This window comes from Roseibium sp. (assembly GCF_051016195.1).
Taxonomy (GTDB): Bacteria; Pseudomonadota; Alphaproteobacteria; order Rhizobiales; family Stappiaceae; genus Roseibium.
This window is the reverse complement of record NZ_CP134616.1, coordinates 1148269-1205043: the sequence shown is the minus strand read 5'-3', so window position 1 is coordinate 1205043 and position 56775 is coordinate 1148269. Positions and strand designations below refer to the sequence as shown.

56 protein-coding genes (2 of these 56 cut by a window edge) are annotated in these 56775 nt (G+C 60.2%); 38 read left to right on the top strand and 18 right to left on the bottom strand.

Features of this window, described 5'->3' with window-relative positions; translation table 11 throughout:
• A protein-coding gene (locus tag RDA78_RS05490) for an ABC transporter substrate-binding protein (protein ID WP_434054348.1) crosses the window boundary here: on the bottom strand, positions 1 to 382 show its 5' end (the start). It extends 1142 nt beyond the left edge of the window; the window shows 382 of its 1524 coding nt (coding positions 1–382); its start codon is at positions 380 to 382; the stop codon falls past the left edge of the window.
• Between the two features lie 47 nt (positions 383 to 429).
• Entirely contained in the window at positions 430 to 1998 is a 1569-nt protein-coding gene (locus RDA78_RS05485) for a phytoene desaturase family protein (protein ID WP_434054347.1), read from the bottom strand.
• 111 nt (positions 1999 to 2109) lie between these two features.
• Between RDA78_RS05485 and RDA78_RS05480 the strand changes: the two genes are divergently transcribed.
• Genes RDA78_RS05480 through RDA78_RS05460 form a run of 5 tightly spaced genes read left to right on the top strand, consistent with a single transcriptional unit; the run spans position 2110 to position 8691 of the window.
• The gene (locus tag RDA78_RS05480; protein ID WP_434054346.1) at positions 2110 to 2901 is read left to right on the top strand and encodes a cyclase family protein; all 792 of its coding nucleotides are present in this window, start codon (positions 2110 to 2112) and stop codon (positions 2899 to 2901) included.
• A 10-nt stretch (positions 2902 to 2911) separates the two neighbouring features.
• The gene (locus tag RDA78_RS05475) at positions 2912 to 4468 is read left to right on the top strand and encodes a phytoene desaturase family protein (protein WP_434054345.1); all 1557 of its coding nucleotides are present in this window, start codon (positions 2912 to 2914) and stop codon (positions 4466 to 4468) included.
• Positions 4465 to 4959 carry a MarR family winged helix-turn-helix transcriptional regulator gene (locus RDA78_RS05470; protein ID WP_434054344.1) on the top strand — a complete coding sequence of 165 codons (495 nt, stop codon included), beginning with the start codon at positions 4465 to 4467 and terminating at the stop codon, positions 4957 to 4959. Before RDA78_RS05475 ends, RDA78_RS05470 begins: the two co-directional genes overlap by 4 nt.
• 28 nt (positions 4960 to 4987) lie before the next feature.
• On the top strand, positions 4988 to 7138 hold the full coding sequence (locus RDA78_RS05465; protein WP_434054343.1) for a thiamine pyrophosphate-dependent enzyme: 2151 nt from the start codon (positions 4988 to 4990) through the stop codon (positions 7136 to 7138).
• Positions 7138 to 8691 carry an indolepyruvate oxidoreductase subunit beta family protein gene (locus RDA78_RS05460; RefSeq protein WP_434054342.1) on the top strand — a complete coding sequence of 518 codons (1554 nt, stop codon included), beginning with the start codon at positions 7138 to 7140 and terminating at the stop codon, positions 8689 to 8691. Before RDA78_RS05465 ends, RDA78_RS05460 begins: the two co-directional genes overlap by 1 nt.
• A gap of 3 nt (positions 8692 to 8694) precedes the next feature.
• On the opposite strand, the gene RDA78_RS05455 is transcribed toward RDA78_RS05460, so the two are convergent.
• A complete protein-coding gene (locus RDA78_RS05455; protein WP_434054341.1) occupies positions 8695 to 9831 on the bottom strand; it encodes an aminotransferase class V-fold PLP-dependent enzyme in 1137 nt (378 codons plus the stop codon).
• A gap of 194 nt (positions 9832 to 10025) precedes the next feature.
• On the opposite strand from RDA78_RS05455, the gene RDA78_RS05450 reads away from it, so the two are divergent.
• From RDA78_RS05450 to RDA78_RS05415, 8 genes are all read left to right on the top strand, one after another.
• A complete protein-coding gene (locus RDA78_RS05450; RefSeq protein WP_434054340.1) occupies positions 10026 to 10769 on the top strand; it encodes a GntR family transcriptional regulator in 744 nt (247 codons plus the stop codon).
• On the top strand, positions 10769 to 11863 hold the full coding sequence (locus RDA78_RS05445) for a cupin domain-containing protein (RefSeq protein ID WP_434054339.1): 1095 nt from the start codon (positions 10769 to 10771) through the stop codon (positions 11861 to 11863). Before RDA78_RS05450 ends, RDA78_RS05445 begins: the two co-directional genes overlap by 1 nt.
• Positions 11864 to 11909: 46 nt before the next feature.
• On the top strand, positions 11910 to 13109 hold the full coding sequence (locus RDA78_RS05440; protein ID WP_434054338.1) for an ABC transporter substrate-binding protein: 1200 nt from the start codon (positions 11910 to 11912) through the stop codon (positions 13107 to 13109).
• A 12-nt stretch (positions 13110 to 13121) separates the two neighbouring features.
• Positions 13122 to 13895 (top strand): ABC transporter ATP-binding protein, encoded by a 774-nt coding sequence (locus RDA78_RS05435; RefSeq protein ID WP_434054337.1) that lies wholly within the window; start codon positions 13122 to 13124, stop codon positions 13893 to 13895.
• Complete coding sequence (locus RDA78_RS05430) at positions 13892 to 14611, top strand: ABC transporter ATP-binding protein (RefSeq protein ID WP_434054336.1); 720 nt, start codon at positions 13892 to 13894, stop codon at positions 14609 to 14611. The genes RDA78_RS05435 and RDA78_RS05430 overlap by 4 nt, the downstream gene beginning before the upstream one ends.
• Positions 14608 to 15498 (top strand): branched-chain amino acid ABC transporter permease, encoded by an 891-nt coding sequence (locus tag RDA78_RS05425; RefSeq protein ID WP_434054335.1) that lies wholly within the window; start codon positions 14608 to 14610, stop codon positions 15496 to 15498. The genes RDA78_RS05430 and RDA78_RS05425 overlap by 4 nt, the downstream gene beginning before the upstream one ends.
• Before the next feature lie 265 nt (positions 15499 to 15763).
• Entirely contained in the window at positions 15764 to 16714 is a 951-nt protein-coding gene (locus RDA78_RS05420) for a branched-chain amino acid ABC transporter permease (RefSeq protein WP_434054334.1), read from the top strand.
• Positions 16715 to 16859: 145 nt separating this feature from the next.
• On the top strand, positions 16860 to 17558 hold the full coding sequence (locus tag RDA78_RS05415) for a hypothetical protein (protein ID WP_434054333.1): 699 nt from the start codon (positions 16860 to 16862) through the stop codon (positions 17556 to 17558).
• 12 nt (positions 17559 to 17570) lie between these two features.
• Here RDA78_RS05415 and RDA78_RS05410 read toward each other — a convergent pair whose 3' ends face one another.
• The gene (locus RDA78_RS05410) at positions 17571 to 18182 is read right to left on the bottom strand and encodes a TetR/AcrR family transcriptional regulator (protein WP_434054332.1); all 612 of its coding nucleotides are present in this window, start codon (positions 18180 to 18182) and stop codon (positions 17571 to 17573) included.
• 184 nt (positions 18183 to 18366) lie between these two features.
• On the opposite strand from RDA78_RS05410, the gene RDA78_RS05405 reads away from it, so the two are divergent.
• Together RDA78_RS05405 and RDA78_RS05400 are read left to right on the top strand one after the other, a co-directional pair.
• The gene (locus RDA78_RS05405; protein WP_434054331.1) at positions 18367 to 19311 is read left to right on the top strand and encodes a homocysteine S-methyltransferase family protein; all 945 of its coding nucleotides are present in this window, start codon (positions 18367 to 18369) and stop codon (positions 19309 to 19311) included.
• A gap of 44 nt (positions 19312 to 19355) precedes the next feature.
• A complete protein-coding gene (locus tag RDA78_RS05400; RefSeq protein WP_434054330.1) occupies positions 19356 to 19952 on the top strand; it encodes a GNAT family N-acetyltransferase in 597 nt (198 codons plus the stop codon).
• A gap of 44 nt (positions 19953 to 19996) precedes the next feature.
• Here RDA78_RS05400 and RDA78_RS05395 read toward each other — a convergent pair whose 3' ends face one another.
• Positions 19997 to 20455, bottom strand: coding sequence for an N-acetyltransferase family protein (locus RDA78_RS05395; protein WP_434054329.1), 459 nt, complete (start codon positions 20453 to 20455; stop codon positions 19997 to 19999).
• A gap of 625 nt (positions 20456 to 21080) precedes the next feature.
• Between RDA78_RS05395 and RDA78_RS05390 the strand changes: the two genes are divergently transcribed.
• Positions 21081 to 21761 (top strand): hypothetical protein, encoded by a 681-nt coding sequence (locus tag RDA78_RS05390; protein WP_434054328.1) that lies wholly within the window; start codon positions 21081 to 21083, stop codon positions 21759 to 21761.
• Between the two features lie 51 nt (positions 21762 to 21812).
• On the opposite strand, the gene RDA78_RS05385 is transcribed toward RDA78_RS05390, so the two are convergent.
• The 5 genes from RDA78_RS05385 to RDA78_RS05365 form a co-directional block, all read right to left on the bottom strand.
• Positions 21813 to 22535, bottom strand: a complete 723-nt coding sequence (locus tag RDA78_RS05385; RefSeq protein ID WP_434054327.1) for an alpha/beta fold hydrolase — start codon at positions 22533 to 22535, stop codon at positions 21813 to 21815.
• The gene (locus RDA78_RS05380; protein ID WP_434054326.1) at positions 22532 to 24073 is read right to left on the bottom strand and encodes an ABC transporter permease; all 1542 of its coding nucleotides are present in this window, start codon (positions 24071 to 24073) and stop codon (positions 22532 to 22534) included. Before RDA78_RS05380 ends, RDA78_RS05385 begins: the two co-directional genes overlap by 4 nt.
• Positions 24070 to 25125, bottom strand: a complete 1056-nt coding sequence (locus RDA78_RS05375; protein ID WP_434054325.1) for a quaternary amine ABC transporter ATP-binding protein — start codon at positions 25123 to 25125, stop codon at positions 24070 to 24072. The genes RDA78_RS05380 and RDA78_RS05375 overlap by 4 nt, the downstream gene beginning before the upstream one ends.
• A 95-nt stretch (positions 25126 to 25220) precedes the next feature.
• The gene (locus tag RDA78_RS05370; protein WP_434054324.1) at positions 25221 to 26186 is read right to left on the bottom strand and encodes a glycine betaine ABC transporter substrate-binding protein; all 966 of its coding nucleotides are present in this window, start codon (positions 26184 to 26186) and stop codon (positions 25221 to 25223) included.
• Positions 26187 to 26248: 62 nt separating this feature from the next.
• Complete coding sequence (locus tag RDA78_RS05365) at positions 26249 to 27292, bottom strand: D-cysteine desulfhydrase (protein WP_434054323.1); 1044 nt, start codon at positions 27290 to 27292, stop codon at positions 26249 to 26251.
• A gap of 112 nt (positions 27293 to 27404) precedes the next feature.
• Between RDA78_RS05365 and RDA78_RS05360 the strand changes: the two genes are divergently transcribed.
• Positions 27405 to 28352: a LysR family transcriptional regulator gene (locus RDA78_RS05360; RefSeq protein ID WP_434054322.1), complete on the top strand. Its 948-nt coding sequence runs from the start codon at positions 27405 to 27407 to the stop codon at positions 28350 to 28352.
• A gap of 185 nt (positions 28353 to 28537) precedes the next feature.
• Here the strand turns inward: RDA78_RS05360 and RDA78_RS05355 are convergent, their stop codons facing one another.
• Complete coding sequence (locus RDA78_RS05355) at positions 28538 to 28996, bottom strand: MarR family winged helix-turn-helix transcriptional regulator (protein WP_434054321.1); 459 nt, start codon at positions 28994 to 28996, stop codon at positions 28538 to 28540.
• Between the two features lie 325 nt (positions 28997 to 29321).
• Between RDA78_RS05355 and RDA78_RS05350 the strand changes: the two genes are divergently transcribed.
• The 3 genes from RDA78_RS05350 to RDA78_RS05340 are packed head-to-tail and all read left to right on the top strand — an operon-like array spanning position 29322 to position 32081.
• Positions 29322 to 30254 (top strand): PDR/VanB family oxidoreductase, encoded by a 933-nt coding sequence (locus RDA78_RS05350; RefSeq protein WP_434054320.1) that lies wholly within the window; start codon positions 29322 to 29324, stop codon positions 30252 to 30254.
• Positions 30255 to 30297: 43 nt separating this feature from the next.
• Positions 30298 to 31608, top strand: coding sequence for an aromatic ring-hydroxylating dioxygenase subunit alpha (locus RDA78_RS05345; RefSeq protein WP_434054319.1), 1311 nt, complete (start codon positions 30298 to 30300; stop codon positions 31606 to 31608).
• On the top strand, positions 31608 to 32081 hold the full coding sequence (locus RDA78_RS05340) for an aromatic-ring-hydroxylating dioxygenase subunit beta (RefSeq protein ID WP_434054318.1): 474 nt from the start codon (positions 31608 to 31610) through the stop codon (positions 32079 to 32081). The genes RDA78_RS05345 and RDA78_RS05340 overlap by 1 nt, the downstream gene beginning before the upstream one ends.
• Before the next feature lie 12 nt (positions 32082 to 32093).
• On the opposite strand, the gene RDA78_RS05335 is transcribed toward RDA78_RS05340, so the two are convergent.
• Positions 32094 to 32513, bottom strand: a complete 420-nt coding sequence (locus RDA78_RS05335; RefSeq protein WP_434054317.1) for an acyl-CoA thioesterase — start codon at positions 32511 to 32513, stop codon at positions 32094 to 32096.
• A gap of 429 nt (positions 32514 to 32942) precedes the next feature.
• Between RDA78_RS05335 and RDA78_RS05330 the strand changes: the two genes are divergently transcribed.
• The 7 genes from RDA78_RS05330 (at position 32943) to doeB (ending at position 40178) form a co-directional block, all read left to right on the top strand.
• Positions 32943 to 33959 carry a TRAP transporter substrate-binding protein gene (locus RDA78_RS05330; RefSeq protein ID WP_434054316.1) on the top strand — a complete coding sequence of 339 codons (1017 nt, stop codon included), beginning with the start codon at positions 32943 to 32945 and terminating at the stop codon, positions 33957 to 33959.
• A 54-nt stretch (positions 33960 to 34013) separates the two neighbouring features.
• A complete protein-coding gene (locus tag RDA78_RS05325) occupies positions 34014 to 34511 on the top strand; it encodes a TRAP transporter small permease (protein WP_434054315.1) in 498 nt (165 codons plus the stop codon).
• Entirely contained in the window at positions 34504 to 35817 is a 1314-nt protein-coding gene (locus tag RDA78_RS05320) for a TRAP transporter large permease (RefSeq protein ID WP_434054314.1), read from the top strand. Before RDA78_RS05325 ends, RDA78_RS05320 begins: the two co-directional genes overlap by 8 nt.
• Positions 35818 to 35974: 157 nt before the next feature.
• Positions 35975 to 36982, top strand: coding sequence for a hydroxyectoine utilization dehydratase EutB (gene eutB, locus RDA78_RS05315; RefSeq protein WP_434054313.1), 1008 nt, complete (start codon positions 35975 to 35977; stop codon positions 36980 to 36982).
• A gap of 3 nt (positions 36983 to 36985) precedes the next feature.
• A complete protein-coding gene (locus RDA78_RS05310) occupies positions 36986 to 37978 on the top strand; it encodes a cyclodeaminase (protein WP_434054312.1) in 993 nt (330 codons plus the stop codon).
• A gap of 20 nt (positions 37979 to 37998) precedes the next feature.
• Positions 37999 to 39186, top strand: a complete 1188-nt coding sequence (gene doeA, locus RDA78_RS05305) for an ectoine hydrolase DoeA (protein ID WP_434054311.1) — start codon at positions 37999 to 38001, stop codon at positions 39184 to 39186.
• A gap of 2 nt (positions 39187 to 39188) precedes the next feature.
• A complete protein-coding gene (doeB, locus tag RDA78_RS05300; protein ID WP_434054310.1) occupies positions 39189 to 40178 on the top strand; it encodes a N(2)-acetyl-L-2,4-diaminobutanoate deacetylase DoeB in 990 nt (329 codons plus the stop codon).
• A gap of 15 nt (positions 40179 to 40193) precedes the next feature.
• Here the strand turns inward: doeB and RDA78_RS05295 are convergent, their stop codons facing one another.
• Positions 40194 to 40607 carry a c-type cytochrome gene (locus RDA78_RS05295; RefSeq protein ID WP_434054309.1) on the bottom strand — a complete coding sequence of 138 codons (414 nt, stop codon included), beginning with the start codon at positions 40605 to 40607 and terminating at the stop codon, positions 40194 to 40196.
• A gap of 200 nt (positions 40608 to 40807) precedes the next feature.
• On the opposite strand from RDA78_RS05295, the gene RDA78_RS05290 reads away from it, so the two are divergent.
• The gene (locus RDA78_RS05290; RefSeq protein ID WP_434054308.1) at positions 40808 to 42862 is read left to right on the top strand and encodes a 4Fe-4S binding protein; all 2055 of its coding nucleotides are present in this window, start codon (positions 40808 to 40810) and stop codon (positions 42860 to 42862) included.
• Positions 42859 to 43785: an FAD:protein FMN transferase gene (locus RDA78_RS05285; RefSeq protein WP_434054307.1), complete on the top strand. Its 927-nt coding sequence runs from the start codon at positions 42859 to 42861 to the stop codon at positions 43783 to 43785. The genes RDA78_RS05290 and RDA78_RS05285 overlap by 4 nt, the downstream gene beginning before the upstream one ends.
• Before the next feature lie 39 nt (positions 43786 to 43824).
• Here the strand turns inward: RDA78_RS05285 and RDA78_RS05280 are convergent, their stop codons facing one another.
• Together RDA78_RS05280 and pedF are read right to left on the bottom strand one after the other, a co-directional pair.
• Positions 43825 to 44742 (bottom strand): substrate-binding periplasmic protein, encoded by a 918-nt coding sequence (locus RDA78_RS05280; protein ID WP_434054306.1) that lies wholly within the window; start codon positions 44740 to 44742, stop codon positions 43825 to 43827.
• Entirely contained in the window at positions 44742 to 45464 is a 723-nt protein-coding gene (pedF, locus tag RDA78_RS05275; RefSeq protein ID WP_434054305.1) for a cytochrome c-550 PedF, read from the bottom strand. Before pedF ends, RDA78_RS05280 begins: the two co-directional genes overlap by 1 nt.
• A gap of 239 nt (positions 45465 to 45703) precedes the next feature.
• On the opposite strand from pedF, the gene RDA78_RS05270 reads away from it, so the two are divergent.
• From RDA78_RS05270 to RDA78_RS05240, 7 genes are read left to right on the top strand one after another with little or no spacing between them, the layout of a single operon-like run.
• A complete protein-coding gene (locus RDA78_RS05270; protein WP_434054304.1) occupies positions 45704 to 46801 on the top strand; it encodes an ABC transporter substrate-binding protein in 1098 nt (365 codons plus the stop codon).
• 3 nt (positions 46802 to 46804) lie between these two features.
• Entirely contained in the window at positions 46805 to 47776 is a 972-nt protein-coding gene (locus RDA78_RS05265; protein ID WP_434054303.1) for a YVTN family beta-propeller repeat protein, read from the top strand.
• A gap of 18 nt (positions 47777 to 47794) precedes the next feature.
• Positions 47795 to 48247, top strand: a complete 453-nt coding sequence (locus RDA78_RS05260; protein WP_434054302.1) for a hypothetical protein — start codon at positions 47795 to 47797, stop codon at positions 48245 to 48247.
• Positions 48244 to 48966, top strand: coding sequence for an ABC transporter ATP-binding protein (locus RDA78_RS05255; RefSeq protein WP_434054301.1), 723 nt, complete (start codon positions 48244 to 48246; stop codon positions 48964 to 48966). Before RDA78_RS05260 ends, RDA78_RS05255 begins: the two co-directional genes overlap by 4 nt.
• Complete coding sequence (locus tag RDA78_RS05250; RefSeq protein ID WP_434054300.1) at positions 48963 to 49754, top strand: ABC transporter permease; 792 nt, start codon at positions 48963 to 48965, stop codon at positions 49752 to 49754. Before RDA78_RS05255 ends, RDA78_RS05250 begins: the two co-directional genes overlap by 4 nt.
• A 38-nt stretch (positions 49755 to 49792) precedes the next feature.
• A complete protein-coding gene (locus tag RDA78_RS05245; protein WP_434054299.1) occupies positions 49793 to 50341 on the top strand; it encodes a tetratricopeptide repeat protein in 549 nt (182 codons plus the stop codon).
• 52 nt (positions 50342 to 50393) lie between these two features.
• Complete coding sequence (locus RDA78_RS05240) at positions 50394 to 50900, top strand: DUF4269 domain-containing protein (RefSeq protein ID WP_434054298.1); 507 nt, start codon at positions 50394 to 50396, stop codon at positions 50898 to 50900.
• Here the strand turns inward: RDA78_RS05240 and RDA78_RS05235 are convergent.
• The gene (locus RDA78_RS05235) at positions 50897 to 51769 is read right to left on the bottom strand and encodes an alpha/beta hydrolase family esterase (RefSeq protein WP_434054297.1); all 873 of its coding nucleotides are present in this window, start codon (positions 51767 to 51769) and stop codon (positions 50897 to 50899) included. The two genes, RDA78_RS05240 and RDA78_RS05235, sit on opposite strands and share 4 nt — an antisense overlap.
• A 322-nt stretch (positions 51770 to 52091) precedes the next feature.
• Here RDA78_RS05235 and RDA78_RS05230 point away from each other — a divergent pair, with 322 nt between their 5' ends.
• Together RDA78_RS05230 and RDA78_RS05225 are read left to right on the top strand one after the other, a co-directional pair.
• On the top strand, positions 52092 to 53855 hold the full coding sequence (locus RDA78_RS05230; RefSeq protein ID WP_434054296.1) for a PQQ-dependent methanol/ethanol family dehydrogenase: 1764 nt from the start codon (positions 52092 to 52094) through the stop codon (positions 53853 to 53855).
• A 120-nt stretch (positions 53856 to 53975) separates the two neighbouring features.
• Positions 53976 to 54701 (top strand): response regulator, encoded by a 726-nt coding sequence (locus RDA78_RS05225; RefSeq protein WP_434054295.1) that lies wholly within the window; start codon positions 53976 to 53978, stop codon positions 54699 to 54701.
• A 36-nt stretch (positions 54702 to 54737) separates the two neighbouring features.
• On the opposite strand, the gene RDA78_RS05220 is transcribed toward RDA78_RS05225, so the two are convergent.
• Together RDA78_RS05220 and RDA78_RS05215 are read right to left on the bottom strand one after the other, a co-directional pair.
• Positions 54738 to 56090 (bottom strand): ATP-binding response regulator, encoded by a 1353-nt coding sequence (locus RDA78_RS05220; RefSeq protein ID WP_434054294.1) that lies wholly within the window; start codon positions 56088 to 56090, stop codon positions 54738 to 54740.
• On the bottom strand, positions 56087 to 56775 hold the 3' portion of the coding sequence (locus RDA78_RS05215) for an FIST N-terminal domain-containing protein (RefSeq protein ID WP_434054293.1). Its footprint extends 508 nt past the window's final position; the window shows 689 of its 1197 coding nt (coding positions 509–1197); its start codon lies off the right edge, out of view; its stop codon occupies positions 56087 to 56089. Before RDA78_RS05215 ends, RDA78_RS05220 begins: the two co-directional genes overlap by 4 nt.

Genomic DNA, 56775 nt, shown 5'->3' with positions numbered 1-56775 from the left:
CCGTGTCCGGATTGCCGGCTCTTTCCAGGGACCAGACAATATCCTCCGGTGTAAGCGGGTCGCCATTGTGCCATGTGACGCCTTCGCGGACTTCCAGCCAGATCTTGGACTTGTCCTCGGTCCATCCCCACTCGCTGACGATGCCCGAGCCGAAGCTGAGATCCGGGTTCTGGTGGATGAACATGTCGAACACCGACTGGTAGATCCCCTGGATGGTCGGGTTGACCGCGGACGGGCCGACCGTCGGGTCCCAGCTGGGCAGATTGACGTTGTAGGCAATCACCAGTTCATCGATCTCGTTCGCAAAAGCGGGCGTTCCAACGGCTGTCAGCACTCCGCTGGCGGCCGCACTTTTCAGTAACGTGCGTCTTGATACCTTCATTGTCCTGTTCCCCATGTTTGCGTTGGCCGGATGTGTTTTCGTTATCGCTATCCGGCGAGCTTTTGCGCGAGCAGATAACCGGGCCCGGCTCCGGTGCCCGCACCCGGCCAGACAGCCGCCCCGGTGTGGAACAGGTTCCCCACCGGTGTGCTGCCGTCGGCAAAGCCGCGAACGGGCCTGAACATGAAATGCTGTGTAAGGTGATGACTGCCGCAGATCTGGTCTCCCCCGACCAGGTTGGGATTGTCCGCCTCCAGCATGAGTGGTGTAACGACATGCCGTCCGAGGATCTTTGAACGCGTGCCGGGTGCATATCTTTCCAGGATATCAAGCACCCGTTCGGCGTATTTGTCCGCCACAACCTCCCAGTCGGTCTCCTCGATCTGTCCTGCCGCGTCCCCGTTGATGACCGCCGGAACCATGCGCACCTGAAGCCAGAGCACGTGCTTTCCGTCTGGCGCGCGGCTGGGATCGATGACAGTGGGTTGCCCGCACACGATCACCGGTTCGTCGGGCAGCAGTCCAGCTTGTGCCTGGGCATAGGTGCGCGCCATCTGGTCCACCTCAGGTGCCAGATGCACATAAGCAAAATCCTTCAGCTCTTCTCCGGCGCTCCAGTCGGGCAATGCATCGACGGCCAGATGGATCATCATCGTGCCCGGCGCGTGCGAAAAGGTCTTCAGGCGATCATTGTAGCGTTGATCGCCGGTCTCCCCGGCGAGCTTCAACAGCGCGCCTGGCGCGACATTCGCAATCACGGCGTTTCGTGCCATGACCTTGCGCCCGTCGGCGAGTTCGATGCCTTTTGCCTCGCCGTTCTCGACCAGAATGCGGGTTACGTCCGCGTTCAGCGTGACGCTTCCACCGCGTGCCTCAAGCGTCGACACCATTGCGTTGATCGCCGCGCCGGCCCCGCCCTTGCCCAGGACCATGCCGAACGCCTGGTTTGCCATGCCTTCCAGATACGGAAACAGCGCACCGCCGGAGATGTCCGGCGCGAAATCCAGATGCATGCCCCACGCGCCGAGAAGCGCGCGAACTTTCGGCGAGCGGAACGTTTCGTTGAGCCAGTCGCGCGGGGAAGACATCAGGAAGCGGCCGAGGTCGAGCACGCCATCCATGCCCGACTTTCGCCAGTGCTTGTAGAGAATATATGCAAATGCACGTTTTTTGGCCGGACTGCCAAGAAGTCCAACCAGCGGCTCCGCCATTGCGGGAAACGCGGCCGTCAGTTCCCGCCAGGTTTTGCCGTCATCCGCGTCGATGGCATCGATCCGTTTCGCGGTCGTCTCAAGATCATTACTGACGCCGAGCCAGGAGCCGTCAGGAAAAACGGAAGAAAAACAATCGGATGCGGGTGCGAACTCAAGCCCGCTCCGACCCAACTCTTCGCCATATTCCTTGAAAAAGGCGGAGCCGGCGAACAGGGAGAGGTTCATGGCTGCCCAATCGTGACTGTATCCGGGCAGAGTATATTCACCGGTCTTGACCGCACCACCAGCGACCGATGCGCGCTCGAACACACCGACTTTCCATCCTTGTGCTGCCAGGTGAACGGCGCAGGCAAGACTGTTATGTCCGCTGCCGATAATGACGCCGTCCAGAGTCTCTTCCATGGTGCAGACCTTGCCTCCCTCGAAATAGATAATTGCAAATACAAATAAATCTGTCTAGCATTGAATTGCGATAAGGAGCCAAGAGGCCAAGACGTACAGAGGGAGCATCAGATGTCAGCAGAGAATGCACTCAGCGGACTGGGAACGAAGATTTTGTCCGGCGAGGTCGAAGTGGTGGACTGCACGGGCGTTTTGGGTCCCGATACGCCGATCATCCAGCTGCCGCCCGACTTTGCCAAGAACACGCCTAAGGTCGAAATTCACAAGATCAGCGAATATGATTCAGACGGACCGTTTTTCGCATGGAACTGGATGGTTCTCGGAGAGCATTCCGGCACCCATTTCGACGCACCGCATCACTGGATTACCGGCAAGGACTACGAGGACGGTTTCACCGACACGCTCGACGTTCAGCGTCTGGTCGCACCGGTCAACGTGATCGATTGCTCAAAGGAAAGCGCGGAAGACGCCGACTTCCTTCTGACCGCCGACCTGATCAAGGCGTGGGAAGCCGAGCATGGCGAGATTGGTGCGGGAGAATGGGTGCTCATGCGCACCGACTGGGATAACCGTGCCCACGATGAAAACCTGTTCCTGAACACGGACGAGACCGGGCCGCACAGCCCCGGACCGACGCCTGATGCGATCGAGTATCTCCTGTCGAAAAAGATCGTCGGCTGGGGCACGCAGTGCATCGGAACGGATGCGGGCCAGGCTGGCGGCATGGAGCCGCCCTATCCGGCGCACAATCTCCTTCACCGGGACAACTGCTTCGGGCTGGCCTCGCTTGCCAATCTCAGCAAGCTGCCGGCCAAGGGTGCGATCCTGATCGCGGCACCTTTGAAGATCGAGCGCGGAACCGGCAGCCCGATCCGTGCCCTGGCGCTGGTACCAAGGGGCTGAGGCCGATCCCGTGACCGCGCCGCATGTCATAATCGGGTCGGGAATCAACGCCCTTGTCGCGGCGGCACTGCTGTCGCGCAAGGGTGAAAAGGTACTCATGCTGGAGCGCTCCGAACATCTCGGCGGATGCATGCGGACTGAGGAAATCACCTTGCCCGGCTTTCATCACGATGTGCTGGCAGCGACTTTCGTGCTCTTTCTCACCTCGCCCGCTTATGCGGAACTTGCCGAGGACCTCGGCCGGCATGGTTTGGATTTTTGCCACACGCAGACGCCGACCGCTGTTCTGCGGCCGGACGGTCAGTCCGCGGTGCTCACGATGGACCGGGCCGCGAATGTCGCCGCTTTCGATGCGCTTTCAGCCGGCGACGGCAAGCAGCACGGATCCGATGTCGGTGCCGTCGAGGCAGACGCCGAATTCCTGTTCGCCCTGCTGGGCAGTCCGCTCTGGTCGGGAAAGATGGCGCGGCTGATGGCGAAGCAGGCCTGGAAACGCGGTCTGAACGGACTGAAGACCTGGTTCGGAGACGCGCTGCAGCCGGCACGGGCGTGGCTGGAACACGGCTACGGCAGCGAAACCGTGCAAGCGCTCTGGGCGCCCTGGGTGCTGCACACGGGCCTGACGCCGGAAAGCACCTACTCCGGTCAGATGGGGCGGGTGATCGCCTTTGCCCTTGAAGCTGCTGGTGCGCCCGTTGCCAAGGGCGGCGCCGGATCGGTTTCGGATGTCTTTCGCAAACTCATCGAGGAAAAGGGCGGTGAAATCCGCACGGGCGTCGACGTCGAACGCATTCTTGTGCGCGGTGGAAACGCAGTGGGCGTCGAAACAGCTGCCGGAGACAAGATTGATGCGCTGTCGGTCATCGCGTCGGTCACGCCGACACAGCTTCACCAACGCCTTCTGGGCGACGAACCGCCGCCGGCTCACGCCGAACGCTACAGATACGGGCGCGGAAATTTCCAGCTGCACTACGCCCTTGACGCGGAGCCGGAATGGATTGCGGGTGGGCTGGAAGACGTCGCCCTGATCCACCTGACGGACGGGCTCGACGCCGTTTCCAAGTCATCCAACGAGGCCGAGCGTGGGATGCTCCCCGAAACGCCGACGATTTGCGTTGGCCAGCCGCACAGGCTTGATCCCTCGCGCGCACCCGACGGCAAGGCCATCTTGTGGGTCCAGATCCCGGATGCGCCGCGCGTGATCAAGGGAGACGCAGCGGGACAGCTTGAAACCGGCTCCGAGTGGACGGAAACCATCCGGGAGGACTTTGCTGACCGCATCGAGGACATTCTCCGGAGACACATCGGCAACTTCGACCAGATCAAGCTGGGAAGACGCGCCTATTCGCCTGCGGATCTGAACCAGATCAACATCAATCTTGTCGGCGGCGATCCCTATGGCGGGTCTTGTAACATCGACCAGTTTTTCGTCTGGCGTCCGTTCACCCGTTCCGTTAACAGCGCCACAACGATCGGCAACCTCCACATGATCGGCGCGTCGACCCACCCGGGTCCGGGCCTTGGGGGCGGGTCCGGCTACAACCTGGCGAAAGGGATGGGCGCATGAAAAACGAAAACGGGCTGGAGCTTACGGAACAGACGAGCCCGGTGCCGCGTCTGGGTGAAATCGGCTTGGAAAACTTTCCGCCCTACCTGATGAACCGGATCATGGGGCGCTACAATGGCGCTCTGCGGGACGAGATGGCGAAGCTCGGGCTGACGACACCCAAAATGCGAACGCTTGCGGTTCTGTCCGTGCTCGACGGTCTCCTGATCCGCGATCTGTCTGTCTACGCCGTGGTCGAAACCTCGACGCTCAGCCGTGCACTTGATGCCCTGGAGCGCGACGGTCTGGTCAAGCGGGTGACCGACAGCGAAGACAGCCGGGCCGTCCGCATCCACCTGACGACAAAGGGGCGCCAGACCCACGACATGCTCTGGCCGCATCTGGCAACCGCATACCAGCAGATGTTTCGCGGCATCAGCGACGCCGATCAGCGCACCTTCGTGGCAACGCTGCAGGCCATTTTGAAGAACATACGCAAACATCCGATTTAGCACCCGGAAACTGTGCAGGGAGGGGTCGATGGCCGAAAGGTCGTTCAAGGCTGAGGTAGAGCATCTTCGCAAGGGAACGGGAGACGTCTTCACGGGCGAGGGTATCCTTGCGATCACGAAGGCGCTTTTGGAAAACGGGGTCGGCTATGTCGGCGGCTATCAGGGCGCACCGATTTCGCACCTGATGGATGTTCTTGCCGATGCCGAAGACCTCATGAGCGAACTCGGCATTCGCTTCGAAGCCAATGCCTCGGAAGCTGCCGCTGCCGCGATGCTGGCCGCCTCGGTGCACTACCCGATCCGGGGAGCCGTGACCTTCAAGGGCTCGGTCGGCGTCAACGTTGCCTCCGACGCGCTTGCCAACCTGTCCTCGTCCGGCGTGAATGGCGGCGCGGTTGTCATCGTCGGTGAGGACTATGGCGAGGGCTCCTCGATCATGCAGGAGCGCTCCTACGGTTTCGCCATGAAGTCCCAGTTCTGGCTGCTTGATCCGCGCCCGAACCTGCCCTCCATCGTGAAGGCCGTCGGCGACGGGTTTGCGCTCTCCGAGGCCAGCAACACCCCCGTGATGCTGATGGTCCGGATTCGCTCCTGTCATGTCACCGGCAGCTTCGATACCTCGGACAACGTTCCGCCGCCGCTTTCCGTGCGCGAGGCGCTTTCCAATCCGCAGCGGGACTTCAAGAGGGTGGTGCTGCCGCCCATGTCCTACGCCCACGAGCACGACAAGATCGACAATCGCTGGCCGGCAGCAGAAAAATACATTCTGGACAACAGGCTCAACGAGCGTTTCGGCCCGCAGGACGGCAAGGTCGGGATCATGTGTCTCGGCGGTATGTACAACAGTATCATCCGTTCGCTGCAGCGCCTCGGTCTTGCGGATATCAGCGGCAACACCTCCGTGCCGCTTCACGTCCTGAATGTCACCTACCCGATCGTCAAATCGGACGTGCTGGATTTCTGCAGGGACAAGGACGCCGTTCTGCTGGTGGAGGAAGGACAGCCGGAGTTTATTGAGCAGCAGCTCGGGGCGATGCTTTACAAGGAAGGCGCGACCACGAAGCTTGAGGGAAAGGGCATCTTCCCGAAGGCCGGGGAATACACCGGACAGATCATGTTCGACGGTCTGGAAGCCTTTGTCCGCCAATATGCGCCAGAGCTGCTGCCGGGCAAGGTGCTGGCGCCGAACACGCCAAAGACGGAACTGCCCGATCTCAGCAAGACGGTGCCGATCCGGCCTCCGGGCTTTTGCACCGGCTGTCCCGAGCGTCCGATCTTCGCGTCCCTCAAACTGGCGGAGCAGGAACTGGGGTCCCGGCAGATCACGGGCGACATAGGTTGCCACCTGTTCGCGTGCCTGCCGCCGTTTGAAATTGGCGGCTCGACAATGGGATACGGCCTCGGGCCGGCGTCGAACGCCGCATTCGATGGTGGCGGCGAAAAACGTGCAATCTCAATTCTCGGCGACGGCGGCTTCTGGCACAACGGCCTCAGTTCCTCCATCGGCAACATGGTCTTCAACAAGTCGGACAGCGTCGCCATCATCGTCGACAACTATTATTCCGCTGCGACAGGCGGGCAGGATGTCATGTCCAGCCGCGCCAAGAACGACACCAAGTCGACAAACAATCCGATATCCAAGGCGCTTGCAGGCGTCGGCGTGGAGTGGATCCGCCAGATCGACCGCACCTATGACGTCACCAAGATGCGGGATACGATACGGGAAGCGCTGACGACCGATTACAAGGGGCCGAAGGTCATCGTGGCGTCTTCGGAATGCATGCTGAACCGGCAAAGGCGCGAAAAGCCGCTGCGTAACAAGGCTATCTCGGATGGCAGGCGGGTGGAACTGCCGCGTTTCGGCGTTGATCAGGACGTCTGTACGGGCGATCACGCCTGCATTCGTCTGTCCGGTTGTCCGTCGCTCTCTCTCAAGAAGCTCGATGATCCGCTCCGGGACGATCCGGTCGCGCATATCGACCAGTCCTGTGTCGGCTGCGGCAATTGCGGCGAGGTCGCGGACGCGGCGATCCTTTGCCCGTCCTTTTATGAAGCCGTGTTGGTGCATAACCCGTCCGGTTTCGAGACCTGGTACACGGGCATCCGCAGGAAAATCATTGCCTGGCTGCAGAACCGGCGAGCGGGCAAGCGGCTGGTCTTTTCAGGGGAGAGCACCTGATGTCGCTGGCTCTGCCTCTTGATGCGCAGCCCGCGGATCCGGCGCTGGAAGGCATCATCAAGCTCGCGGTCATGGCCGTCGGCGGCCAGGGCGGCGGCGTCCTGACCAACTGGATCGAGACGCTCGCGCGGTCCGAGGGCTATCACTGCCAGGCGACAAGTGTTGCCGGTGTCGCTCAGAGAACAGGCGCGACCATCTATTATATCGAAATGGCGCCGGGCGATGTCGCTTCGCCCGTCTTCTCGCTTGCCCCGTCCGCCGGAGACGTCGACATCACCATTGCCGCGGAGATGATGGAAGCAGGCCGCGCCATCATGCGTGGATTCGTGACCCCCGACCGGACCACTCTGATTGCATCCACACATCGTATGCTCGCGGTTTCGGAAAAGACCGTACCGGGCGACGGCATGGCGTCCTCCGAAGAGGTTAAGGCCGCAGCGGAGGTTGCCGCGCAAAAGCTGGTTCTTGCGGATATGGACACGGCGGCGGTCGCCGTCGGCTCGGTCATCTCGGCGTCCCTGTTCGGTGCCCTGGCGGGCTCGGAAGCGCTGCCGTTCAAACGCGAAGCGTTCGAGGAAGCCATCCGTGCAGGGGGCAAGGGGGTGGAGGCAAGTCTCAGGGCGTTTGCTGCCGGGTATGACCTAGCACAGAACGGCGAAGCGCCGACAGCGCCGGAACCGAAGCCCGCGAAACAGGAGATCGTTGAACCGAAAGGGCCCTCGGCAAGCCGGAACGCCTGGGCCGCGCTACAGGCACGCGTTGCCGGCCTTCCGGAAGACATTCGGGACATGACCGCGGCGGGCCTGACCAAGGTGGTCGATTTCCAGGATTGCGACTACGGCTCGGAATATCTCGACCGGCTGCAGGTTCTGGTGCAGGCGGATAGCGCAGAAAAAGGCTTCGAACTGTCGCGGGAAGCCGCGAAATACATCGCCAACGCGATGGCCTACGACGATGTCATCCGGGTCGCCGACCTCAAGACCCGACCACAGCGCCTGCGCCGCATCGAGGATGAAATGCGCGTCAAGTCCGAGAACCTGATGCACCTGACCGACTATTTGCATCCGCGCGCGGAGGAGATTGTCGGCCTCATGCCCGTAAAGCTCGGCCGCAAAATGGAGAATGACCCTGCGTGGGTGAAGCGTATCGACCGCTGGTTCAATCGGGGCCGCCGCGTCAGGACAGACAGCCTTCGCGGGTTTGCAATGCTCTATGTCCTCGGAGGTCTGCGCAAATGGCGGCTGAAGACCCTGCGTCACAAGATGGAACAGGACCACCTTGATGCCTGGCTCAAGATGGTTAGCGGTTATCTCCCCGACAGGTATGACATGGCCGTGGAGATCCTGCGCTGCCGGCGGCTGATCAAGGGCTATTCAGACACGCATGCGCGCGGCTTGTCCAAATTCGACAAGGTGCTCTCCGGTGCCCGTCTCGTGGAAAGTCGCGATGACGGCGCTGCGTGGGTCGCAAGGCTGCGCGCGGCTGCGCTGAAGGACGAAAAGGGTACGGACCTCGACGGCGCGTTGAAAACCGTCGAGAGCTTCGCCGGCTGAAATTCAGGTGCGGGTGTGTGACCCTGCGAGTACCTCAAGAAGCGCGCGTGTGGCATCTTCCGTCGTCTGTACACCGGGAGAAAGGCGCAGCGAGGCGCCGCGCGTGTCGGCCGAATAGCCGGCCCGGTTCAGGTCGGCGAGTGTCTTTGAAGCCGCTTCGGCGGTTGCAAGATCCAGCATCAGGCTGCCGCCGCGCTCTGCCCGGTTGCGGGGTGACAGCAGGCCCACGCCGAGATCATCCAGACCTTCGATCAGGATATCGCACAGCAACCTGTTGTGGTGCAGAAGCGATACGCGGTCCGTTGCCGCGTGCCATTTCAGGGCCGGTACGGTTGCGGCTGCGGGCAGGATCGCGGGTGTGCCATTGTCGAACCGGCGGATATCGGGTGCGTAAACGAAGGCGCCGATGTCCCAGTTGAACGGGTTGTCCTGGCTGAACCAGCCGCGCAACTCGGGCCGGCAGTCCGAGATCAGGTCCGGCCGGACATAGAGCATGCCTGCTCCGGGCGCGCCGCACATCCATTTCAGGCTCGTTGACACGGCGAAATCGATCTCGGGATCGAGAACGGAAAAGGGCAGGAGGCCGGAGGCCTGCGTGATATCCACGCCGATGAGGCTGCCCATGGCGCGGCCGTGCGAAACCAGCGCCTCAAGGTCGACCTTGTGCGAGGTGGTCGAGCTGACCCAGGTGATCAGGGCAAGGGCGACATCACCGTCCCACTCCGCGATCATGTCCTCGTCCGCGACCCAGTGCGCGCCCTGTCTGGGGTGGACGGTTTTCAGCTCGAAACCGAACCGTTCCTGCAGCCGCGAAAGCAGAAAGTGGTTCGAAGGAAAGCAATCTGCCGCCACGAGAACCTTCCGGCCACGCAGGAGATCGGCAGGCAGCGAGGTGGTCAGCATGTGAACGCCCTGCGTGACATTCTCGCAGGTGGTCACCGATCCGTCAGATGCGCCGATCAGCTGGCACCACAAGTCGATGAATTCCGCGCGCTTGCCCAGCATGTAGGGCCATTGCTGGTCATCAGGCGCGCTCCAAACGGATGCGAGTTCCACCATCGCATCGCTGAGATCCGCCTCTTTTCCGGGATACTGGCCAATGGAGTGGTACAGGAAGTAACCCGCCTTCCGCTCTGTCATGCCTGTCTCCCGAAAACTGCTTCTTGGAACGCGCGTCCGTATTGACCGAACGTCGATTATTCGTATACAGTTTTGAGGTTAGTTCAAGCTTAAAAGACTTGAAATTCGCCAATTCAAACAGCTTGAAACAAGGCTGGGAGCAGTATGCCGCGCATTCTGTATACGATTTTTGGCTCGGAAACGGGAGGGGGAGCATGGCAGTCCTGAAATCCTCCTCTGCCTCAAACGCCCCGCCTGGCACAAGTGTCCAGATTCATGATGTTCTCATGGCCCGTATCCAGAACGGTGAAGTCGACCCGCAGGAACGGCTTGTGGACACCGCGATTGCGACCGAATTCGGCGTGTCGCGCATGCCGGCGCGAGACGCGCTGATGCGGCTTGCGCACGAGGGATATCTGGAGCAGACCACCAAGGGCTTTGTGCTGCCGCGAATTGACCACCGGGAGATCCTCGAAATCTTCGACCTCCGGCGGCTGCTCGAACCGCGCGCGGCGGCGCTGGCGGCGCAGAACCTTTCCGAAGACGCGTTCACTCATCTTGAGTCATTACTGCGGAATGCGCGTCACGCGATGACAGATGGGGACCGGAAAGTGCTGTTCCGGTCCTGTGAGATTTTCCGGAACGGCTGGATCAACGCCGTTCCGAACGTGTCGCTGCGCAAGGCAGTGCAGCGCTACATGACCCAGGTTCAGGCCGTGCGCATGATGACGTTTGCCGATCCCGCGAACCATCCGGTCATCGTCGACGGCAACACGGGTCTTCTGGCGGCCTTTCGCCGCCGGGATGCCGTTGCGGCTGCTGACCGCATACTGCGCTTCGTCTTCGACGGGGAAAGCGCCTATCTCGCCGCGCATGAGGCGTCGGAAAAGACCGAAGAATCCAAGACACGGGCCACCTCTGGTGGCCGGACAGATGCCACGCTGACGGGACCGCGATGATGGAAACGCGTGCTGAAATGCGATTGCCCACCGATGATCTTGCCAAGGATCTGCCGTTCTTTACAAGGACGCTTAAGATGCGTCTGGACATGATTTATCCTGCGGACAATCCGGAAATCGCGGTCTTCTCCGGGCACGGAATGCGGCTGAGAATTGAAAAGGGAGCACCGGAAGGCCCCGGTACTCTGCGCATTCTCACAGAAAACCCTGAAGAATTCGCAGGCGGTGAACGGATTCTCGTCGCGCCCAACGGCACGCGGATTGAGATCGATGAACTGAACCCGCCCCTGGTTCTGCCGCAGACGGAACACGCCTTCGTCGTGCGTCGTCTTGCCGATCAGGCCCCCTGGGTGATCGGCCGTGCCGGCATGGAGTACCGGGACTTGGTGCCGACCCGCCTGGGTGGTGCGATGATCGCGTCGCACATCCGTGTGCCCGACGGCCCGGTGCCTGACATGGTCCATTTCCACAAGGTCGGGTTTCAGCTGATCTTTTGCGTACGGGGCTGGGTTGATGTTCTGTACGAGGACCAGGGCGGCATACGCCGCCTGACTGCGGGCGATTGCTTCATTCAGCCGCCCGAAATCCGGCATCGGGTTATGCACGCCGCCGATGGTATCGAGGTCGTCGAAATCGGCGTCCCTGCGGAACATGTCACCGAGATTGACCATGAAATGACGCTGCCGACGGACACCGAACGCCCGGACCGGGAATGGCAGGGTCAGAAATTCGTGCACAATCTGGCGAAGGACGCGGTTTTCAGCCCGTTCCGGATACCGGGTTTCGAGGCTCGCGACACCACCATCTCGGACAACACCAAGGGGGTGGCATCTGTTATTGTTGCACGTGCGACCGGGGAGGCTTCTCCCTGGACGCGGCACGATTGCGATATTCTGTTCAACTTTGTGCTGGCAGGTGAAATGACACTCGAGGGCGAAGGAAAAGACCCTTACCGCCTGTCCGCCGGAGACGCGTTCGTGATCCCGCCTCAAATGGCGACGCGATACACGGGCGCGACGACCGACCTGGAACTGCTTGAAGTCAGCCTGCCGGGACGGTTCAAAACCGAAGTTCTGGAATCGCCCGGGAGGTAGGGACGGGCGTATCGGACACAATGAAAAAGCGATGAGGGGAAGTAGCATGAAAAAACTGACGACACTCGCAGCCGCCGCGTTGATGCTGGGCACCAGTTCGCTGGCCTATGCCGAGACCAAGATCGGCATTCTGATGGATATTACCGGACCGATCGCGAACTTCATTCCGCCGCTGCAGAACGCGGCCAATCTCGCCGTCAAGCATGTCAACGATCAGGGTGGTCTGCTCGGCGATGAAGTCGTCGCCGTCTATGGCGACACCACCGGCACCGCGCAAGGCGCTGTCGATGCCGCCCAGAAACTTGTCAATATCGAGAACGTGCCGATCGTGATGGGATCCTTGATGTCCGGCACCACGATTGCAGCTGCCGAGGCGGCGATCATTCCTGCTGGTGTCGCACAGATCTCGCCGACGGCGACCTCGCCGGCCATGACGGATCTGCAGGATGACGGCCTCGTCTTCCGGATCGTGCCGTCGGACAACTACCAGGGTGAAATCCTGGCCAAAATGGTTCTCGACGAAGGCCTCAACAAGGTCGCTGTCACTTATGTGAACAACGACTATGGCGTCGGCATCGGTCAGACCTTTATGGACGCCTACAAGGCCGCCGGCGGCGAGATAGTGGCTGAAAACAAGCACGAGGAGAAAAAGGACTCCTACCGCTCTGAACTGGCAAGCCTTGCCAAGGGTGATGCGGATGCGCTTGTCGTCATCGCCTATGCGGGTGACAGCGGTGGCAAGATCGTACGTCAGTCGATCGAGGGCGGTCTCTTCGACAAGTTTGTCGGCACCGACGGGCTGCGGGATGAACTTCTGATCCAGAATGTCGGCGCGGATGCGCTCAAGACGTCCTTCTTCTCCTCGCCGACATCGCCTGCGGAAAATCCGGCCCAGAAAACCCTGCACGATGCCTTTAACGCAGAGTATGGCGAAGGCGCTGACAAGGCCTTTGTCGACCAGACCTATGACGCGACCTTCCTGGCGCTGCTCGCGGTTGAAAAGGCCGGGTCCACGGACCGTGCCAAGATGGCGGAAGCCCTGCGCGAAGTCGCCATGGCTCCGGGCGAGAAGGTCGGGCCTGGCGAATGGGCGAAAGCCGTTGCCCTGATCAAGGAAGGCAAGGACATCGACTATGACGGCGCCAGCGGCTCTGCCGAGTTCGACGAGAACGGCGACGTCGGCGGGTTCATCGGCAAGTTCGTTGTCGATGGCGACGGTTACAAACAGATTGCAATCGTCGAATAAGCCGCGGCAGACGTGATCCGGCTGGACGAGATCTGCGTCGATTTCGGCGGTTTGCGGGCTGTTGACCATGCAAGCTTCGAAATCGGCGCAGGCCGCATCACAGGTCTGATCGGGCCGAACGGTGCGGGCAAGACGACGGCATTCAATGTTATCGCGGGGGCGATCAGGCCGAGTTCGGGCCGTGTTTTCTTTGATGGCAGGGACGTCACCGCGCTGAAGCCTTATCAGAGGGCCGACGCGGGGCTGGCGCGTACGTTTCAGATTCCGCACGAATTCGCGCAGCTCTCTGTGCTGGAAAACCTCATGGCGTCCGCTTCAGCGCCTCGAGGTGAAAACGTGCTGAACGTGATCTTCCGGCGGGGACGCTATTCCGCCGAGGAACGCGCGATATACGAGACCGCGCGCGAAACCGTTCGCCTCCTTGAACTGGAGCATGTCATCGACGAGAAAGCCGGCAACCTTTCCGGCGGCCAGAAGAAGCTGGTCGAACTCGGCCGCGCCCTGATGCGCGATCCCAAGATCATTCTGCTGGACGAGATCGGAGCCGGTATCAACCGGACCCTTCTGGGAAAACTGGCCGACAAGATCCTGATGCTGAACGCGGAGCGCGGCCTGACATTCTGTCTGATCGAACATGATCTAGATTACGTCTCCAGGCTTTGCGACCACGTGCTTGTGATGGCGCAGGGATCTCTTTTGACGGAAGGAACTGTCGATGAGGTGAAGCGGGATGAGCGTGTGATTGAAGCCTATTTCGGCGGCGGCAAATACGAGGCCCAGCTATGACCGAACAGCTTGCCGTGTCCGGGCTGTCGGCAGGCTATGGCGGCCCGCCGATCATCGAGGATATCTCGCTCACCGTGGAAGCGGGTGAGATTGCTGTGGTGCTCGGCCCCAACGGAGCCGGCAAGTCGACGCTGCTGAAATCGATCTTCGCGCTCACCACCGTTTCGGCCGGGTCGATCCGCCTTGGAGCGCGCGAACTGGCCGGGTGCAAGACGTCGGCGCTCGTACCTCTCGGCGTCTCGGCAGTGCCTCAGAACAAGAATGTCTTTGCCTCCATGACAGTCGATGAAAACCTCGACGTCGGCACCTATGCCGCGCCGCCCGCAGACCAGAAGGCGACCCGCGAAAAGGTGCTCGCGCTCTTTCCCGATCTGAAAGACAAGCTGAAACAGCCTGCAGGCGAGTTGTCCGGCGGGCAAAGGCAAATGGTCGCCATGGGTCGCGCGCTGATGAGCGAACCGAAGCTGGTGCTTCTGGACGAACCGACCGCCGGTCTCTCGCCAGCCTATCTTGAACGTATTTTCGATCTGCTACTCGATATCCGCAAAACCGGGATCACGGTGCTGATGGTAGAGCAGAACGCGCGCCAGGCGCTACAGATTGCCGATCACGGCCATATCCTGGTGAATGGCCGCAATCATCTGAGCGGCACGGGCCAGGACCTCCTGGCCGACGAGGACGTGCGCCGCCTCTTTCTCGGAGGTACGGCCGCATGAGCGAGTTTATCAATTTCTACCTGTTTCCGGCACTCACCATCGGCAGCATCTATGCGCTCGGTGCCGTTGGCATCTCCATGATCTTCGGCATCCTTCGCTTTGCCCATTTCGCTCATGGCGACCTGATGACCCTTGGTGCTTACGGCATCATGGCGGCCACTGCGCTCATGCCGGTCAATCCCCTGCTCCTCATCCCCTTCGGAATGGCGCTGACAATCTTTTCGGCGCTTTTCGTCGACCGGTTTTTCTACCGGCCTCTCAGGGACTTGCCGACCATCTACACGGTGATTTCCTCGTTCGGGATCGCGCTCGTCTTCCGCTCGCTGATCCAGCTCATCTGGGGGTCGGAGAACCAGGTGCTGGTTGCGGGCGTGCGTCCGCCATTGGTCCTATTTGATACGTTTCGTGTGTCCGTCCTGCATCTGCAGGCGATCGTCACGACAGCCATCATCGCAGTGCTGCTGCACTATTTCCTGACGGCCACAAGGACCGGCCGGTCCATGCGCGCCGTTGCCGACGATCCCGAACTTGCGGAAGTCTCTGGTCTCGACACGGCGAAGGTCGTCCGTTGGACCTGGATTATCGGTGCGGCACTCGCCGCCGTCGCGGGTGCGTTCGCCGCGCTCAACACCAGCGCCCATCCCAATCTCGGCTGGAACCTGCTGCTGCCCATGTTCGCCGCCGCCATTCTGGGCGGCATCGGCAAACCGATGGGCGCGATGGCGGGCGGCTTCATCATCGGCATGGCGGAGGAGCTCTCCTCCTATCACTGGATCGGCGATGATGCGCTGATCTCACCCTCCTACAAAACGGCAATCGCCTTCGTGATCATGATCGGGCTTCTTATCTTCCGGCCGCAAGGGCTCTTCAAGGGGAGGTTGCTATAGGTCATACCCTCACAAAGCAGGCCGAAATGGTATGGATGAATTTGTTCGGAGACGCGGCGCGAAGCTGTCGGAAACCGTCCGGTTTTCAAAGCGTCGCAACAAAGTGTCCGAGCAAATCCACCTTATCCCGGAGGGACGCAGAAACGGCTTCGATCTGCTGCGTCAAAGCGCTCAACCGGGCGGGAAGCCCGTTTTTCGCGCTTTTCCTTGCATCTCATCGCCGTTTACTGCGCCATTGCGACCTGTTTTGTGAGGGTTTGACCTAATGGAACTCACCGGCCTCTTTTTCTACATCGTGAGTCTCCTGATCCTCGGCGGCATCTACGCGCTGCTGTGCCTTGCGCTCAACGTGCAATGGGGCATGGGCGGGCTGTTCAATGCCGGGATCGCCGGTTTTTACGGTGTTGGAGCCTATACATCCGCGATCCTGACAACGGCGGCGTCCGGAAGGCACCTCGGTGGCTTTTCGATGCCCGTCCCGATCGGCCTTGTCGGAGCCGCAATTGTCGCGGGCGTCACCGGCTGGGCGGTTGCCCGGATCTGCGTGCGCCTCAAAAGCGACTACCTGGCCATGGCCTCGATCGGAATTGCGGAGATCCTGCGGCTGGTTTTCGTCAATGAAAGCTGGCTGACCAACGGCAGCCTCGGCGTGTCGCGCATTCCGCGCCCCTTTGCCGATATCACCACCGGCCGGATGTCGGACGTTGCCTTCCTCGGGTTCGTCTGGGTCATCGTCCTGCTTGTCTATGTCGCAACGTCGCGTCTCTACGACAGTCCGTGGGGGCGGAGCCTGCGCGCCATTCGCGACAATGAAACCTCCGCGTCGGCCGCCGGCAAGAATGTCGAAAAATTCCGCGTTCAGACCTTCGTCATAGGCTGTGCGGTCATGGGCATTGCGGGCGGTTTGTCTGCGCATTATTTCCGCTTCCTGTCACCGACCGCGACCGACCCGCTGCTCACCACATTCCTGGTCTGGGTGATGCTGATGGCGGGCGGCTCCGGCAACAACCGGGGTGCGATCCTCGGCGCCTTGACCATCTGGACGATCTGGTCCGTCACCGAGATCTTCACCAACCGCCTGCCGCCGGAATGGGCGACACGGAGTTCCTTCATCCGTATGCTTCTTGTCGGCCTGTTGCTGCAGGTCGTGCTGCAACGGTTCCGGGCAGGGCTCCTGCCGGAAAAATCGCCACCGGTCAGGTTCAGGAAGGACTAGGGTAGGTACCCTAGGCGGAGGAAACAGCGTTTGGAAAACGGGGCACCGCAACAACGGGCAACACCGGCTGTCTGCTTCGGATCAGCTGAGATGCCGCTTTTGATGCGGTATTGGTGACGTGCGCCTGGTCTTCTGGAACTGCAACATGGCGCTCCACCGCAAGGCGGATGCCCTTTTGTCCGAACGTCCGGATATTGCCGTGATATCGGAATGCGCTCATCCGGAGATTCTGGCCAAGCGTGGCGACACGGCCTTGTCCGGCTGTTCGGCGCTCTGGATGGGGACCAATCCCAACAAGGGCCTGGGTGTTTTTGCCTTCAATGGCTATGAGGTCACGCGCTTCGAGCCATTCTATCCAACGCTGCGTTTCGTCCTGCCGGTCAGGGTGGATGGCCCCCGCGCCTTCAATCTGATTGCGGTCTGGGCTCAGAATGCCAGCGCGGGCGTGACACGCAAACATCAGAGCGGACCGCTGCGCAGGGCGTTTTCGAAATACCGGGACTTCATGAAGTCGGGTCCGACCGTGATTGGCGGAGACTGGAACAGCAACAAGATCTGGGACAAGCCGGGCTGGCGCATCAATCACATGGCCAAGGTAGATATTCTCGAGGGGATGGGGATCGGCAGTGCCTACCACGCAGTGACCGGGGAACCGCAGGGCGAAGAAAGGACGCCGACGCACTACTGGCGTGACCGGAAGATCGACGGCCCGACCTATCATATTGACTTCGTCTTCGCGCCCGATGCCTGGCTGGAAGAGATCAGGGACTTCTCGGTTGGAACATTTGATGACTGGGTTGGAAACGGCCTGAGCGATCATGTGCCGATCACGATCGAGTTCTGAGCATCGCGGGCGCTATTTCGGGCTGAACAGCAGTTTCAGATAGGTTCGGAACAGCATGATCTGCTCGGACGCGTTGTTGTGCTCGCGCAGCGCGCGCTGCAACACGAGACCGCCTTCGACCACTCCTGACACCATGTCACCGAGCGCGTCAAGATTGACCTCTTCGCGCGGTTCGTAAATCTCTGCGATCTCCTCGAACATGCCGCGAAACCGCTTGCGCCAGCCAAGAATGGCCTGCCGGTTCAGTTCCCGGACCCCTTCGTCGAACAGCCGGTCCTGATAGGCGGTCGAGGCGATCACGCATCCCGGATGCCCTGTTGGCATTTCTTCCAGCATTTCCGCCAGCAGTTTCAGGCCGATGAGCATTGAGTGCAGTGGGTCGTCATTGAGTTCCCGCGCGCGGGCGAAGAGGTCGTCATAGAGCGCGTTCTCGACCTCGATGTACCGTTCGAGCATGGCCCGGGCGAGCGCGTTCTTGTCCTTGAAGTGATAAAAGAAGCCGCCGCGCGATATCTCGGCACCGGCAACGATTTCTTCGATGGATGTTGCTTCGAAACCTTTTTCCAGAACGGCGGCTTCCGCGATGTCGAGGATCCTGCTGCGCGTGTCGGTTTTGCTGGTCAATGCTTCCCCCACTGTACCGTGAGTCCAGTTGACGCCCCTCCGTCAATCATCTTTCGGAGGAAACCTTTCATTACATATTGAAAATAAAGCGGAAAATGAATCTCCGCAACCGGACCATGCGACCACTACCGGTCGGACGCCGCGGCGCATACGTCTCTTGGCATTGAAACAGGAGAAAAGTGTCATGCGAATACATGACTTTATTCATGCCGAACGGTTCTTTCTGTCCGACGGCGGACTGGAGACCTATCTGATCTTTGACAAGGGCTACAACCTGCCATGCTTTTCCGCAGCGGTACTGCTCAGCAGCGAGGAAGGACAGCAGGACCTGACCGAGTATTACGAGCGATTTCTGGACATTGCCCGCCAGTCCGGTCGCGGCTTCGTCCTGGACGCGCCGACTTGGCGTGCCGGTGTCGCATGGGCAGGACCGCTCGGCCAGTCTGTCAGTGAGGTCTTGCAGACCAATGAACGGGCCGTGCATTTCGTATCGCAGATCCGCGAGCGCCACGAAACCGATGCGTTGCCGATCCTGGTCAACGGGCTCGTCGGGCCGTCCGGCGATGCCTATGCACCGGATGAAATGCTGTCCTATCAGGATGCCTTCCTGATCCATGCGCCGCAAATTCACGCGCTGGGCCGCGCGGGTGTCGACATGATCAGCGCCATGACGCTGACCCATGCCGGCGAAGCCGTGGGCATGGTGCGCGCGGCGGCGGAAATCGACATCCCGATCGTGATTGCGTTCACGCTTGAGACCGATGGCCGGCTGCCGTCCGGCCAGTCCCTCGCGGACGCGATCGGGGAGGTCGACGAAGCGACGAACAGCGGCCCGTTATACTACATGATCAACTGTGCCCATCCCGATCATTTCCGGGATGTCCTGGAATCGGGAGGGGCCTGGACGTCGCGCATCGGCGGCATCCGGTCAAACGCCTCGCGCATGAGCCATGCGGAACTGGACGAAGCGGAAACGCTCGACGACGGCGATCCGGGCGAACTCGGCCGATTGAATGCCGAACTGATGCGTTTCCTGCCGAATGTCCGCGTTGTTGGCGGGTGCTGTGGCACGGATCACAGGCATGTCGGCTGTATTGCCATTAATGAACGTTGCCGGCCGGCCGCCTGAAAGCCCGGTCAGGCCAATCAATTTTGAACAAAGAGAGAAGACAAATGAATTTTCAGTCCAGTCCCCTGATCCGGCAAGCAAGCGTCGAGGACGCAACGTCTCTTGCCAGATTGATCGACATTGCCGGCGAAGGCATTCCGAGCTGGCTTTGGAGCAGGGCGTGCGAAAACGGCCAGACACCACTCGACGTTGGCACCGAGCGTGCGCGAAGGCCGTCTGGCGGGTTTTCCTACACGAATGCGCTTGTGTCGGAACGGCAGGCCGAAGTTACCGGCATGGTGCTCAGCTATCCGATCGAGACCGCTCCGGAAAACGATCCCGAAGCACTGCCCGCGCCGATTGCGCCGTTCGTGGAGCTTGAAAGGCACTCGGTCGGAACCTGGTACATCAACGCCCTGGCAACGTTCCCGGGAAACCGGGGGCTGGGGCTGGGAAGTTCCCTGCTTGCTGCGGCGGAACGCCTGGCGCGCGAAAACGGCACATTGGCCATGAGCATTCAGGTCTATGCCCAGAACACCGGGGCGGTGCGCCTCTACCAGCGTCTCGGCTACAAGCTGCACGAAAAAGCGCCGGTGCGATCGCATCCGTGCCAGCCCTACTACACAGGTGATGTTCTGTTGCTGATCAAGGACCTGACTTGACTGCCAAGAGGCGCGACCGTCCCGGTCGCGCCTCTGGCCGGTCTTCAAAGTGCCTTCCAGAACACGACCTTGTCGTCCCCCGGCGCCCAGAAGTCCCGGATGCGCGCTTCTTCCGTGTAACCACACCTTTCGTAAAAGCTCCGAGTGCCGGCGAAACTTTCAGCCCCGGACGTGTCCACGAAGAGCACTCTGTTGTTTTGGCTGCGCAACAGTTTTTCAAGCGATGCAACAAGGGTACGGCCTGCGCCGTTTCCTTGCTGCTCTGGCAGAACAGCGAGCGCCAGCATGTTCCAGGTTCCGTCCGCAAACGTCTCCTCGATGGCGTAGCAGAAACCGATGGCTTGGTCGTCCACTTCGCATGTCAGCCACACGCAGTTTCGTTTTCTTCCGGAAAGGTGGGGTTCCATCATTTCCGGCAGCAGCTCAGACGGAAACAGCCCTGTGCTGTCGGCGATCTGTTGCAGGGCCGGAATGTCATTCGAGACGGATGATCTGATGTTCATGTTGATTGGTCTTTCACGATGCTCTGGCCAAGGTGCTTGAAAGCCTGGCCAGGGTCTATGCCGGCCGCCCGCGCAATGGGGTCTGGTGCGGGAAATCCGGCAGCACAAAACGAGGCGATACCAACACGGGTTCCGCCGGTCCGGTCATGCTGTCTCAGACGCTGAGATCAGCTGATATGCGCATTCGTGAACATAAAGTCTCCGTCGCCTGCCACCGCGGCAAGCGCACTCAAAGGTAGCACCAGCCCGTTTGCATCGCAAACAGGTTTGAACGCGCTCCCCTCCATGCGCCGGGCAACAGTCTGCTCCTGACCGCATCTTGCGTAAGTCTCTGAAAAATTGACGTTACGTCGTCCTGGCCGGCTTCCCTTTGTGCCAAAGTGAGATGTTGTGAAGAACAATCATTTGATGCAGATCTTCACTCGCTGTTAACCATAAATTGCAATGACTGACTACACCTATTACGCGAATTTGGTGCAATTTTACCACTCGGGGCGGGGCCATGGTCAGGGCGTTTTCAGCAATATTCTGCATGCTTTTGTTAACGTGTAGCGGTCGCGCTGCTGATTACAGTTCACCGGTGCCGACAGAGTTTCAAACACCCGTTCTGAGGGGGAGCATCGGCTTGCGGTACTGGTACAGCCAGAACAACTCTGAGATCGACACGGGCGATCTGAACTGGAACACCGTGGATGATGTCACGTCGCACACCGCGGAGATATTCGGTGAGCTTGAAGACACGACCACCAACATGTTCATGAGGGCCTATCTGGGACTGGGCCGGAACTTTGGCGGTGAGGGCGATTTCTACATCTTTCCGAGCGGCGATCTGGAATCCAGCGCGCTGGGATATGTGGTGGTTGACGGCGGCGTGCGATTTGGCGAATTCATCAACAACCAGATACGTCTGAAGGGTTATGTCGGCTATCAGTATCTCAACGACAGCATCGATGCGGTTGACGGCCGCCTTGTTGCAGAACAGACCCGTCAATGGCATGCCCTTCGCGTGGGTCTGACGGCGGAAGGCGACATCGGTGAACGCTTCGGCTGGGTGGTCGATGTCGCCGCTGTGCCCTGGAGCTACAATCGGGTCGAGACCTGGGAAAGCGACTGGACCCACGGGGTTGAAACCGATGTCATGTTGAATTTCGATCTGGCCCGGAACTGGAACATCGGGATCGGCGGCCGCTACTGGTGGCTGCAGTCGAATTTCGATCGACGGTGGGTCTCTGACGGGTCGAAAGCCGTTCTGGAACAGAACTATCAGCGCTACGGTCTTTTGCTGGAAAGCAGTTACAGGTTCTGAGCCGTTTTTCCTGTTAGACTCCGGCGACCTGCATTTGCAAGGCGCCGGTCCTCACATTTCGCGAAGAAATTTGCGGACGATGCGGTTGAACAGTTCGGGTTCTTCCAGATGGACTGCATGCGCGCAACCCGGCACCACGGCAAGTCTGCAACCGGGTATCGTCTTCCAGAGAACCTCCGCCTGCGGCCATGCGTAGGTGCGGTCGCCATCGCCCCAGATCACAAGCGTCGGGGCGCTGATTGCGGAAAGGGCATCTTCACCGGACCAGTCCCGCATGGCCTCCAGCCCGGCCATGATCGCGGCCAGGCTGCTCTTCTCGGCGATGGCGGCACAGTCGGGATAGGTTTCGGCACTCTCGCCCTGCATGAACCATGTCGCGGAAATGCGGCGTGCGGTCGCCGCCGCCCCGTCTTCCCCGGCACGCCGCATGGACGTCTCGATCGTCTCGAAACGACCCGGGAGCACCCCGACCGGGCCAGTGCCATAGAGGATGAACCGGTCGATGGATTGAGGGCTCCGCCGCATCATTTCCTGAACGATCATGCCACCCATTGAATGTCCGAGCAGGTGAAAGCGCTCGATCCCGAGGCTTGCGAGATATTGCAGCACCCAGTCCGCAAATCCCCCGATGGAATTGAGTGGTGGCAGGTCAGCGTTTTCCCCGAAGCCGGGCAGATCGATTTCGACAATTTGCCCGTCGTTTGAAAGTGGCGCCTGCAGGCGCCACTGGTCGCTGCCCCCCATGAACCCGTGAACGAGCACAAGTGGGATCATTTACGGGCACCTTGCACGATCCGGTCGAGGATCATGGCACAGAAGAGGATCGAGAAGCCTGCCAGGATTCCCTGTCCGACATTGGCGTATTGCAGGGCTTCGAGAACGTCCTCGCCCAGGCCCTTGGCGCCGATCAGGGACGCCACAACCACCATTGCCAGGGACAGCATGATCGTCTGGTTGATGCCGGCACGGATCGACGGACTGGCAAGGGGCAGGTCGACCCGCGTCAGCAGGTACCACTTGTTGGCGCCGAATGCGATCGCGGCCTCTCGAACGCTTTCCGGAACCCCGCGCAGGCCGAGCACCGTCAGCCGGACGACCGGAGTTCCGCCGAAGATCATGGTCGTGACGACCGCGGCCGGTTTGCCGGTGCCGAAAAAGGCGATGACCGGGATCATGAACACGAAGGCCGGCATGGTCTGCATGAAATCCATGATCGGCTGGATGAAGGCGTAGAACCGGGGACGGCGCGCCGCGAACATGCCGAGCGGGATGCCGATCACGATCGATAGGCACGCCGCAGTACCGAGCAGCGCCAGCGTTGTCATGGCTTTGTCCCAGAAACCGAGCAGGCCCATATAGGCCAGGAAAGCGCCTGACCAGATCGCGGTTCGGATACCTGCCGTCAGCCATGTCAGCAGGATGATCAGGCTGGCGACCACGATCCAGGGCGTGCTGACGAAGACCAGTTCAAGCGCATCCAGAAGCAACCGGATGCAATAGGTGATCGCATCGAACAGGGCTTCCCCGTTGGCAACGCAGAAGGCGAAAAACGCTTCCACGCCCTCGATACTGACGATCCGGAACTCCGGATTGGTCGGGAAGGCATCAAGCAGCGAGAACCGTCCGGGGAAACTGTAGTGCAGCACCGAGGCGAGCACGATGACCGCCATGAAAACCGCGCTGAACGTGATCTGCGAGACCGGCATGCCCGAGCGGATGGAATTGTCGGAGAGCCATTCGGAGAACCGTTTTTCCAGCGCCCAGTTCGCGGAGACGGCCTGAACGGTCTTGGCGATCACGAGCAGCGCGACGCCGGCCAGCGCGATCCAGATGCCCTGGTCTGCAAGGGCGTCGGCTTCCGCCCGGATCCCGCCAATGCTTGCTTCGAGCGACTCCACCGTTCGCCGATAGACGTCTGCCTTGTCGGATCCGCTTTCGACGGCGGCGGCAAGTTGTTCGCGGCGCAGTTCGAGTGTTCCCTCGATCGACTCGATCCGCTCCCTGGCTTCCGCTGCAAGATCGCCGAAGAGGCCGCGCGCTATCTGGACGATTGCCAGCGTTTCGATGATCAGGAACGGCAGGGCCCAGGACCAAAGGCCCCGTGCGCCGAACCAGATCGGTCCGAACAGTCCGGCCATCATGTTGAAGGTTGCGGTAAAGCGGGAACTTGCGCCGATCCGGTCGAAATTCTCGATATAGTACTCCGGGTTCGTGCGCACGAACTCGGCGATGTTCTTGCGGCGTTCCTCGGTATAGATCCGGGCCGCTTCGGCGTCGTTGTCGGTCAGGGGCGTGTTGATCTGGTCCATCATGATACCTCTGTCCCCTCAATAACGGTTCTCAGGATGTTTTCCCGTGTGATCACGCCAACGTCGGCGCCGTTGTCCTCGACGATGATCGCATCACCCGTGTCGATCGCCATGTTGATGAGCGTGCTGAGCGTTTCGCTTTCGCCGACGCGCGGAGCGTTCTCCGGGATCGGGCCGTTTGCGCCGGTATAGGCTGCGAGTGGTTGCATCACCGCATGCGCCCGGACGACCTTCAACCGCGAGATCCCGGCAACGAAATCGGCGACATAGTCATCGGCCGGATGCATCACGATGTCTTCGGCAGTGCCGATCTGAACGACCCGTCCGTCCCGCATGATTGCGATGCGGTCGCCAATGCGCACCGCTTCGTCGAGGTCATGCGTAATGAAGACGGTTGTCTTCTTGAGGATCTGGCTGAGCCGGATGAATTCGTCCTGCAACTGACGCCGGATCAGCGGGTCGAGAGCGCTGAACGGTTCGTCCATGAGCAGGACATCCGGATTGGCTGCCAGGGCGCGGGCCAGCCCGACGCGCTGCTGCATGCCGCCGGACAGTTCATGCGCGTATTTTGACCCCCAGGCGCCCAGCTCGACAATCTCCAGGAAGGCGGCTGCCTGGCGCATGCGCTCGTTCTTGGAAACCTCGCGGATTTCCAGCGGCATTGCGACATTGTCCAGGACGGAACGGTGCGGCATGAGCGCGAAATTCTGAAACACCATGCCGATCTTGCGGTTCCTGAAGGTCTGCAGGTCCTTGGTGCCGAGCGCCATGACATCCGTCCCCTCGATCAGGATCTTGCCTGAAGTCGGTTCCAAAAGACGGTTGAAATGGCGGACCAGCGTGGACTTGCCGCTGCCGGAAAGGCCCATGATACAGAAGATCTCACCGCGATTGACGTGAAGACTGACATCGGCAACACCGACGACGGCATTGTACTGCGCCAGAACCTCCGCCTTGGTCAGCCCCTTCTGGAGTATCGCGTCGAGCGCGGCCTTCGGGTCTGTACCGAAGATTTTCCAGACATTGGAGATCTCGATGACGGTCTCATCACTCATGGATCACAGCGCCCCGCAGGATTGAAAAAGATGGATCGGTCACGGCTGCGCGGTGCCGGTCCGACCGGCACCACCTTGTTTTCAAAAACTGAAGATCAGAGCCCGAGCCAGGCGTCGACGCGATCGGGGTTCGCTTCAACCCACTCACGTGCCACGTCTGCCGGGTCCTTGCCGTTTCCGCTGATCTCGAAGGCGAAACCGCTGACGTCATCGGCGGTCAGCGAGAACTTGGAAAAGAACTCGGCAATGGCCGGGGAACGATCCGCAAGGGAATTGGACCATGCGATCTGGACCTTCTTCAGCGCATCCTTCGTTTCGACATTGGACTTTTCGAACCAGTCGGCATCGTCGGACGGCTGGACCATGACGTATTTCGCGGGGTCATACGTCGGCTCGGTCAGCATCTCGACGTCGAACATGTACCAGACTGCGTGCGGCTTGTAGCAGTAAAAGGCGTAACCCTCGCCCTTCGCGATACTGTCCTTGACACGTGCGGTCTTGACGCTTTCCTCTGCGCGGATCGGCTCGATGAAGTCCATCAGGCCGTAGTCGCGCACCTTGACCTCGTTGACATTGGCCGACGCCCATCCCGGTGCACCGATCCACATCTCACCCTTGCCGTTGCCGTCGCTGTCCATCTTCTCGGCAACATCCGGACGGCCGAGATCGGCGATGTCGGTGATGTTGTTGGCTTCGCCGAAGTCCTTGGAGACGCAGAAGCCCTGGTTGCCTTCATAGGGGTTGGACGACAGGGTCACCGTGCCGGCGCCGTCGACATATTTCTTGGTGAAGCTTTCCTGGTTCGGCAGCCACACGTCGGGATGGACGTCAATGTCGCCCTTGCCCTGGTCCATGGCCTGAAAAATCGTGGCATTGTTGCCCGGAACCATTTCCGCCTTGCCGCCGATGCGCATTTCGACAACAGCGGCCAGCAAGTGGGCGATTGCCTGTGCGCCCGTCCAGGACGGAACGCCGATCTTCACTTCCTCGGCTGCAAATGCGGGGACTGCAAAGACGCTCATCGCGGTCGCGACGGTAAGACATTTAAGACTTGATTTCATGATTCACTCCTCTGGTGGATGGTGCCGATGACCTGTTTTTTGGTTTGGTTGGTTGGTTTCGCTTACGCCAGGTCCTCGGAAATCTGATCTTCATAGGCAAACAGGGACGTCGATCCCCCCGTATGCAAAAAAAGGACATTGTCCTCCGGTTTGAAAAAACCGCTGCGGACAAGACCGATCAGGCCGGCCATGCCCTTTGCCGAATAGACAGGATCAAGAAGAATGCCTTCCTGACGCGCCGTCAACCGGATTGCTTCGAGCGTGGAAGGCGCCGGGATGCCGTAGCCCTCGCCGACATAACCGTCATCGACCAGGATCTTGCCCGCTCCGATTTCGGATCCTCCGAGGTGCGCCAGCGTTTTTTGGGTCGTGGCAAGAACGGCACCGGTCTGCCGTTCCTTCGGCTGGCGCACACTGATCCCCATCACGGGCAGATCATAACCCAGAATGTGGAAACCCGCGACGAGCCCGGCCTGTGTGCCGGAGCTGCCCGTTCCCATGACCATCCACTGAAAGTGGAGGCCGCTGTGGACCGCCTGGTCGACGATCTCCTGTGCACAGTTCGCATATCCGAGCGCACCGGTAGCATTCGACCCACCTCCGGGAATGAAATAGGGCTTGTGCCCGGCGCTTCGGAGGCCCTCCGCGACCGCCAGCGCTTCAGCATTCATGTCGAGCCCGTTTGGCCGGAACTCGAAGGTCGCTCCGAAGAGCTTGTCGAGGAAGACATTGCCGGTCTTCTCGTAGCTTTCGTCCCTGTCGGGAACGCGTCTTTCAAGCAGAACGTGACATTTCATTCCCAGCTTGCAGGCCGCCGCAGCGGACTGGCGCACATGGTTCGACTGGACCGCGCCCTGGGTGACGATCATGTCTGCGCCCTCGCGCATCGCTTCGCCCATCAGGAATTCAAGCTTGCGTGTCTTGTTGCCGCCGGTCGCAAGTCCCGTGCAGTCATCGCGCTTGATATAGAGTTTCGGTCCGCCCAGAAGCGCGCCGAGGCGCGGCATGTCTTCAATGGGTGTGGGCTGATGACACAAATCCACTCTCGGGAACCGGTTGAATTCGATCCGCGCTGTTGCGTTCGGCTGTAGTTTTTCGACGGACATGTTATGGCTCTGCTTAGATTTTCCTCAAGCTCAAAATTGAGGCAAGTTCGGACGCAAATCCAATAGTATGTTTGCATGACATTATGCAAAATTTGCAATATCTTGCGACCTCATGGATATCTATCTGTTCCGGGATCTTTCCCGGTTGCACAGGACGGGCAACTTTTCTCAGGCTGCGGATCTGAGCAATCTGAGCCAGTCCGCCTTTAGCCGGCGGATACGGTCCCTGGAAGGCTGGAGCGGCGTGACGCTTGTCGACCGGTCGCGGCAACCGGTTCGTCTCACGGCTGCCGGTCTGCAGATGCTGGAGGCCGGGCAGCAGGCGCTGGACAGGATCGAGCAGGAGCGCAGCCAGATCCTCGAAGCACAATCACTGCCCGACAAGTATGTCGTGACCTTCGGTGCGCAGCATTCGATTGGCTGGCGTTTCTATCCCGCTTGGCTGCAGGACTTCGAAGAGAGTTTTGGCCCCATCCTGTCGCGATTGCGGGCTGACGATCTTCCCAATTGCATGCGGGATCTCAAGAATGGAGATGTCGATTTCGTCATTGCCTACGAAAGCCGGGAGGTTCGTTACAACGGCCAGGCCGTCGAAAGATCAGGCGGCGGCATGGCAGGCGCCAATGCGCTTACCATCGGTGTTGACAGCCTGGTTCCCGTTTCCAAACCGCAGTCGGATGGCACGCCCCTGTTCAGTTTCAGCACGGACGGCATCGAAATGCCGTTCCTGAGGTTCGGTGAAGACGCGCCCATTGCGCGTCACCTTGAGCCATTGTTCAAGCACACGGGTCTGGGTGACCGGCTCCGGATCGTCTACGAGAATTCCATGGCCGGGGCACTTCGCATCCGCGCGCGAGACGGCATGGGTGTGGCCTGGCTGCCAAAGAGCCTTGTCGCGCCCGACGTGAAGGCGGGCATTCTTGTGCAGACGGGTCCGCCGGATTGGGAGGTGCCGCTTGAGATCAGACTGTTCCGGCACAAACCGCATTCGAATCGTGTTACCCGGGCCATATGGTCCTTTCTCGAGAAGACACAGTTCCGGGGTCTTGCCGTCACCTAGTCACCTGAATCTGAAGTTCGACTCATTTTGCAGCGGTCTTCGAACGAACTTCAGATTCAAGAAGGTGACTAGCAAGTCTATGTTTCGAGTGCGGTTTACGAATTTGAAGTTCGCTTCGGAGACTGCTGAAGCAATGATGCGAACTTCAAATTCACCGCACTAGCCCGGTTAGAGGCGGGCCATGCTCATTCGTTTGAAATCAGCGATGAATCCAGGGCTTCCAGAAGGCGGACCAGAGACGGTTTGATCCGCTCCGCATCTGCGGGACTGAGTGCCGACAGAAGTCTTGTTTCGTGGTCCTGTGCTTCTTCGACAAGCTCCGCGCTCAACGACTGGCCGTCGGCCGTCAGATACACGCGCACGCGCCGTCCGTCTCCCTCGTCGCTTTTTCTGGCGACCAGACCGCGCTTTTCCATCTGATCGACGATGCGCGTCATGCGCGACTGCTCCATGAGCGAAAAGCGCGCCAGTTGGGTGATCATCAGTCCGTCCTGGTCGAACAGGCAGGCAAGGACACGCCACTCCGGAACGCGCAGACCCATCTCGCGCACGCGCGCATGAAACTGAAGGCTGGCCGCCTCGCTCGAGGCTGCCAGAAGATACAGCAGATAAGAAGAAACGAATTTTCCCGGTGCCTGTGTCAATGATTGTCCCCGACGTGAGCGATTGCCCCTCTAACCCGGAAGCTCTTTGAAAGAAGACGACCTGAGAACCTGCCTCATCCTGAGGAGGACCAATCGGTCCGTCTCGAAGGATGTGCGGCAAGCGTATCGAATCGCGTCCCATCTTTCGAGGCTTCGCTACGCTGCGCACCTCAAGATGAGGTTCGCAGGTTGGTGCCGCGGTTGTCTTCAATCGTAGAAGCCTCGGAGAGCCTCTATCTGTCGTTTAGCCCGGAACATTTCGGAAAAAAAGAGGCTTGACTCGAATTATATGAAATTTCATATTTATTCACGGGAGGAGCGACCAGTGAAACTTGTTCTTCAAAGCGTGGATGAGGAAACGGATCGGATCTCCGTATTCAGATTCGCGGCAACGGACGGATCAGCATTGCCCGGCTACGAACCCGGCGCACATGTTGATGTCGATCTCGGACCGGCCGGCATCCGTTCCTATTCCCTGATTGACTGGCCGCAATCGTCCGCGACCCTGGACGTTGCCGTGCAGCGCGAGGAAAACGGACAAGGCGGTTCGAAAGCCATGCACGAACTGGCCGTTGGACAGGAAGTGTCCGCAAGCAGCCCGAAGAATGACTTCCCGCTTGCCGATAATCCCGGTTTCTCGCTTTTGCTCGCAGGCGGCATCGGCATTACGCCGTTGATATCCATGGCAACGCGACTTCAACGCCAGGGCCAGCCTTTCGAACTGCACTATTCGGCCCGCACCGCTTCCAGGATGGGCTTCGCGGAAAGCTTGAAGACCGCGTTCGGCGAGACGGTCATGTTCTATTTCGACGATGCGGAACCGATCGACCTCACCGCGCTGCTGCGGGCCCAACCCGGCGGGACCGATGTTTACATCTGCGGACCGAAAGGCATGATCGACGCGGCGCGCAGCGCGGCATCGGTTGCCGGGATCCCGGAGGGCTCGGTTCACGTTGAGCTTTTCACCTCGCCGGAACCGCAAGCCGGTGACACGTCGTTCGAGGTGGAGGTTCACGAAACCGGACAGGTTGTGACCGTCGGTCCGGGCCAGACGATCATCGAGGCACTCGAGGAAGTCGGTCTTGACGTCATGTATGATTGCCAGCGTGGCGATTGCGGTATCTGCCAGACGGACGTGATCAGTGGCGATCCCGATCACCGCGACGTCGTCCTGTCCGATGCCGAAAAGGCATCCGGCAAGGTCATGCAGATCTGTGTCAGCCGGGCAAAGTCCGCCCGCCTTGTGCTGGATCTGTAGTGGCCATTCACGTTCAGGGTCGCAGACCGGAGGAGGAGCCAGAATGCGGACAGCCAGCGAGATAACCGCCCTTTTCACCGGACCGCAGGTGCACAGGGACGTCTATACCAGCCCCGAGATTTACCGGCTGGAGATGACACATCTTTTCGCGAATACCTGGGTGTTTGTCGGCCACGAAAGCCAGACGCCGAAGAAGGGCGACTATTTCACCACGCAGGTCGGCGACCAGCCTGTCATTCAGGTCCGCCATTCCGACGGCGAGATTTACGTGCTCTACAACCGGTGTCCGCACAAGGGCACCAAGATCGCCATCGACCGGGAAGGCAATACGGGGAAGTTCTTCCGGTGCCCCTATCACGCCTGGTCTTTCAAGACCAACGGCTGCCTTCTCGCGATCCCCCTGAAGAAAGGCTACGAGGACACGGGTTTCGAGCACAGCGAAAGCGCGAGAGGCATGACCCCGGTCGGGGCTGTTCGCAACTATCGCGGCTTCGTATTCGCGCGGCTGGCGCCTGAGGGAATCGGATTTGAAGACTATTTCGGAGGAAGTCTGAGCTCGATCGACAACATGGTCGACCGGTCTCCGGAAGGGCGTCTTGAGATCGCCGGACCGCCCTTGCGGTACATGCACAAGTGCAATTGGAAGATGCTCGTCGAGAACCAGACCGACACCTGCCACCCGATGGTCGCCCACGAAAGTTCTGCCGGAACTGCGGTCAACATCTGGAAGGAGATGGGCAACCCGGAGCCGCGTCCGCCGGCAATGGAGATCATTGCTCCGTTCATGTCGCCCTACGAGTTCTTCGAAAAGATGGGCATCCGCACCTGGCCGAACGGACACGGCCATACCGGCGTCCATCATTCCATTCACTCCGACTACTCCGCGATACCCGGCTATTTTGAAGCCCTTTGCGAGGCCCATGGCGAGGAGCGCGCCAAGGCGATCCTGGATGAGAACCGGCACAACACGGTCTATTTTCCGAACATCATGATCAAGGGGCCGATCCAGCAGCTCAGGAACTTCATTCCGCTCGGGCCGGACAAGACCCTCGTGGAGAGCTACATCTACCGGCTCGTCGGCGCGCCGGATCAGCTGCTGGCGCGAACGGCCATGTATAACCGCATGATCAACGCCCCGACCTCCATTGTCGGGCATGACGACCTGGAAATGTACGAACGGGCGCAGGAAGGCCTGATGACGAACGGCATGGAGTGGGTCAACGTCCAGAGGCTGAGGACGGAGGACGAGGATTTTTCCGAAGAGGCCGTCGAGAACGGCACGACCGAGCGTCAGATGCGCAATCAGTTCGATGCCTGGGTGAAGTTCATGACAGTCTCGATGGAGGACGTGTGATGCCGGTTTCTAAAGAACAGGTCATCGACTTCCTCTATGACGAGGCGCGGATGCTCGACGAAGGCCGCTACGACGAATGGCTGGCGTTATGGCTTGAAGACGGCCACTACTGGATGCCGCTCGACTACAAGCAGACCGATCCGCACCTGGTGACGTCATTGCTTTACGAGGACATGTTCATGCTGCGGCTGCGGGTCGAGCGGCTGAACGGCGCCAGAACCTTCAGTCAGAAACCAAAGAGCCGTTGCCACCACGTCATCCAGCGCCCCTTCATCGACGAGATGAGCGAGGATCGCGTCGTCACGAACACTTCGATGCATTATGTCGAGACACGGCTGGACGAGCAGTTCCTGCTTGCCCTGACCGCCGTGCACGAACTGGCGGTCGTGGACGGCGCGATCAGGATCGCGAACAAGCGGGTCGACATCCTGAACAGTGATGCCGCCTTCGGAAACATTCAGCTCTTGCCTTGAGGCGACGAGATCTCACTCAGTGTCCGGGATGCAGGCGAGCAGTGCCGCTTTCACGTCATCCGGCCAGGGGATCGAAGTATGTTCGTCCAGGTTGCTGGCTGCGAGCACCTGCGTGCTTGACCAGCGTTTCTGACCCTTGCAGCTGATTTCATGATGAATGGTGACCGATGAGCGCCCGACGCGCTGCACCGTGACTTCGAACTCAAGCTCTTCACCGAAGAACGACGGGCTGGAGAAGTCGCTGGATATATGGACCGTCGGCGTGCCCCACCGCTCTTCCCAGATGATCTTGTGCCACGGATAGCCCAGTTCCAGCCAGAACTCCTCATTCACACCGTTGAGGATGTTCAGATAGGACGGAAAATAGGCGGTTCCGGAAATGTCGCAGTCGCCGAAATTGAGCATGCGTTTGGTTTTGAACGGTATTTCCAATGCGTTCCTCCCTGGGTCACAGCCTCAACCATGAACCCGTACCCTTGTCTGTGGGCCACCTATACAACGGAACGGTTCCCGGGTGCATGGGATTTTGCCGGATACAACATTTGTGTTTGCATTTATCGTCCGGTCGGTCAATAATACATGTCGGTACGCAACCCGGACAGGCACCGGGAGTTTCATGTCCGGCCGGACAGGGTTGTAACCGGCGAAGCACTGGAAAAAGAGTGTCTTGTCATGCGCTTACTGGAATAACCGGGAGCATGATCGGGCATCGTTGAAACAAGATTTGAGCTTTCGTTCGTTGCGAGAAATATATGCAGTTTCATATTTCTTGACAAGCAGACGAGTTGAATGGAAGATTTGAAGGTCGGTCTCGGGCGCGGAGGAATTGCCCTTTTGAGACACATTCCGAGGGAGAGGAAAATGAAGTCGCTTATAAGGATCGCAGGTGCCACGGCCGTTTCGCTCTGCTTGAGCGTATCTGCGCTTTCGGCTGAAACTGTTCTGAAAATTTCAAGCTGGCTGCCGCCGACACACGGCATTAATACGGAAATCTTCGCCAGTCTCATCGACATGATGGAAAAGTCGACGGATGGCGAGGTCTCCGGTGAACTGGTCTTCGGTCTCGCACCACCGCCCGCCCAGATGGACCTGATCCTCGATGGCGCGGCTGACATTGCCATCATCTTCCACGGCTATCAGCCCGGACGGTTCGTGGCGACCAAGCTGATCGAACTTCCCGGCTACGAAGGCAGCGCCGAGGCGGCCTCCGTTGCCTATTGGCGCGTGCACGAGGAACATCTCGACAAGCTCGATGAACACCGTGGTGTAAAGGTTATCTCTCTCAACACTCATGGTCCGGGACAGATCCATTCCAGCAAGGATGTTGCAAGCCTTGCCGACATGGACGGTCTGAAGACCCGGATTGGCGGCGGGGTTGCCGGTGATGTCGGAGCGGCGCTGGGCCTGATCGGCATCAACGTGCCGGCTCCCAAGGTCTATGAAACACTCGATTCCGGCGCGGCCGACGCCGTTGCCATGAATGTCGGTGAACGCGTTGGCTTTAAGCTGAACGAGGTTGCCAAGAACCTCTATGACATGCCCGGCGGGCTTTATCGCGGCTCTTTCGCGATCATCATGAGCCAGGAAAAGTTCGACAGCCTGCCCGAGGAAGTACAGAAGGCGCTTGACGAGAACGTCTTTGGTGAACCTGCAAGCCGCATGGCTGGGGCTGCCTGGGACAAGTCCGACATGATTGCCTATGAGGCGACCAAGAGCGCCGAAGGCACCAAGATCACGCCTGCGAACGAAGGCGATGTTGCCGCATTCGAGAAAATCGCAGACGAAGTCAAGGCCAAGGTACTGGCGGAATTGACCGAAGCCGGCCTCGACGCCGAGGCGGCCTATGAAATGGTCAAGAAAGAAATGGCGGGCAACTGACCGCAACAGGTGGTCCGGCGCCCTCCGGACCACCGGCTTTCCAAAGGAACAGACGTGTCGCATTTTCTGAAGCTTGCAGCCAGGCTGCCGGCCGTTCTTGCCGCGCTCGCGCTTTTTGTCCTGATGGTCATGACATTCTGTGATGTCGTGCTGCGATCGGTCTTCAATGCGCCGATCGAAGTGGCGGCGGACATGACCCGTCTTCTGATGGCGATCACGGTGTTTTCGGTGCTGCCGGTCGTATCGGCACAGGGTGGCCATATCAGCGTTGACCTGCTCGACGGTTTCTTCAAGCGGCGACACCTCACACGCTGGCGGGATGCCTTCACCAATCTCTTTTGCGGCGTCATCCTGATCTGGCCGGCCGAGCGCGTCTATGTTCTGGCCGAACGCAGCCGGTCCTATGGCGACGTCATGGAGTATCTGCGGCTGCCGCTTCATTTTGTTGGCTGGTTCATTGCCGCGGTCACCGCAATCACCGCCGTTGTTCTGATCGTCCGGGGCCTCGGTTATCTGTTTGCACCGAAACTGATGGGCGGATCGGATGCTTGAAGGTCTTCTCGGGTTTGCGGCAGTGCTCGTTCTGGTCATGCTGCGCATTCCGATTGCCTTTGCCATGGGCTTTGTCGGCATGGTCGGCTTCATGCTCGAGACCAGTTACCGGGCCTCCATTTCCATGGCGGCACGCCTGATCATCGACACCAGCCAGGACTACGGCCTCTCCGTGGTTCCCCTGTTCATCCTGATGGGCCTGTTCGTGAACAAGGCGGGTATCAGCCGCGAACTCTACGCGGCCTCCAATGCGTTTCTCGGCCATCTGCGCGGCGGGCTCGCGATGGCGACCATCGTCGCCTGCGGCGGATTCGCCGCCATATCAGGATCATCGCTTGCCACGGCCGCGACCATGTCGAAGGTCGCGATGCCCGAGATGCGCCGCTTCAATTACAGCGACAAGCTGTCGACGGCCTCGATCGCCGCGGGTGGAACGCTGGGTATCCTGATCCCGCCCTCCGTCATTCTCGTGATCTACGGCCTGTTGACGGAGACCTCCATCGGCAAGCTTTTCGTGGCCGGAGTCATTCCGGGTCTGATCGGCATCGTGCTCTATCTCGTAGCCGTCAAGTTCACGGTCTGGCGCGATCCGGACGCCGGTCCGGCCGGTCCTCGGGCGAGTTTTGCGGAAAGACTGGCCGCGCTGAAGGACGTCTGGGCTGTTCTGCTGCTGTTTTTCCTGGTTATTGGCGGTCTCTATGGCGTGTTCGACATTCCGCCGCTCAACCTGAGTTTTTCTCCGACGGAAGCGGCCGGGATGGGCGCGATGGGGGCCTTCCTGATCGCGATCGCCCGGCGGCGCCTGTCGCTGTCAGATACGTTTGACGCCCTGCGTGAGACGGCCATGACAACGGCCGGACTGTTCGCGGTTCTGATCGGTGCCTGGATTTTTTCCAACTTCGTCAATGTCGCCGGTCTGCCGGCGGCGCTCAGCAATCTGGTGACAGCCTATGATCTGCCGCCCTGGGTGGTCATGTGCATCATCCTCTTGATCTATATCGCGCTCGGCTGCGTCTTCGAGAGCCTGTCCATGTTGCTCCTCACGGTCCCGATCTTCTTCCCGATTGTGACCGGGCTCGGCTACGATCCGATCTGGTTCGGGATCATCGTCGTGGTTGTCACTGAGATCAGTCTCATCACACCACCGGTCGGCCTGAACGTCTTCGTCTTGAGAGCCGTGGTCCGGGACGTGCCGACAGCGACGATTTTCAAGGGTGTGACGCCGTTCTGGATGGTGGACATCATCCGCCTGCTGCTGCTCCTGTCGGTGCCTGCCCTGGTTCTGTTTCTGCCCAGCCAGATGTAGTCGGGTCGCTGAACTTGCGATCCGGTTCCGGTTCGCCCGAAGCATCTGGTGTCACACAGCTCTTGACCTGACGCGATGATCTTTTCCATCATCGTCCGACCGGTTTCGGAAATTTCCGCGACCTTGCTCCGCTTTTGCGGATAACCCGAGTCGCTGCATGAACCTGCATTCCTCCCCGCTCGCCGCGGACGCCTTCATCAAGGCCAGACATCGCATCGCGGGATCGGTCCTGCGCACGCCGGTTGTTCCCTCGCAAAGCCTGACGCAGATGTGTGGTAGCCCCGTCCATCTCAAGCTTGAACACTTGCAAACGACCGGGAGTTTCAAGCTGCGCGGAGCCACCAACGCGGTTCTGTCACTCGACGATGATTCCCGCCGCAATGGTGTTGTCGGCGTGTCGACCGGCAACCACGGACGCGGGCTTGCCTTTGCGGCAAAACAGGCCGGCATCGGGTGCATCATCTGCATGTCGCGTCTTGTCCCGCAAAACAAGGTCGACGGGATCCAGGCGCTCGGAGCGGAGGTGCGTATCGTCGGAACGTCCCAGGACGAGGCACAGGTCGAAGTCGATCGTCTGGTCGCCGACGCAGGGATGACGCTGATACCTCCGTTTGATCATGCGGATGTCATCGCCGGTCAGGGAACGGTGGGGCTCGAAATCCTGGAAGATGTTCCGGAGGTTGAAACTGTGCTCGTGCCCCTGTCCGGCGGCGGGCTCATCTCCGGGGTGGCGGCTGCCGTCAAGGCTGCGAAACCGGATGTGCGGATTACAGGCGTTTCCATGGAGCGCGGCGCGGCGATGGCCGCCTCGCTGGACGCAGGGAACCCTGTTCAGGTGCCGGAGCTGCCGACGCTGGCGGACTCGCTTGGCGGCGGCATCGGCCTCGACAATCAGTACACCTTCCGACTTACCCGCGATCTCGTTGATCAGACCGTGCTCCTGAGTGAGGCGGAAATCGCCGATGGCATCCGGCATGCCTATTTGAACGAGCGTCAGGTGGTGGAAGGATCCGGCGCGGTCTGCCTTGCCGCGATTCTGGCGGAAAAGGCCGAACTTTCCGGCCCGGTCGTCGCGTTGTTGACCGGCTGCAATATCGACATGACCATGCACAGGCGCATCATCTGCGGGGAAACCGTGGATCCGATACACGAAGGGGAGGGCTGAGGAATGCCCGGGATCAGGATACTCACCGAGACGGATCTCCGCGAAATCGTCAAGCTGGATATGGAGGTGGTTGCGTGCGTCGAGCGCGCCTTTTCGCTTCTGGCGGCCGGCGGGGTCGAGATGCCGCCGATCATGTCAATGCTGATCCCTCCCTTCCACGGTGAAGTCGACGTCAAGACCGCCTTTGTCCCGGGTATCGACAGCTATGCCATCAAGATGGCATCCGGGTTCTTCGACAATCCGAAACAGGGTCTGCCAAGCGCATCAGGACTGATGGTCCTGTTTTCCGCGCGGTCCGGCTTTGTCGAGGCGGTGCTCCTGGACAATGGCTACCTGACAGACATTCGCACCGCGGCGGCCGGCGCCGTGGCGGCAAAACACTTGGCCCCGGAAACGGCTGCAACGGCATGTATCGTCGGCGCCGGTGCGCAGGCAAAGCTTCAGCTTCAGGCCCTGTGCCTTGTCCGGCCCATCGAGAAAGTTTCGTTCTGGGCGAGGGACATCTTAAAAGCACAGGCGGCAGCGGAGGAGGTGGCTGACGTGCTCGGCATTCAGGCGAGCGCCGCCTCACAACTTGAGCAGGGGGTGCGTGAAGCAGACGTCATTGTCACCACGACACCGAGTACGGAGCCGCTGCTCCGGGCAGACTGGCTGCGCGCCGGACATCATGTGACTGCGATGGGCTCGGACCAGGAGCACAAGCTGGAGCTGGAACCGGCCTGTCTCGCCGCAGCCGATCTCTATGTTCCCGACAGGCAGTCGCAAACGGAAATACTGGGTGAACTGCACCACGCGATTTCAGCCGGCATTGTTCCGGCAAGCCGGCAGTTCGATGAACTCGGCGACATCGTGGCCGGAAAGGCCAGGGGGCGCAGCGATGCAAAGCAGATCACCATCTGCGATCTGACGGGGACCGGTATTCAGGATACCGCCATCGCGACCTTTGCACGTGAGCGCGCGGACGCCTCGGGATTCGGAACAGATATCAACGCCTAACGTTTAACCGGACCAGCCGCATGATCGAACCGAAGCTGCACTTTTCCAGGCACGAATACCAGAGCAGGATTGCCAGGACGCGCCACGCGATGGAGGCGGCGGGCGTTGACCTCATCCTCGTCTCCGATCCGTCCAACATGGCCTGGCTCACCGGGTATGACGGCTGGTCCTTCTACGTGCATCAGGCTGTCTTGCTTGAACTGGAGGGGGATCCCGTCTGGTTTGGGCGCGGGCAGGATGCGCAAGGCGCGCTTCGGACCTGTTTCATGCATCCGGACAATATCATTGGTTATCCCGATCACTATGTGCAGTCGACCGAGCGCCATCCGATGGACGTCTTGGCCGCGCGCATCGACGCGCGCGGTTCAGGGGTACTGCGCATCGGCGTTGAGATGGACAATTACTGGTTCAGCGCCGCAAGCCTTGCCGCGCTCCAGAAAGGTCTGCCGAACGCGCGTTTCCAGGATGTGACGGGACTGGTGAACTGGCAGCGTGCAGTCAAATCCGATCGGGAACTCACCTACATGCGCACAGCGGGTAAGTTCGTCGAGAAGATCCACGCCCGCATTCTGGAAAAGGCGGAGCCGGGCCTGCGCAAATGTGATCTCGTCGCGGATATATATGACGCCGGATTGCGCTACGATCCGGAGCTCGGAGCAGGCGGCGATTACCCTGCGATTGTTCCCCTGCTGCCGTCCGGCAGCGACGCCGCAGCCCCCCATCTCACCTGGGACGACAAGCCCATGAAATCGGGCGAGGGCACGTTTTTCGAAGTCGCCGGCGCCTATCGCCGTTACCATTGCCCGCTCTCCAGAACCCTGTTCCTCGGTAAACCCACGCAGACCTTCCTTGACGCGGAAAAGGCCGTTCTGGAAGGCATGGAGGCAGGGCTGGAAGCGGCAAGGGCGGGAAATCTCTGCGAGGATATTGCGCTCGCTTTCTTCGCGGTTCTGAAGAAACACGGCATCACCAAGGACAATCGGACGGGGTATCCCATCGGCATTTCATATCCGCCCGACTGGGGCGAACGCACCATGTCGCTGCGAAGCGGCGACAAGTCGGTGCTTGAGGAGAACATGACGTTTCACTTCATGACGGGGCTCTGGATGGAAGACTGGGGGTTCGAGATCACCGAGAGCATCGTCATCCGCGACGGTGCGCCGGAGTGTCTTGCAAGCGTCCCGCGCAAACTGTTCGTGAAGGACTGACGATGGCGCAGAATCCGATCGTCCCGACAATTCCCTTTGACGAAGACGGGGTCCACCACGGTTACCTCCGCCTGCCCTACAGCCGCGACGATTCTGCCTGGGGCTCGGTCATGATTCCCCTCACCGTGATCCGGAACGGTGACGGGCCAACCGCGCTGCTCACCGGTGGCAACCACGGTGACGAATACGAAGGGCCGGTCGCGCTGATGGACCTTGCGCAGTCGCTTGCCCAAAGCGATGTGCAGGGCCGCGTCATCATCGTGCCTGCATTCAACTTTCCTGCGTTTCAAGCAGGAACACGGACCTCTCCGATCGACAAGGGCAACCTGAACAGGTCTTTTCCCGGGCGGCCGGATGGCACGGTGACGGAAAAGATCGCGCATTACTTCGACAGTGTCCTGATCCCGCTGGCGGACATCGTCCTCGACTTTCATTCAGGCGGCAAGACGCTGGATTTCGTGCCGTTTGCGTCCGCGCACGTCCTTGACGACAACGATCAGCAGGCTGCATGTGTCGCCGCAGCCCGTGCCTTCAACGCGCCCTATACGGCGATCATGCTGGAGATCGACAGCACCGGCATGTACGACACGGCGGTCGAGGACAAGGGAAAGATCTTCGTCACGACCGAACTCGGCGGTGGCGGCACCGTAACGGCCCGCACGGCCGCGATCGCGAAAAAGGGCGTCCGCAATTTTTTGAAACATGCCGGTATCCTTCCAGGTGAAGTTGAGCTGGAGAAAAGCATTTCGCTGGATATGCCGGACGGGGATTGCTTCGTCTTCAGCGAAAGCGAAGGCATGATCGAACCGCTGGTCGATCTCGGTGAAGACGTCTCAAAGGGAGACGTGCTCGCAAGGGTCTGGCCAACCGCAAGGACAGGCATTGCTCCGGCGGAATACCGGGCGAAACGGTCCGGTATCCTCATGGCCAGGCATTTTCCCGGGCTCATCAAGTCCGGAGATTGTCTTGCTGTGGTGGCAGCAGTCGTGTGACCTGCGCGATACCGGTCACTTGGACGTCTGATCGCCGGCTGACGTGTCGAGGCTGGCAAGATAGGTCAGGATAATGTCCTGTACGGTTCTGTCTTCGATACCGACATGCCGCATCTTTGTGCCCGGCAGGAATCCGGTGTTGTCTTCCATCCACGCGCGCAAGGCAGCGGGTGTCCAGACAATGCCTGAACTCGCAAGCGCTTCGGAATAATCGTAGCCCGAAAATGTGCCCGCGCCGCGTCCGATGATGTTTTCGAGTGGAGGGCCGTAGCTCGAGTCGCTGGAGTCAGGTGCGTGGCATCGCCGGCACTCGACCCTGTAGAGCATTTCTCCCGCCGTGATCTTGGCCTGCTCAAACACCTCGGCTGCCTCCAGGGACTGGGTGAACGTCAGTGCTGCCGCCGCGAGCAAGATCGTCCTGATCGACATGGGTTTTCTCCTCTCCTGAATGGCAGTGAGTCAACGCCGGCAACGGCGGAGCAACGTTGATCTGCATCAACGGTTTTCTTGGCCTTTGGTACAGGCGGCGTCACCCACTCTGCACTAAAGGACAGTTGCGTCGCCCGACACCTGCGGAAAAACTGCGAACCATGGAGGAGAGACACCCAGGAACGCGAGGGACGGGTCGCGTGCTGGCGCAGCTGATGATTTGCGCGGGCGCGATACTCCTGTTTGCGGTTTCGCTGGCAGGCGCCCTGGAACTGGAGCGGGAGGAAGCCGCCCGCTACATTCAGCCGCCCTATCAGTTGGGTGATCTGATCGAGGGTGATGTTTACGAACTGATCAACCTGGATGGCCGGGTGGCGGGATACGCCTTCGAGACGCAACACCTGGCTCCGCTGCCGGGGTTTTCAGGCGCCCCGATCAATCTCTTCGTTATACTGACGCTTGAAGGGCGGCTGATCGACGTCGATATCATTTCCCACAACGAACCGATCTTCGTCTCCGGTCTGGGTGAGGCTCCGTTTCAGGATTTCATTGCCCAATACAAGGGCTATTCCATCACCGACAGCCTCGTGATCGGTGTTCCCTATGGAGACGGGGGAAGCGGCTCGTCTCTGGTCTATCTCGACGGCGTCACCAAGGCGACGGCCAGTGTGCGGATCGCCCACGAAACCCTGCTTGCGGCAGCCCTCAAGGTTGCCCGCGAAAAGATGCAGGGAATTGGCGGCAGCGCGGCGGCCGAGCCGAACCTGGACTACACGGAAGACCTGACCTGGTCACAACTGGTCGAGGAGGGAATTGCCGGCCGGCGGGTGGTCACCAATCGCGAGGTCGACGAGGCGTTCGCGGAGACGGTTTGGGCAGATGACGACCCTCTGGCCAAGGACGAACCGGACGCAGTCTATCTCGATCTCTGGGTGGTCGATCTCGGCCCGCCTGCGATCGCCGAAGCGGTCCTGGAACCTGACAGCCTGCGTCAGCTGAAAAATTTCCGGGAGTTGTCTCCGGAAGACGAGCCGCTTCTGGTGATCGATGCGGGACGGCACGGGCTGGTGACAGAGGACTTTGTCCGCAACACCAGTCCCGACCTGATCACCGCAAGCCAGAACGGGTTGCCGATCTCACTTCGCGATGCCGATCTTGACGTCGAGTTGCGCGATGGCATACCCGGCGAAGTCGCCATGATCCTGCGCACCGACCGCCGCCTCGGGTTCGATCCGACCAGCGAGTGGACGCTGTCAGTCCGGGCAGTCCGGGAACACGGATCCTTCAGACCTGAGATCGGCACGGTCGATTTCAGCATTCTACACCAGACCGACGAGCGTTTTTTTATCCGGGACGAGCCGCCGGCACCAGTGCCGGTATGGCGTCAGGCCGTGGACGCGCGCTCCGGAGATCTGATCGTTCTGGCGGGCGGGCTCGCCATGCTGGTGCCTCTCCTTTTCCTGGGTCAGTCGAAGCTGGCGGGCTTCCGCTACTACACGGCCTTTCGCCTCACCATTCTTGCCGGTGTGATCGGGTTCGTCGGCTGGTGGGGACAGGGACAGTTGTCGATCGCGACGGTGCTTGGCGTCGTGCGCGGCGTGTTTGAGGGGCAAAGCCTGGCGTTCCTCCTGTACGATCCGTTTTCGCTTCTGATCTGGGGCGTTGTAATTTTGACCTTCGTGTTGTGGGGACGCGGCTTCTTCTGCGGCTGGATGTGTCCGTTCGGGGCCATGCAGGAATTCATGCACCATGCCGGGCGCCTGTTGCGCCTGCCGCAGATCCGGGTGCCGGACCGGATCGATCGCTGGCTTGTAAAGCTCAAATACGTCATCCTGGCGGGCATGGTCGCGCTGATCTTCACAGCGCCGTCCTATCTCGATGCCGCCATCGAGGTCGAACCGTTCAAGACGGCCATTACGACATTCTTCGTGCGCGAGTGGTACTACGTTCTTTATTGCGTCGGGCTGCTGGCTCTCAGCATGATGGTGTTCAAGGGTTTCTGCCGTTACATCTGTCCGCTTGGGGCCGTCATGGCGATCGGCGGGTTCTTGAGATTGCGCAGCTGGATCCCGCGGCGTGCCGCCTGCGGAAGCCCGTGTCAGCTCTGCCGTGTGAAGTGCAACTACAATGCAATCAAGCCGAGCGGCGGCATTCGCTACGACGAATGCTTCCAGTGCCTCGATTGTGTGACCATTCATGACGACGACACTCAGTGCGTTCCTCTTGTGCTGGCCAAGCGCGGGAGGCAGCTTTGACCACGACGCGGCGCCGCTTCCTGACGATCATGGCCGGGTGCTCCGCGTCGGCCGCCGCATTGCGGCCGGCCCGCGCCGAGCCGGTCATCTGGCGCGGACGCGCCCTTGGCGCACAGGCGGAGATCAGGCTGTTCGGCGCGGACCGGGAGCAGGCGAAACAGGCCCTGCTTGCGGCTCGCGATACGATCCAGCGCATGGAAAAGCTGTTTTCGCTCTACATTCACGATTCCGCCCTCAACACATTGAATGCCAGCGGCGTCCTGACATTGCCGCCGGAATTCGCACGTCTGATGGACATCGTCGACAAGTTGCATGACTTGAGCGGAGGTTTGTTCGACCCTACGGTGCAGCCACTGATGGTCGCACTTGCGCGGTCACCGGAAGAGCTTACGACGGTCGAGCGGCACTTGATCGCCGAGCGGATCGGCTGGACCAAGGTTCAACGGCATCAGTCGGAACTGTCCTTTTCGGTCCCCGGAATGGCCATGACACTCAACGGCATCGCCCAGGGGTTTGCGACGGACCGGGTCAGCGACGTCTTGAATGCGCACGGGTTCGACCCGCATCTTGTACATGTCGGCGAGTATCGTGCCCGCTCAAGACCCGCCCGTATCGGCATCGCAAGCGCATCCGGGGCCGTGCTCGACACGCTGCAACTCCACGATTCTGCTGTTGCGACATCAGCCCCTAGCGGGACACGTTTTCAGAACGGGAGCGGCCACATTGTCCCGCCCGGTCCCGGCGCAAGCGACCCGCGATGGCAGTCTGTGACCGTCCAGGCGGAAACGGCCGCAACAGCGGACGGGTTGTCGACCGCGCTGGCGCTCACGTCGTCGACGGACCTTGCAGAGATGGCGGTGTCAGAAGGACATGCAACGGCAATCTGGTTCCAGGATGTCGATGGCCACTTGATCCGCGTCTGAAAGAGCCCGGAACAACCGTTCGCCGGTCGCGCTTGCAGGTCACCAGTCCGGCTTGGTGTAGCTCAGACCGTGATCCTCGAAGATCTTCGCCATCCGGCCGTCCTCGACGGCATAGCGGATGGCGTCATCGACGGCATAGGACAGCGGCCTCCAGTTGTGTCTGACGGCAAGCCCCAGCGTCCAGGAGGATTTCGCCAGGCCGGGAAAGGGTGGCATGTGAACCGCGAGTTCATCGGTCATGGCGTGCTCGATCTGTGACAGCGGCGCCATGACCGCCATCACCTCACCGTCAGCTAGCGCGGACATGGCGTCATCCGTGGTCGGGAACCGTTGCATGTTGGCAACGAGTTGGCCGCGGGCGAAACCGGAGAGATAGAAATCCGAAATCGTGTCGTTTTCCACGCCGACCGTGTCAAAACGGAAGTAGGCCGGAACAGGCGGGTCTTCCGGATAGGCGCCCTTGCGGTAAGCGATCGCAAGCTGCTCGTTGTAATACTGCCCGTTCAGAACGACCATCTCGTTCCGGCAGCCGAGTTCGCGGTCATAGGGCACGTGAAGCATTACGTTCGAAATCTGCCCGCCGATCAGTTTTCCCCGCCAGACATTGTTCCGAAGGTCGCCGTCGACATTTTCGTCGGCTGCCGTTGCTATGAACTGGGCCTCGACGCCGAGATCAGCCGCGATCAGCTTGCCGATCTCGATATCAACCCCCTTCAGCACACCACCTTCCTTGTAGGAAAAGGGCGGGAAGTCCTCGTAAACCGCGATCTTGATCGTGCCGCGTTCCTGAATGTCGTCGAGGCTCTGGCCGACGATATCCCGGCCGACATTCTGCGGTCTGCGCTCCGCTTCGTCGCCGAAACGCACATTCTCGCAGTTCTGTGCAAATGCACTTGTCCCGGCCATGATCAACATGGCCAGGAGCGAGAGTGCCGTTTGTTGCACGGGTTTGAGCATTATTGGGCGGCCGACAGTCCGATCGTCAGAATCTCAGCGGTTTTCTTGAGACTTTCATCAGACCCGTCCAATTGCAACACCGCACGTGAAGCAACCGAATCGGCTTTCGGGGCACCGGACCCTGTTTCGAGCGACTCGGCGATTTCGGACATTTCGGAGCGCATGGGCGCAATCGTTTCTTCTGCGTCAGCTGCCGAGGTCGTGTCCGCGAGCTCCTTGATCTTGTCCCGTATCGCTTTCAGCCGGTCGGAATGCGGATCCAGCGCGCCTTCATCCGGCCGTGTCTCGACATAGGTCCGGATGGCCCATGCCGCTTCCTGGCCGAGCAACTCTCCAAAGGCGGGCATCTTGGTGATGCCGTTTTGCGTGTAGCCGTACTGGTAGCGTTCCAGATACCACTCGTCGCCATAGTCGTCGGCCTCCAGGTAGCGCAGATCGGGCGCAAGCCCGCCGGAAATCACTTCAAGACCGTGGCAGCGCGCGCAGTTCTGATTGTAGCCGGATGCACCCACCTTGATCGCAAGCGCCCAGAATTCGCTTTCAGGATCCCGCCAGGGGTTCTCTGCAAGCCACTCCTCGCCGAGGTCGGGAAGGCCTGCCGTATCCACGGCTTGGGGGGCGACATCGCCATGGGCTTCCACGCGGCCCATCGGATCGAGCGAGGTCAGGGAAAGGGCGGTTCCGGCCGCAAAGATGCCGAGCATGCATTTGCGCAAATTCATGAGTTCTCTCCTCCCGAGATCATCGCGGTTAGATACGCACAGCTCTTATCGAGGCGCTATTGTACCAAGGGACAAGTCCCGTTTCCTTGCCCATTCAGCAATCTTCAGACTAACCTTCAAGCTGCGAGGAGGCCGCGTGTATCGAGTACGCGGGGAATGGTTTCATGATCACCAGATCGATTGCAAATTACTTAGTGATATTATGGTTTTGCAGCGGCGCGGCATATGCCGAGGTCGCGGTGACTATCGGATATCTTGAGAAGGTTGAGCCACAGCCGCCAGTGCTTTCCAATCTCGATCCGGTGCCTGAAAACGAGGGCCTGGCAGGCGCTGAAGTTGGCCTAAAGGACAATGCCACGACCGGCCGGTTCCTGAAGCAGACCTATAGCCTGGAACCAAGGATCGTGGAGGAGGATGGCGATTTCATATCCGCCGCGCGCCAACTTCTCGCGATCACGCCTTTCATCATCGTCAAGGCCCCCGGAGAGGATCTTCTTGCACTGGCCGACTTGCCGGAAGCAGCATCAGCGGTTCTCTTTAACGCCGGGTCGCCGGACAACGCCCTGAGAGATGCTTCCTGCCGGGCAAACGTGCTTCATACCCTGCCGTCACGCGCGATGTTGACGGATGCGTTGGCCCAGTTCGGCGTCCGCAGGAAGTGGACCGACTGGGTCGTGCTTGCAGGACCCAATCCCAAGGATCAGGCTTTCTCCGAGGCGCTGGACGCGTCGGCGCAGAAATTCGGAGTGCGTATCCTGGAACGCAGGGTCTGGGATGTCGATGCCGACATGCGCCGCAATGCCTTTCAGGAACTGCCGCTTTTTACTCAGGACTTTCCCGAGCATGACGTGCTGGTGGTCGCCGACGAGACCGATGATTTCGGCCGCTATGTTCCGTTCAACGCCTGGGAGCCGCGTCCGGTGGCCGGCACGGAGGGCCTGGTTCCGGCGGCGTGGGACCGCACGGTGGAACAATGGGGCGCAGCGCAGCTTCAGAACCGTTTCGAGGAATCCGCCGGTAGGCAGATGCGTCCCGTGGACTATGCCGCCTGGGCCGCCATGCGCACTATCGGCGAAGCCGTGACCCGGACCAACCAGGCCGAAGCCGGTCCGATCCGCGATTACATCATGTCGGAGGACTTCGAACTCGCGGGCTTCAAGGGACGGCCGCAGACCTTTCGGTCCTGGAACGGGCAAATGCGCCAGCCGATCCCCCTGACGCATCCCCGGGCGGTCGTCGCCCAGGCGCCGTTCGAGGGGTTCCTGCATCAAAGAACCGAGCTCGATACGCTCGGCATGGACGAGGCGGAAAGCGCCTGCACAGCATTCAGGGAGTGAAACATGCGAACGTTCTTGACGGTTGCCGGGCTAACGCTCGGTCTGGGACTTTCCACCGCTGCCGCCGACGAGGTCTGGGTCTCCAACGAGAAGGATGACACGATCAGCGTGATCGATATCGATACGCTTGAAGTCGTCCGCACGATCGAGGTCGGGGAACGGCCGCGCGGCATCACTTTCGCGATCGACCATTCGGTTCTCTACCTGTGTGCCTCCGACAGTGACACGGTTCAGGTGATCGACCCGGAAACGGGAAAGATCCTGCACGAACTGCCTTCGGGCGAAGACCCGGAACAGTTCGTGCTGCACCCGGACAACCGGCACCTTTACATCGCCAACGAGGATGACGCGATCACGACCGTGGTTGACACGGAAACCCGCAAGGTGATCGCGCAGATCGACGTCGGTATCGAGCCGGAAGGCATGGCGGTGTCGCCCGACGGCAAGATCGCGATCACCACCTCCGAGACCACCAACATGGCGCACTGGATCGATACCGGCACGCAGGAGCTTTTCGCCAACACGATCGTCGATCAGCGTCCGCGCCATGCCGAATTCACCCATGACGGGTCGGAGCTCTGGGTCAGTTCGGAAATCGGCGGCACGATCACCGTTTTCGATCGGGAAAGTCAGACGGAAAAAGCCAAGATCAATTTCGAGATCCAGGGCATTCACCCTGACCGCGTGCAGCCGGTCGGTTTCGAGATGACGAAGGACGGCAAGCATGTCTTCGTGGCGCTCGGTCCTTCCAACCACATCGCGGTCGTTGATCCGAAAACCTACGAAGTCACCGATTACATCCTGGTGGGCCGCCGTGTCTGGCACATGGCGTTCAACGGCGATGAAAGCCTGCTTTTCACAACAAATGGCGTGTCCGGAGACGTGACGGTGATCGATGTCGCGGAGCTGGCGCCTGTCAAGACAATCAAGGTCGGGCGCTTCCCATGGGGCGCGGCATACCGGCCGACGAACTAACTGAACCGGGAGGAAACCATGAAATTCTTGCTTGCCTGCGTCACGGCCTTCACGCTTGTCGCCGCACCGGCCATCGCCGACGGCGATGATGACGATGATGCTCCGTCCTTCGGAGTGGCCGGCATCATGTCGCGCGACAACCGGGAAGATCTTCCGCCCTTGACCTTGTCCGCAGGAACGCCTCTCAACGAAAGCGGCAAGCTGGAGCTGAAATCGGGAACCTATTACGAAGTCGAGATCGAGGCTGACGGTAGCCAGGAACTGGCCCTGGCGGGCGCTGATTTTTTCAGGGCGATCTGGATAGACGAGATCGTCATCGAGGGCATTGAAATTCGCCCGCTTGGCGTGGATAGTCTTGAATTCGACGAAGCCGGGACGGCGGAAATCAGTTTTCTCGCGATCAAGCCGGGAACCTACGACTTTGGCGTTCCCGGCAGCGACCTGCAGAAACTGGAGATCACCATCAAGTGACAGCGCGCCTGAGCGTTCAGGGCATCTCGCATTCCTACGGAAAGAAGACGGCGTTGAACAACGTCGGCTTCTCTCTTGAGAAAGGATCGTTTTGTGCACTTCTCGGCCCGAACGGTGCCGGAAAGAGCACACTGTTTTCGGTCCTGACGCGGCTCTTCGTCCCTGATGCGGGGGATATCAGCGTGGAGGGGCATTCGCTCTCGAGCGCGCCGGGAAAGGCGCTGGCGCAGATCGGCGTTGTCTTCCAGCAGCCGACCCTGGATCTGGATCTGACCGTCCGGCGCAATCTGAAATATTTTGCAGCGCTGCACGGTATCTCCGGCTCCCTCGCGGACAAACGAATAAAGACCGTGCTGGAGCGTGTCGACATGAGCGAGCGGATGCACGAGAAAGTCCGCGCGCTCAACGGCGGTCACCGGCGGCGCATGGAAATCGCGAGGGCGCTGATCCATGAACCGCAGGTGCTGCTGCTGGATGAGCCGACCGTCGGACTGGACGCGGCCACGCGGCATGCAATTACGGGTCACGTCCATGATCTTGCCGATGAACAGGGTCTGACGGTTCTGTGGGCGACGCATCTGGTCGATGAAATCCGGGACAGTGACCGTCTCATCGTGCTCCACAAGGGTGTTGTCCTTGCCATCGGCAATGCTGCCGGAATTGCCGATGGCATGACATTGCAGTCGCGCTTTCTGGAAATGACGGGGGACAGCGAATGAACGCGGCCCTGATCTGCCTTGTCGCCATCGTGCACCGCGAAGCCTCGCGCTTCGTGTCGCAGCGGGGCCGGTTTCTGGCAGCGATCGTCCGGCCGCTGGTCTGGCTGATCGTGTTCGCCGCCGGGTTCCGGGCCGCACTTGGTCTGTCGATCCAGCCGCCCTACCAGACCTACATCACCTACGAGGTCTATATCGTTCCCGGCCTGTGCGGCATGATCCAGCTCTTCTCGGGCATGCAGTCGTCCCTGAGCCTCGTATACGACCGCGAGATGGGTTCGATGCGCCTGCTTCTGACCAGCCCGATCCCCCGTTGGTGGCTGCTGTTCTGCAAGCTCTTTGCGAGCACCACCATATCGATCTTTCAGGTCTATACCTTTCTGGCGATCGCGGCGCTGACGGGAATCGATTTCTCGTTTGCGGGATATGTCGCGATCCTGCCCGCGTTGATCCTGAACGGGTTGATGCTTGGGGCGCTCGGGCTTCTGCTCTCCAGCACGATCAGCCAGTTGGAGAACTTTGCCGGCGTCATGAATTTCGTCATCTTCCCGATGTTCTTCCTGTCGACGGCGCTCTATCCGCTCTGGAAGATGGCAGAGGCGTCGCCCCTGCTTCGGGACATTTGCACCTTCAATCCGTTCTCGCACGGTGTCGAACTGATCCGCTTCGCACTCTACGGCCAGTTTAACGGTATGGCGCTCGTCTGGGTGCTGTTGGCTTTTGGTGTGTTTCTCGGGCTCAGCATTTTGGGGTATGATCCCGCACGCGGCATTGTTCGGCGGAAGGCCTGAGCGCATTGGGCAGGATTTGAAAACACGGAGGTCCGGACATGAAATCAGGTGTTGTTACGGCTTTGTTGGCGGCGGGTTTCCTCGCTCAGGCGGCGCAGGCTGAAGAAATCGACAGTGGCGGCACGCTCAATCCGGATGAAATGAGCCTCAACAAGTCGCTTGCCAGGGCACTTGAAGGTGATGTCGACATGGTCGTCTGCGCGCAGGGCTACTTGATGACCAAGCGAGGCGACCATGAAGCCGCGCGCAAAGTCTTCCAGAACTGTGCAGACAAGGGCTGGACAGGCACGATGACCTGGATGGCCTACATGGACCAGAACGGACTCGGACAGGACGAGGATCCGGAAGCGGCTGCGGCCTGGGACCGCAAAGCGGCGGAGGCGGGTGATCCGGTCGGCGAATTCAACTATGGGCTGGATCTCTTGCGCGGATACGGCGTCGAGCAGGATCCGGATCGCGGCAGGGAGTTTATCGACCGCTCTGCCGAGCAGGGGTTCGAGACGGCCGAAGAGCTTCGCAAGAGCGGGTATGACTGGAAAAGCGTGACGCCGGATGCCGATGAATGGAAGTTCCAGCGGATCTACTAGGACCTTGAACTTCGGACAGGCAACCCGATCCCGCACATGAAGAAGCGTGGCGATGAAGCCGTTCTACCTCGATGTCCTAAACCAGCTTGACCTTCCCCGATCGCTCGCGGAGTTCGACCCGGTGGTCATCGGGACACCGCCACTGGGCATCGCGACGGATTCGAGCGACATCGACATCGCGTGTTCCGCGTCTGACTTCGACAGGTTCGCCCGTGTTGCGAACCGCGCATTCGGATCGATGCATTCCTTTTCGATCCGAACCACGGACCATTTGCCGGAACCCGCGATCATTGCGTCGTTTTTTGCGTGCGAATGGGAAATCGAGGTTTTTTGCCAGCAAATTGCGACGGCACATCAGTGGGGTGTTCGTCACTTTCGCATAGAGGAAAAACTCCTGGCTCTGCGGCCGGAGCTGCGCGAACGGATTGTCGAACTCAAGCAGGGCGGCATGAAGACGGAGCCCGTATTCGCGAGAGTTCTCGACCTCGTGGGAGATCCTTACGAAGCGCTCCTTCGCCTGGAAGGACAGTCCGACGATCGGCTTCTGGCATTGCTCTAGTTGGCGCGCGCCGCCTCGCCCGGGCCATCCGGTTTAAAGGGGTTCGATCCACGGATCCCCGGATCCAGCCTGTAGCGCTTCAGCGCGATATCCAGCGCGTTTTCGATCCATCCCTTCGGAACGATGTGGCCACGGTCATGCACGCACAGCATCACCTCCTTGCCGCTCTCACAGCTGGACCAGGTCCGGCAGTCATGTCCGTTCACGATCTCGCTTTTGTCAGGCCCGGCGGCACATAGATTGGTGCGGCGCCACAGGTCGACCGCGACATTGGGATCGCCGTCCTGGTCAAGCGGCATTTTCATGACATTGTCCTTGAAGCCGTGCACGTGCATGACATTCACCGGCCCCGTCGGACAGGTTATGGCGTCCTGTCTGTAAAGCGTGCCGGCCGCCGGGAGGATACCCGCGATCAGGTCGCCGGCGTCGCAGGCAACCCGCCAGGCCATTGCGGAGCCGTAGGAGAACCCGGTTGCGTAAATCCGGGTGCCGTCGATCGGGTAGCGCTTTGCCACGTCTTCCAGCACAGCGCGGACAAACGGCACATCCCGGTTGTCCCGTTCCCAGAAGTCCCATGTCCGGTGCAGTCCTTCCGGCGCGACCAGCAGGGCGCCATTGCTTTCGATGGCGTTCAGGACCTTCGGGTTCTTCAGCGGATGCTTGGAATCGCGCTTCCACCCATGAAAGTGGATCAGAACCGGCAACGGCTGTTCTCCATTCCAGTTTTCCGGCGGTTTGGCGCGGTAGACCCTGTCTCCGACGTCGCAGGCCTTGTCCAGGCCGCAAGGCATCTCCCCGGGGGGCGCGGCAGAAGCGGTGAGAACACCGGCGAAGAGGAAAAGCAGGGCGAACAGCGCCGGTGATTTCATCGGGACTTTCCTGGGGCGGCAGGCAACATGACAGGCACGGTAGGGTGCATCGCAAGGCGAGCCAACTCAAAACGCCGTTAGCGGAAAGTGAGGCTCGATTGCGCCGGTTCCCCGTAAGGGGCGATGCTGCGCGGGTTCCCCGAAATTGCTGCGGTGCACTTTTGTAATGTCCCGGATTTCTGAGGTTCCTAAGGTGCACTATGGTGCAATTCTCCAGCGCAGGCACTTCCACTAGACTGAAAATCAGGGAGGCGGCGGCAACGTTTTTGGTCTGGGATCCGGACGCGTCGCTCTGTCCGAACTGAACCTGGGAGGAGACAGGATGAGGAAGTTTCTCGCAATGGCAGCGGTCAGTGCGCTCGCGATGACAGGTGCGCACGCCGACGTGACTGAAGAAGATCTGGCGAATGACGCGACCACCACCGGGAGCGTTCTGACCAACGGAATGGGGCGCGACCAGCAACGCTTTTCGCCGCTGAAGATCATCAACAAGGACAACGTGAAGAATGTCGTTCCGGCCTGGGCGTTTTCGCTCGGCGGAGAGAAACAGCGCGGTCAGGAAACCCAGCCGCTGATCTATGACGGCGTCATGTACATCACAGGCTCATATTCACGTCTCTACGCGATCGACGTGAAAACCGGCGAGGAGATCTGGCAGTATGACGCACGTCTGCCGGAGGGGATCCTGCCTTGTTGCGATGTCGTCAACCGCGGTGCGGCGATCTACGGCGACAAGATCTACTTCGGAACGCTTGATGCCCGCATCGTGGCGCTCGACCTGAAAACCGGCGATGTTGTCTGGCGCAAGAAAATCGCCGACTACAAGGCCGGATATTCCTACACGGCGGCTCCGGTCATCGTGAACGGGCTGATCGTAACCGGCAACTCCGGCGGCGAGTTCGGCATCGTCGGTGAGGTTCAGGCACGGGACGCTGAAACGGGTGAACTGGTCTGGACCCGGCCTGTCATCGAGGGTCACATGGGCACCTTCAAGGGTGAGGAAAGCACCATGACCGGCACGCTGAATGCGACCTGGCCGGGCGACATGTGGAAAACCGGCGGCGGCGCCACCTGGCTCGGCGGCACCTACGACAAGGACACCAACACGCTGGTCTTCGGCGCCGGCAACCCGGCCCCCTGGAACAGCTGGCTGCGCGCCGCCGGAAATCCATCCGGAACCGAAGGAGACAATCTCTATGCGGCGTCCCGGATCGGCATCAACCCGGAAAACGGCGAGATCAAGTGGCACTACCAGACCACACCGCGCGAAGGCTGGGATTTCGACGGCGTCAACGAGGTCATTCCGTTTGTCGATGCAAGTGGCAACAAGCGCTACGCGACCGCCGACCGGAACGGCTTCTTCTATGTCCTGAACCGGGATGATGGTGCGTTCGTGAACGCCTGGCCGTTCGTGAAAGAGATCACGTGGGCTGAGGGGATCGGCGAGGATGGCCGTCCGAAATTCAATGAAGGCAATCGTCCGGGCGACCCGAGCAAGGCGGCGGACGGCAAGAAGGGCGAGGTGGTGTTTGCCGTTCCCTCGTTCCTTGGTGGCAAGAACTGGATGCCGATGGCGCACAGCCCGGACACCGGCCTGTTCTACGTTCCATCGAACGAGTGGGGCATGGATATCTGGAACGAGCCGATCACCTACAAGAAAGGTGCGGCCTATCTCGGCTCCGGTTTCACCATCAAGCCGATCTTCGAGGACTATATCGGCTCCCTGAAGGCGATCGATCCGAACACGGGTGAAATCAAGTGGGAACACAAGAACAACGCTCCCCTGTGGGGCGGTGTGATGACCACGGCCGGTGGTCTCGTGTTCACCGGAATGCCTGAGGGTCAGTTCAAGGCATTCGATGCTGACACAGGTGAAGAACTCTGGTCCTTCCAGACCGGCTCCGGTATCGTCGGTCAGCCGATCACCTGGGACATGGACGGAGAGCAGTACATTGCGATCTCGTCCGGTTGGGGTGGCGCCGTGCCTCTTTGGGGCGGTGAAGTGGCCAAGAAGGTGAACTACCTGAATCAGGGTGGCTCGATCTGGGTGTTCAAACTGCCCAAGCAGCTGGCATCCTCGAACTAGGCCTGCGAAGATATGTCACCTCCGGCGGGCTCCCCGCCGGAGGTGATCCGACCCTTGCACCGGATGATGCGACTGCGGGTCATGATGGATCTATCGTCCGAAACCGGGAGGCAAACGCAAATGTCTATCGAGGCTGAAGGCGCAACCAAGTTCCTGATCATCGACGATCATCCCCTTTTCAGGGAAGCGCTTCACAGCGCCGTGGAACTTGCCTATCCGAACTCGGACACGCTCGACGCCGCGTCCCTGGACGATGCCTGTGCGCTGCTGGATGACGACGCAGGATTTGATCTTGCCCTTCTGGACCTGTCGATCCCCGGCGTGAAGGGCATGGATGGTCTTTTGCATTTGCGCACCCACTATCCGCGTCTTCCCGTCGTGGTGGTTTCCGGCGCTGAGGAAGCGCCGATCATTGCGCAGGTGATGGCCTACGGAGCTGCCGGGTTCATACCCAAGTCTTCCAAGAAAACAACGCTCGCCGAGGCGATTCAGCAGGTGATGAACGGCGCGACCTATCTCCCGGAAACCTATACCGACCCGGAGGAAGAGCCGCTTGACGATCAGACACGGAAAATGATCGAGCGCCTGTCCAGCCTGACGCCTCAGCAAATCCGTGTCCTGCACATGATATGCAACGGCTTGCTGAACAAGCAGATTGCCTATGAACTCCAGGTCGGCGAGACGACCGTGAAGGCACACGTGTCGGAAATTCTAAGAAAACTCTGTGTTGCCAGCCGCACCCAGGCCGTGATCGAAGTCAAGAAACTAGAGGCTTTGGGCTCCACCGGTCCCTTCGACGCGATGGCGTCCTCAGAGGCACCGGCGCCGACAAGACACCACAGCTGAGAGCGGGTGGTCCGCACCCGAAGAGCCTGAAACGTTTCACTTGTTCGAATTGACCAGATGCGTTGCCAGTGCGCGCAGTTGTGCGGGTTTCACCGGCTTCGGCAGATGCTCGACGCCAAGCTGCTTCGCCCGCTCGCCGAGGGCCTGTGACGCATCGGCCGTGGCCAGGATCGCTGGAACGCGCGCAGGCAGGATTTCAAACAGCCGCTCGAGCGTGTCCGTGCCAAGATCCCCGAAGTCCAGGTGATGGTCCGCAATGATCAGGTCGGGCAGCCAAGCGCCGTCTTCAAGTGCCGCGATCGATTGTGAGGTCGAGCGGGCAATCCTGTAGAGGCAGCCCCAGTTCGACAAGAGGCCGGCCATCGCCTCCAGCACCGCCGGGTCATTTTCGATGACCAGGATTTTCTTGCCCGTGAGATTGGCGCTTGAATGCGCCGAGACCGGTGCCACCGGCGCTGCATGGATGACGGAGGGCGGCGCGTCGGTGCGCTTGGCACGGATGCGGAACACGCTTCCCTTGCCGGGCGTGGAACGGACGCTGACCTCGTGATTGAGCGCGGTCATCAGCCGGCGGACGATGGCAAGCCCGAGTCCGAGGCCCGTTCCGTGTTCCGCATCGCCCTGGGGTAGCGGGCCGCGGTGAAACTCCTCGAAGATCTTTTCCTGCTGGTCCTCGTGGATGCCGGGTCCCGTATCGATCACTTCGATCGCGATGTCGTCGCCCTGCCTGCGCGTGCCGATCAGGACACCGCCCCGGTCAGTATAGCGGATCGCATTGGTGATCAGGTTTTGCAGGGCGCGCCGCAGCATCAGCCGGTCTGTATAGACACAGTCATTTGTTACCGCGACGCGAAGGCGCAGTCCCTTCTTTTCCGCGATCGGGCGCAGGTCGGAGAGGAGACTGGAAAGGATGGGCGGTATGGGCACGGACGCGAACCGGGGCATCGTCACCCCGGCGTCGAGCTTGGAAATGTCGAGCAGGGTGCGCAGCAACTCGTTCATCGTGTCGAGCGAGCGCTCGACCTGGTTGACCATCGATCGCGCCTGGTCGGACGGCTGCAGATCGTAGAGCGACGAGATTGTCAGTTGCGCGGCATTGAGAGGTTGCAGGATGTCGTGGCTCGCAGCGGCCAGGAACTGCGTCTTGGAGCGGTTGGCGCGCTCGGAAATGTCCTTCTGGCGGGCAAGCTCGATATTGGTTTCTTCGAGACGGTGGAGAGCGGTCGTGAGCTCGTCCGTGCGCCGCCGGACCTGGCCTTCCAGCGAGATCGCGGTCTGGAACAGCGAAAATGCATTGCGCTGCTGGTCCATGGCCTGTTCGACCCGGTCGACCAGGGCGGCATTGATCTTCTGCAGGCGCATGACATCGTCAATGTCGGACAGGCTCATGACTGATCTCCCGTACTCGGTTCCCGTCTGGCAAAAGCGATGCCGGTAAACGTCTGATTGAGATGCATCGACAGGTATTGTTCGCCGTAGGTGTTGAAGCCGACAACGTTGTACTTCTGATAGATCTTCTGAATTCGCTGGGTCGCCTGGCGGTTCTGCGCATCGATCCGCCGAAGGACGCAGTCAAAGCCGAGAACGAAATCGACGCTGCCGATCTCCCGAACCACGTTTTCGAAGGCGGTGTTGGTCGAGCGCGTCATGCCGGTCGGCTCGGCGACGGTGAGCACGATACCATCGTCAATGGCGCAGAAGAAGGACAGGGACCCGTCCGGGTTCACTTTCTGAACCGAGCGGCAGTAGTATTCGCCGCCGACCCGGACAACCAGTGGATGGGACGCGAAGCTCATCGGCGACAATGCGCCGGGGTCTATGCCGACGGCGCGCGCATACTCGATCGCCGCTTCCGTCGCATTGAACTCGTAAATGATACGCCGCTCCGGGTCGGACCGGGTGACCACGAGTTTCCGGTCTGTCGGCACGAAATTGTCCGTCTTGAAGATCTTGAACGGCACCGTGCTCTTGAAGAAGACCACGATCGCGCAATCGTCGCCGATCTCGCCATTGAGAATGAGCGACGTGCGCGTGAACCGCATGCTGTCCCCGGCCGAACCGCCCAAAAGAGGTA

Excerpts from the sequence above, each read along its gene's own strand:
- RDA78_RS05470 (WP_434054344.1), top strand. The coding sequence starts at position 4,465 with ATGAAAAACGAAAACGGGCTGGAGCTTACGGAACAGACGAGCCCGGTG.
- RDA78_RS05430 (WP_434054336.1), top strand. The coding sequence starts at position 13,892 with ATGACCGAACAGCTTGCCGTGTCCGGGCTGTCGGCAGGCTATGGCGGC.
- RDA78_RS05340 (WP_434054318.1), top strand. The coding sequence starts at position 31,608 with ATGCCGGTTTCTAAAGAACAGGTCATCGACTTCCTCTATGACGAGGCG.
- RDA78_RS05225 (WP_434054295.1), top strand. The coding sequence starts at position 53,976 with ATGTCTATCGAGGCTGAAGGCGCAACCAAGTTCCTGATCATCGACGAT.
- RDA78_RS05220 (WP_434054294.1), bottom strand. The coding sequence starts at position 56,090 with ATGAGCCTGTCCGACATTGACGATGTCATGCGCCTGCAGAAGATCAAT.
- RDA78_RS05420 (WP_434054334.1), top strand. The coding sequence starts at position 15,764 with ATGGAACTCACCGGCCTCTTTTTCTACATCGTGAGTCTCCTGATCCTC.
- RDA78_RS05320 (WP_434054314.1), top strand. The coding sequence starts at position 34,504 with ATGCTTGAAGGTCTTCTCGGGTTTGCGGCAGTGCTCGTTCTGGTCATG.
- RDA78_RS05440 (WP_434054338.1), top strand. The coding sequence starts at position 11,910 with ATGAAAAAACTGACGACACTCGCAGCCGCCGCGTTGATGCTGGGCACC.
- RDA78_RS05485 (WP_434054347.1), bottom strand. The coding sequence starts at position 1,998 with ATGGAAGAGACTCTGGACGGCGTCATTATCGGCAGCGGACATAACAGT.
- RDA78_RS05235 (WP_434054297.1), bottom strand. The coding sequence starts at position 51,769 with ATGAAATCACCGGCGCTGTTCGCCCTGCTTTTCCTCTTCGCCGGTGTT.
- RDA78_RS05415 (WP_434054333.1), top strand. The coding sequence starts at position 16,860 with ATGGCGCTCCACCGCAAGGCGGATGCCCTTTTGTCCGAACGTCCGGAT.
- RDA78_RS05330 (WP_434054316.1), top strand. The coding sequence starts at position 32,943 with ATGAAGTCGCTTATAAGGATCGCAGGTGCCACGGCCGTTTCGCTCTGC.
- RDA78_RS05360 (WP_434054322.1), top strand. The coding sequence starts at position 27,405 with ATGGATATCTATCTGTTCCGGGATCTTTCCCGGTTGCACAGGACGGGC.
- eutB (WP_434054313.1), top strand. The coding sequence starts at position 35,975 with ATGAACCTGCATTCCTCCCCGCTCGCCGCGGACGCCTTCATCAAGGCC.
- RDA78_RS05230 (WP_434054296.1), top strand. The coding sequence starts at position 52,092 with ATGAGGAAGTTTCTCGCAATGGCAGCGGTCAGTGCGCTCGCGATGACA.
- RDA78_RS05460 (WP_434054342.1), top strand. The coding sequence starts at position 7,138 with ATGTCGCTGGCTCTGCCTCTTGATGCGCAGCCCGCGGATCCGGCGCTG.
- RDA78_RS05405 (WP_434054331.1), top strand. The coding sequence starts at position 18,367 with ATGCGAATACATGACTTTATTCATGCCGAACGGTTCTTTCTGTCCGAC.
- RDA78_RS05480 (WP_434054346.1), top strand. The coding sequence starts at position 2,110 with ATGTCAGCAGAGAATGCACTCAGCGGACTGGGAACGAAGATTTTGTCC.
- RDA78_RS05425 (WP_434054335.1), top strand. The coding sequence starts at position 14,608 with ATGAGCGAGTTTATCAATTTCTACCTGTTTCCGGCACTCACCATCGGC.
- RDA78_RS05245 (WP_434054299.1), top strand. The coding sequence starts at position 49,793 with ATGAAATCAGGTGTTGTTACGGCTTTGTTGGCGGCGGGTTTCCTCGCT.
- RDA78_RS05395 (WP_434054329.1), bottom strand. The coding sequence starts at position 20,455 with ATGAACATCAGATCATCCGTCTCGAATGACATTCCGGCCCTGCAACAG.
- RDA78_RS05385 (WP_434054327.1), bottom strand. The coding sequence starts at position 22,535 with ATGATCCCACTTGTGCTCGTTCACGGGTTCATGGGGGGCAGCGACCAG.
- RDA78_RS05455 (WP_434054341.1), bottom strand. The coding sequence starts at position 9,831 with ATGACAGAGCGGAAGGCGGGTTACTTCCTGTACCACTCCATTGGCCAG.
- RDA78_RS05310 (WP_434054312.1), top strand. The coding sequence starts at position 36,986 with ATGCCCGGGATCAGGATACTCACCGAGACGGATCTCCGCGAAATCGTC.
- RDA78_RS05280 (WP_434054306.1), bottom strand. The coding sequence starts at position 44,742 with ATGCTCAAACCCGTGCAACAAACGGCACTCTCGCTCCTGGCCATGTTG.
- RDA78_RS05400 (WP_434054330.1), top strand. The coding sequence starts at position 19,356 with ATGAATTTTCAGTCCAGTCCCCTGATCCGGCAAGCAAGCGTCGAGGAC.
- RDA78_RS05380 (WP_434054326.1), bottom strand. The coding sequence starts at position 24,073 with ATGATGGACCAGATCAACACGCCCCTGACCGACAACGACGCCGAAGCG.
- RDA78_RS05375 (WP_434054325.1), bottom strand. The coding sequence starts at position 25,125 with ATGAGTGATGAGACCGTCATCGAGATCTCCAATGTCTGGAAAATCTTC.
- RDA78_RS05365 (WP_434054323.1), bottom strand. The coding sequence starts at position 27,292 with ATGTCCGTCGAAAAACTACAGCCGAACGCAACAGCGCGGATCGAATTC.
- RDA78_RS05465 (WP_434054343.1), top strand. The coding sequence starts at position 4,988 with ATGGCCGAAAGGTCGTTCAAGGCTGAGGTAGAGCATCTTCGCAAGGGA.
- doeB (WP_434054310.1), top strand. The coding sequence starts at position 39,189 with ATGGCGCAGAATCCGATCGTCCCGACAATTCCCTTTGACGAAGACGGG.
- RDA78_RS05240 (WP_434054298.1), top strand. The coding sequence starts at position 50,394 with ATGAAGCCGTTCTACCTCGATGTCCTAAACCAGCTTGACCTTCCCCGA.
- RDA78_RS05260 (WP_434054302.1), top strand. The coding sequence starts at position 47,795 with ATGAAATTCTTGCTTGCCTGCGTCACGGCCTTCACGCTTGTCGCCGCA.
- RDA78_RS05295 (WP_434054309.1), bottom strand. The coding sequence starts at position 40,607 with ATGTCGATCAGGACGATCTTGCTCGCGGCGGCAGCACTGACGTTCACC.
- pedF (WP_434054305.1), bottom strand. The coding sequence starts at position 45,464 with ATGAATTTGCGCAAATGCATGCTCGGCATCTTTGCGGCCGGAACCGCC.
- RDA78_RS05445 (WP_434054339.1), top strand. The coding sequence starts at position 10,769 with ATGGAAACGCGTGCTGAAATGCGATTGCCCACCGATGATCTTGCCAAG.
- RDA78_RS05345 (WP_434054319.1), top strand. The coding sequence starts at position 30,298 with ATGCGGACAGCCAGCGAGATAACCGCCCTTTTCACCGGACCGCAGGTG.
- RDA78_RS05450 (WP_434054340.1), top strand. The coding sequence starts at position 10,026 with ATGGCAGTCCTGAAATCCTCCTCTGCCTCAAACGCCCCGCCTGGCACA.
- RDA78_RS05250 (WP_434054300.1), top strand. The coding sequence starts at position 48,963 with ATGAACGCGGCCCTGATCTGCCTTGTCGCCATCGTGCACCGCGAAGCC.
- RDA78_RS05370 (WP_434054324.1), bottom strand. The coding sequence starts at position 26,186 with ATGAAATCAAGTCTTAAATGTCTTACCGTCGCGACCGCGATGAGCGTC.
- doeA (WP_434054311.1), top strand. The coding sequence starts at position 37,999 with ATGATCGAACCGAAGCTGCACTTTTCCAGGCACGAATACCAGAGCAGG.
- RDA78_RS05265 (WP_434054303.1), top strand. The coding sequence starts at position 46,805 with ATGCGAACGTTCTTGACGGTTGCCGGGCTAACGCTCGGTCTGGGACTT.